The 57243-nt window shown below is 73.1% G+C and carries 48 protein-coding genes and 1 pseudogene; 17 read left to right on the top strand and 32 right to left on the bottom strand.

Translation table 11 applies throughout. The features are described 5' to 3' along the window. Positions 1-5 precede the first annotated feature (5 nt). The 16 genes and pseudogenes from ACIBD9_RS20825 to mraZ all read right to left on the bottom strand — a co-directional run bounded on the left by ACIBD9_RS20825 (position 6) and on the right by mraZ (position 18030). Positions 6-815 carry a DivIVA domain-containing protein gene (locus tag ACIBD9_RS20825; RefSeq protein ID WP_124820047.1) on the bottom strand — a complete coding sequence of 270 codons (810 nt, stop codon included), beginning with the start codon at positions 813-815 and terminating at the stop codon, positions 6-8. A 44-nt stretch (positions 816-859) separates the two neighbouring features. Continuing rightward, complete coding sequence (locus tag ACIBD9_RS20820; RefSeq protein ID WP_030334503.1) at positions 860-1165, bottom strand: YggT family protein; 306 nt, start codon at positions 1163-1165, stop codon at positions 860-862. 30 nt (positions 1166-1195) lie between these two features. Then, a complete protein-coding gene (locus tag ACIBD9_RS20815; RefSeq protein ID WP_396719894.1) occupies positions 1196-1888 on the bottom strand; it encodes a cell division protein SepF in 693 nt (230 codons plus the stop codon). A gap of 191 nt (positions 1889-2079) precedes the next feature. Further along, complete coding sequence (locus tag ACIBD9_RS20810) at positions 2080-2823, bottom strand: YggS family pyridoxal phosphate-dependent enzyme (RefSeq protein WP_396719892.1); 744 nt, start codon at positions 2821-2823, stop codon at positions 2080-2082. A gap of 9 nt (positions 2824-2832) precedes the next feature. Continuing rightward, on the bottom strand, positions 2833-3948 hold the full coding sequence (gene ftsZ / locus ACIBD9_RS20805) for a cell division protein FtsZ (protein ID WP_238660715.1): 1116 nt from the start codon (positions 3946-3948) through the stop codon (positions 2833-2835). 245 nt (positions 3949-4193) lie between these two features. After that, on the bottom strand, positions 4194-5012 hold the full coding sequence (locus tag ACIBD9_RS20800; RefSeq protein ID WP_396719890.1) for a cell division protein FtsQ/DivIB: 819 nt from the start codon (positions 5010-5012) through the stop codon (positions 4194-4196). Then, positions 5009-6574 (bottom strand): UDP-N-acetylmuramate--L-alanine ligase, encoded by a 1566-nt coding sequence (murC, locus tag ACIBD9_RS20795; protein WP_396719888.1) that lies wholly within the window; start codon positions 6572-6574, stop codon positions 5009-5011. Before murC ends, ACIBD9_RS20800 begins: the two co-directional genes overlap by 4 nt. Continuing rightward, a complete protein-coding gene (murG, locus tag ACIBD9_RS20790) occupies positions 6571-7677 on the bottom strand; it encodes an undecaprenyldiphospho-muramoylpentapeptide beta-N-acetylglucosaminyltransferase (RefSeq protein ID WP_396719886.1) in 1107 nt (368 codons plus the stop codon). Before murG ends, murC begins: the two co-directional genes overlap by 4 nt. Beyond that, complete coding sequence (locus ACIBD9_RS20785) at positions 7677-9122, bottom strand: FtsW/RodA/SpoVE family cell cycle protein (protein WP_396720105.1); 1446 nt, start codon at positions 9120-9122, stop codon at positions 7677-7679. Before ACIBD9_RS20785 ends, murG begins: the two co-directional genes overlap by 1 nt. Positions 9123-9345: 223 nt before the next feature. After that, a complete protein-coding gene (mraY, locus tag ACIBD9_RS20780) occupies positions 9346-10470 on the bottom strand; it encodes a phospho-N-acetylmuramoyl-pentapeptide-transferase (RefSeq protein WP_030334519.1) in 1125 nt (374 codons plus the stop codon). Next, positions 10467-11864 carry a UDP-N-acetylmuramoyl-tripeptide--D-alanyl-D-alanine ligase gene (gene murF, locus ACIBD9_RS20775; RefSeq protein WP_396719884.1) on the bottom strand — a complete coding sequence of 466 codons (1398 nt, stop codon included), beginning with the start codon at positions 11862-11864 and terminating at the stop codon, positions 10467-10469. Before murF ends, mraY begins: the two co-directional genes overlap by 4 nt. Next, positions 11861-13423, bottom strand: coding sequence for a UDP-N-acetylmuramoyl-L-alanyl-D-glutamate--2,6-diaminopimelate ligase (locus ACIBD9_RS20770; protein ID WP_387176201.1), 1563 nt, complete (start codon positions 13421-13423; stop codon positions 11861-11863). Before ACIBD9_RS20770 ends, murF begins: the two co-directional genes overlap by 4 nt. A gap of 52 nt (positions 13424-13475) precedes the next feature. After that, complete coding sequence (locus ACIBD9_RS20765; RefSeq protein WP_396719881.1) at positions 13476-15683, bottom strand: penicillin-binding transpeptidase domain-containing protein; 2208 nt, start codon at positions 15681-15683, stop codon at positions 13476-13478. A gap of 3 nt (positions 15684-15686) precedes the next feature. Further along, positions 15687-16292 carry a hypothetical protein gene (locus ACIBD9_RS20760; protein ID WP_396719879.1) on the bottom strand — a complete coding sequence of 202 codons (606 nt, stop codon included), beginning with the start codon at positions 16290-16292 and terminating at the stop codon, positions 15687-15689. Then, positions 16282-17392, bottom strand: a pseudogene (gene rsmH, locus ACIBD9_RS20755) (16S rRNA (cytosine(1402)-N(4))-methyltransferase RsmH). Before rsmH ends, ACIBD9_RS20760 begins: the two are co-directional and overlap by 11 nt. A gap of 206 nt (positions 17393-17598) precedes the next feature. Next, positions 17599-18030: a division/cell wall cluster transcriptional repressor MraZ gene (gene mraZ, locus ACIBD9_RS20750; protein WP_030488958.1), complete on the bottom strand. Its 432-nt coding sequence runs from the start codon at positions 18028-18030 to the stop codon at positions 17599-17601. A gap of 355 nt (positions 18031-18385) precedes the next feature. Between mraZ and ACIBD9_RS20745 the strand changes: the two genes are divergently transcribed. Genes ACIBD9_RS20745 through ACIBD9_RS20730 form a run of 4 tightly spaced genes read left to right on the top strand, consistent with a single transcriptional unit; the run spans position 18386 to position 21813 of the window. Beyond that, positions 18386-19633 carry a MurT ligase domain-containing protein gene (locus ACIBD9_RS20745; protein WP_091407686.1) on the top strand — a complete coding sequence of 416 codons (1248 nt, stop codon included), beginning with the start codon at positions 18386-18388 and terminating at the stop codon, positions 19631-19633. Next, entirely contained in the window at positions 19623-20342 is a 720-nt protein-coding gene (locus tag ACIBD9_RS20740; protein ID WP_387176195.1) for a type 1 glutamine amidotransferase, read from the top strand. The genes ACIBD9_RS20745 and ACIBD9_RS20740 overlap by 11 nt, the downstream gene beginning before the upstream one ends. Next, positions 20339-21022 (top strand): TVP38/TMEM64 family protein, encoded by a 684-nt coding sequence (locus ACIBD9_RS20735; protein WP_396719877.1) that lies wholly within the window; start codon positions 20339-20341, stop codon positions 21020-21022. The genes ACIBD9_RS20740 and ACIBD9_RS20735 overlap by 4 nt, the downstream gene beginning before the upstream one ends. Further along, positions 21019-21813 (top strand): phosphotransferase, encoded by a 795-nt coding sequence (locus tag ACIBD9_RS20730; protein WP_396719875.1) that lies wholly within the window; start codon positions 21019-21021, stop codon positions 21811-21813. The genes ACIBD9_RS20735 and ACIBD9_RS20730 overlap by 4 nt, the downstream gene beginning before the upstream one ends. Positions 21814-21900: 87 nt before the next feature. On the opposite strand, the gene leuS is transcribed toward ACIBD9_RS20730, so the two are convergent. Further along, a complete protein-coding gene (leuS, locus tag ACIBD9_RS20725; protein ID WP_396719873.1) occupies positions 21901-24741 on the bottom strand; it encodes a leucine--tRNA ligase in 2841 nt (946 codons plus the stop codon). Positions 24742-25144: 403 nt separating this feature from the next. On the opposite strand from leuS, the gene ACIBD9_RS20720 reads away from it, so the two are divergent. From ACIBD9_RS20720 to ACIBD9_RS20710, 3 genes are read left to right on the top strand one after another with little or no spacing between them, the layout of a single operon-like run. Continuing rightward, positions 25145-26197: a MoxR family ATPase gene (locus ACIBD9_RS20720; protein WP_238660593.1), complete on the top strand. Its 1053-nt coding sequence runs from the start codon at positions 25145-25147 to the stop codon at positions 26195-26197. Position 26198: 1 nt separating this feature from the next. After that, the gene (locus tag ACIBD9_RS20715) at positions 26199-27497 is read left to right on the top strand and encodes a DUF58 domain-containing protein (RefSeq protein WP_238660592.1); all 1299 of its coding nucleotides are present in this window, start codon (positions 26199-26201) and stop codon (positions 27495-27497) included. Between the two features lie 16 nt (positions 27498-27513). Then, positions 27514-29985: a DUF3488 and DUF4129 domain-containing transglutaminase family protein gene (locus tag ACIBD9_RS20710; RefSeq protein ID WP_396719870.1), complete on the top strand. Its 2472-nt coding sequence runs from the start codon at positions 27514-27516 to the stop codon at positions 29983-29985. A gap of 322 nt (positions 29986-30307) precedes the next feature. On the opposite strand, the gene ACIBD9_RS20705 is transcribed toward ACIBD9_RS20710, so the two are convergent. From ACIBD9_RS20705 to ACIBD9_RS20665, 9 genes are all read right to left on the bottom strand, one after another. Continuing rightward, a complete protein-coding gene (locus tag ACIBD9_RS20705) occupies positions 30308-30706 on the bottom strand; it encodes a DUF3040 domain-containing protein (protein ID WP_030334542.1) in 399 nt (132 codons plus the stop codon). Positions 30707-30822: 116 nt separating this feature from the next. Continuing rightward, entirely contained in the window at positions 30823-32082 is a 1260-nt protein-coding gene (locus ACIBD9_RS20700) for a DNA polymerase IV (protein WP_396719868.1), read from the bottom strand. 62 nt (positions 32083-32144) lie between these two features. Then, positions 32145-33317: an alkaline phosphatase family protein gene (locus ACIBD9_RS20695; protein ID WP_396719866.1), complete on the bottom strand. Its 1173-nt coding sequence runs from the start codon at positions 33315-33317 to the stop codon at positions 32145-32147. Continuing rightward, positions 33314-34081 carry a methyltransferase domain-containing protein gene (locus ACIBD9_RS20690; RefSeq protein ID WP_396719864.1) on the bottom strand — a complete coding sequence of 256 codons (768 nt, stop codon included), beginning with the start codon at positions 34079-34081 and terminating at the stop codon, positions 33314-33316. Before ACIBD9_RS20690 ends, ACIBD9_RS20695 begins: the two co-directional genes overlap by 4 nt. A gap of 75 nt (positions 34082-34156) precedes the next feature. Continuing rightward, entirely contained in the window at positions 34157-34333 is a 177-nt protein-coding gene (locus ACIBD9_RS20685) for a hypothetical protein (RefSeq protein ID WP_167492956.1), read from the bottom strand. A gap of 93 nt (positions 34334-34426) precedes the next feature. After that, entirely contained in the window at positions 34427-37813 is a 3387-nt protein-coding gene (locus ACIBD9_RS20680) for an error-prone DNA polymerase (RefSeq protein WP_396719862.1), read from the bottom strand. A gap of 33 nt (positions 37814-37846) precedes the next feature. After that, the gene (locus ACIBD9_RS20675) at positions 37847-39493 is read right to left on the bottom strand and encodes a DNA polymerase Y family protein (RefSeq protein WP_396719860.1); all 1647 of its coding nucleotides are present in this window, start codon (positions 39491-39493) and stop codon (positions 37847-37849) included. Further along, positions 39490-40215, bottom strand: a complete 726-nt coding sequence (locus ACIBD9_RS20670; protein WP_387176172.1) for a hypothetical protein — start codon at positions 40213-40215, stop codon at positions 39490-39492. Before ACIBD9_RS20670 ends, ACIBD9_RS20675 begins: the two co-directional genes overlap by 4 nt. A gap of 102 nt (positions 40216-40317) precedes the next feature. Further along, the gene (locus ACIBD9_RS20665) at positions 40318-40767 is read right to left on the bottom strand and encodes an SAV_6107 family HEPN domain-containing protein (RefSeq protein WP_387176171.1); all 450 of its coding nucleotides are present in this window, start codon (positions 40765-40767) and stop codon (positions 40318-40320) included. Between the two features lie 445 nt (positions 40768-41212). Here ACIBD9_RS20665 and ACIBD9_RS20660 point away from each other — a divergent pair, with 445 nt between their 5' ends. Genes ACIBD9_RS20660 through ACIBD9_RS20635 form a run of 6 tightly spaced genes read left to right on the top strand, consistent with a single transcriptional unit; the run spans position 41213 to position 46590 of the window. Further along, the gene (locus tag ACIBD9_RS20660; protein ID WP_396719857.1) at positions 41213-41701 is read left to right on the top strand and encodes a YbaK/EbsC family protein; all 489 of its coding nucleotides are present in this window, start codon (positions 41213-41215) and stop codon (positions 41699-41701) included. A gap of 56 nt (positions 41702-41757) precedes the next feature. After that, positions 41758-42528 carry a monooxygenase gene (locus tag ACIBD9_RS20655; RefSeq protein ID WP_396720103.1) on the top strand — a complete coding sequence of 257 codons (771 nt, stop codon included), beginning with the start codon at positions 41758-41760 and terminating at the stop codon, positions 42526-42528. Next, a complete protein-coding gene (locus ACIBD9_RS20650; RefSeq protein ID WP_124817698.1) occupies positions 42525-43076 on the top strand; it encodes a GNAT family N-acetyltransferase in 552 nt (183 codons plus the stop codon). Before ACIBD9_RS20655 ends, ACIBD9_RS20650 begins: the two co-directional genes overlap by 4 nt. Beyond that, the gene (locus ACIBD9_RS20645) at positions 43073-43969 is read left to right on the top strand and encodes a carotenoid biosynthesis protein (RefSeq protein WP_396719855.1); all 897 of its coding nucleotides are present in this window, start codon (positions 43073-43075) and stop codon (positions 43967-43969) included. The genes ACIBD9_RS20650 and ACIBD9_RS20645 overlap by 4 nt, the downstream gene beginning before the upstream one ends. Continuing rightward, positions 43966-45090 carry a glycosyltransferase gene (locus ACIBD9_RS20640; RefSeq protein WP_396719853.1) on the top strand — a complete coding sequence of 375 codons (1125 nt, stop codon included), beginning with the start codon at positions 43966-43968 and terminating at the stop codon, positions 45088-45090. Before ACIBD9_RS20645 ends, ACIBD9_RS20640 begins: the two co-directional genes overlap by 4 nt. 12 nt (positions 45091-45102) lie before the next feature. Continuing rightward, complete coding sequence (locus ACIBD9_RS20635) at positions 45103-46590, top strand: phytoene desaturase family protein (protein ID WP_396719851.1); 1488 nt, start codon at positions 45103-45105, stop codon at positions 46588-46590. 104 nt (positions 46591-46694) lie between these two features. Here ACIBD9_RS20635 and ACIBD9_RS20630 read toward each other — a convergent pair whose 3' ends face one another. Then, entirely contained in the window at positions 46695-47384 is a 690-nt protein-coding gene (locus ACIBD9_RS20630) for a CDP-alcohol phosphatidyltransferase family protein (RefSeq protein WP_396719849.1), read from the bottom strand. A gap of 44 nt (positions 47385-47428) precedes the next feature. Beyond that, the gene (metF, locus tag ACIBD9_RS20625) at positions 47429-48346 is read right to left on the bottom strand and encodes a methylenetetrahydrofolate reductase [NAD(P)H] (protein ID WP_387176160.1); all 918 of its coding nucleotides are present in this window, start codon (positions 48344-48346) and stop codon (positions 47429-47431) included. 351 nt (positions 48347-48697) lie between these two features. Between metF and ACIBD9_RS20620 the strand changes: the two genes are divergently transcribed. Beyond that, a complete protein-coding gene (locus ACIBD9_RS20620) occupies positions 48698-49087 on the top strand; it encodes a helix-turn-helix domain-containing protein (protein ID WP_396719846.1) in 390 nt (129 codons plus the stop codon). Positions 49088-49096: 9 nt separating this feature from the next. Then, positions 49097-50179 carry a polyprenyl synthetase family protein gene (locus ACIBD9_RS20615; protein ID WP_396719844.1) on the top strand — a complete coding sequence of 361 codons (1083 nt, stop codon included), beginning with the start codon at positions 49097-49099 and terminating at the stop codon, positions 50177-50179. A 127-nt stretch (positions 50180-50306) separates the two neighbouring features. Here the strand turns inward: ACIBD9_RS20615 and ACIBD9_RS20610 are convergent, their stop codons facing one another. Further along, positions 50307-50696, bottom strand: coding sequence for an Rv2175c family DNA-binding protein (locus ACIBD9_RS20610; RefSeq protein ID WP_357278159.1), 390 nt, complete (start codon positions 50694-50696; stop codon positions 50307-50309). 188 nt (positions 50697-50884) lie between these two features. On the opposite strand from ACIBD9_RS20610, the gene pknB reads away from it, so the two are divergent. Both pknB and ACIBD9_RS20600 read left to right on the top strand, forming a co-directional pair. Beyond that, positions 50885-52873 (top strand): Stk1 family PASTA domain-containing Ser/Thr kinase, encoded by a 1989-nt coding sequence (gene pknB, locus ACIBD9_RS20605; protein WP_396719842.1) that lies wholly within the window; start codon positions 50885-50887, stop codon positions 52871-52873. Next, positions 52873-53742, top strand: coding sequence for a deoxyribonuclease IV (locus tag ACIBD9_RS20600; protein ID WP_396719840.1), 870 nt, complete (start codon positions 52873-52875; stop codon positions 53740-53742). Before pknB ends, ACIBD9_RS20600 begins: the two co-directional genes overlap by 1 nt. 108 nt (positions 53743-53850) lie before the next feature. Here the strand turns inward: ACIBD9_RS20600 and ACIBD9_RS20595 are convergent, their stop codons facing one another. The 3 genes from ACIBD9_RS20595 to ACIBD9_RS20585 form a co-directional block, all read right to left on the bottom strand. After that, positions 53851-54885: a threonine aldolase family protein gene (locus ACIBD9_RS20595; RefSeq protein WP_396719838.1), complete on the bottom strand. Its 1035-nt coding sequence runs from the start codon at positions 54883-54885 to the stop codon at positions 53851-53853. A gap of 156 nt (positions 54886-55041) precedes the next feature. Continuing rightward, positions 55042-56448, bottom strand: coding sequence for a class II 3-deoxy-7-phosphoheptulonate synthase (locus ACIBD9_RS20590; RefSeq protein ID WP_112725193.1), 1407 nt, complete (start codon positions 56446-56448; stop codon positions 55042-55044). 68 nt (positions 56449-56516) lie between these two features. Beyond that, on the bottom strand, positions 56517-57059 hold the full coding sequence (locus ACIBD9_RS20585) for a hypothetical protein (protein WP_396719835.1): 543 nt from the start codon (positions 57057-57059) through the stop codon (positions 56517-56519). Between the last annotated feature and the right edge of the window lie 184 nt (positions 57060-57243).

Genomic DNA, 57243 nt, shown 5'->3' with positions numbered 1-57243 from the left:
GGTGCTCAGCGTCCGGCTTCGAGGGCGCCGGAGCGCCCGCCGCCGCCGTACGAACCAGCGAGACCGGCTGCGGCCAGCCCGTTGCCGCCAGCGACCCGGCCGGCTTCGGAGCGGGTCATCTCGGCCTCGAGGCCCTGGCCACGACCGTCGAGGTCACGCAGCTGGCTCTCCAGGTACGCCTTGAGCCGGGTGCGGTACTCGCGCTCGAACTGCTTGAGCTCCTCGATGTGCTTCTGCAGCGCCGTGCGCTTGGCGTCCAGGCCGCCCATGGCCTCCTGGTGCCGCTGGCGGGCGTCCCGCTCAAGGGCGTCAGCCTTCGCGCGCGCCTCCCGGGTCACCTCCTCGGCCTTGCCACGAGCCTCGGACAGCAGCTGGTCGGCCTCGCGGCGAGCGTCGGACACGTGGTCGTCGGCGGTGCGCTGGGCCATCATCAGCACGCGCAGGGCCTGCTGCTCACCGTCACCGGTGACGCCGCCGGCCGGGCCGCCGGTCGCGCGGACCTGCTCCAACTCGGCCTGCATCGCGCGGGCAGCCTGCTCGGCCGCCGACTTGTCGCGCTGCACCCGGTCCAGTTGGGCCTTGACGTCGTTGAGCTCCGCCGCCAGTCGGGCGTCGCCGCCGGGGCCGGCGGGGGCACCGCCACGGCCGCCGCGCTCCACCTGGGCGCGCAGCTCGTTGTTTTCCTCGATGAGACGGGCGAGCTCGCGCTCGACCTCATCCAGGAAGGCGTCGACCTCCTCCTCGTCATACCCCCGCTTGCCGATCGGCGGCTTTTTGAAGGCGACGTTGTGGACGTCGGCCGGGGTCAGCGGCATCGAAACTCCTCGGGTCAGTTGCGGCCGCGAAAGCGCGTCGGTCATCAGGCAGATGCCCTGATCGACGGCCCTAACACGAACTCCATCAGCACGAACAGGATAACCAGGAGCACAAGGGAGGCCAGGTCGATGCTCACGGTACCAATTCGCAGCGGAGGGATCACACGCCTCAACGCGTTGAGAGGGGGATCAGTGACGCTCCACACGGATTCCAATCCTGCCGATGCTCCACGCCCCGGTTGCCAGCGACGGCCGTACTGCAGGACGGCGCTCAACACGAACCGGGACAGAAGAAGGAGCAGGAAGACATAAAGGATCAGGTACAGCACTTGCAGTAAGATCGACAACACGGTCAGCGACGTCCCTCGGGTCGGGCGGGGTCAACTCAGACTGAAAAAGCCGCCCTCAGCGATCTTGGCTTTGTCCTCAGCGGTGACCTGGACGTTAGCCGGTGAGAGCAGGAACACCCGATTGGTCACGCGCTCGATCGTACCGCGCAGGCCGAACGCCAGTCCGGCGGCGAAGTCCACCAGACGGCGGGCATCGGCCTCATCCATCTCGGTGAGATTGATGATGACCGGGACCCCGTCGCGGAAGTGCTCGCCGATGGTGCGCGCCTCCCGGTAGGTGGTGGGGTGCAGCGTGGTGATCTGGTAACGCTGCTCCTCCTCGGGCAGGGACCGCTCACGCGACGTGACCTGCGGCGCGAGGGCCAGGTTGTCCCGAGTGTGGTAGGTCAGCGCGCCGGAGGTCTCGCCCGCCGACGACCGGGTGATCGACCGTACGCTGGACCGCTCGATCCGCTCCGGCCGCTCACCGTCACCGCGCTCGGACTCGCTCAACCGCCCGCTCGGCCGCTCGGAGAGTCGACCCCGCCCGCTGTCGCGCGGCCGGGGAGCCGGCGGCTCCTCGGCGTCGTCCTCGTCGTCGTCGGCGAACTCGTCGGCGTACCGGCTCTGCCGGTAACGCGAGTCGCGGTAGCCACCCTTGTCGTAGCCACCGTCGTCGTAGGCCCGCTCGTCGTCTTCTTCGACCAGACCGAGCCAGACCCCCGCCTTGCGCAGTGCACCCATCCCGCGCCCTTCCGTCCGCCGTGCGGCACGCGCCCCCGTGCCATGTCGCCCGTCGCGAGTGGACAACCATGCCCATCGGACCGGAACAGCAATCCCCCGGCGCGCGATTCGCGTCGCGCGCCACGACCCCCGACTAGGAGACGCCCGCCCCTGAAACAACACTGATGTAATTTGCTTGTCTCGCGGTCAGGCTACCGCAGCGTGGGACGCATTCCGAGTAACGCGCTACCGACGCGGACATGTGTCGCGCCGTAACGGATCGCGATTTCGAAATCTCCGCTCATACCGGCGGACAGCGCGGTGGCTCCCGGATGGACGGCCCGAAACACGTCGGCAACCTCCGCGAGCCGGGCGAACGCCCGCTCCGGCTCCCAGCCCAACGGAGCGACAGCCATGAGACCGACCAGACGCAGCCCTGGTGCGTCGGCCACCGCCTCGGCCACCGGCTCCAGCCCGGAGCCCGGATCCGCCGAATCGGGCAGCGCTCCGCCCCGGGCGGAGTCGCCGTCGATGCTCACCTGGATCAGCGCGTCGAGCGGCGCCTGCCGGTCGGCGGTCGCGGTGGCCAACGCCCGGGCCAGCCGGACACTGTCGACGGAGTGCACCACGTCGGCGTAGCGGACCACCGAGCGGGCCTTGTTGCGCTGCAACTGCCCGATGAAGTGCCAGCGGGGACGGACCCCGGCGGCAGCCACCTCGGCGGCCTTGCCGGCAGCCTCCTGGTCGCGGTTCTCCCCCATGTCGGTCACCCCGAGCCCGGCCAGCGCCACCACGTCGCTGGCCGGGTAGGTCTTCGTCACCGCGATCATCGTGACCTCGGCGCGGTCCCGGCCGGCCCGCGCGCAGGCGTCGTCGACCCGGGACCGAACCTGTGCCAGACCGGCCGCGAGTTCGGCGTGCCGATCCGGTCGTACCGTGGCTGAGCTGTCGGTCATCGGCGGTGCTCAGGACCCGTTCTTGAGGAAGTCGGGAACGTCCACGTCGTCGAAGAGCACGCGACGCGGCGACTGGGCCGGAGCCGGGTTGGTGGCCGGCGCCGGCACCGGAGTGCTCTGCGGTGCCGGCTGGTTGGTGTTGGACTTGCGGGTCGGCTCGGCCGCCTTGTACGCGGGCGTGCCGCCGTCGAAGCCCGCCGCGATGACCGTCACCCGCACCTCGTCACCGAGCGCGTCGTCGATGACCGCGCCGAAGATGATGTTGGCGTCCGGGTGGGCCGCGTCGGTGACCAGCTGGGCGGCATCGTTGATCTCGAACAGGCCCAGGTCGGAGCCGCCGGCGATGGAGAGCAGCACGCCCCGCGCGCCGTCCATGCTCTGCTCCAGCAGCGGGCTGGAGATGGCCGCCTCGGCCGCCTCGACCGCGCGGTTCTCGCCGCGGGCGCTGCCGATGCCCATCAACGCGCTACCGGCGCCGCTCATCACGCTCTTGACGTCGGCGAAGTCCAGGTTGATCAGACCCGGGGTGGTGATCAGGTCGGTGATGCCCTGCACACCCGAGAGCAGCACCTGGTCGGCCGTGCGGAACGCGTCCATCATGCTGATGTTGCGGTCGCCCAGGGCCAGCAGCCGGTCGTTCGGGATGACGATAAGCGTGTCGCACTGGTTGCGGAGTTCGTCTATTCCCGTCTCGGCCTGCACCTGGCGGCGCTTGCCCTCGAAGGAGAACGGCCGGGTCACCACGCCGATGGTCAGCGCACCGAGCTTGCGGGCGATGTTGGCCACCACGGGCGCGCCGCCGGTGCCGGTGCCGCCGCCCTCGCCGCAGGTCACGAAGACCATGTCGGCGCCCTTGAGCACCTCCTCGATCTCGTCGCGGTGGTCCTCGGCGGCGTTCTTACCGACGTCCGGGTTGGCCCCGGCCCCCAGGCCACGGGTCAGCTCGCGGCCGACGTCGAGCTTGACGTCGGCGTCGCTCATCAGCAGCGCCTGCGCGTCGGTGTTGATCGCGATGAACTCGACGCCCTTGAGCCCAACCTCGATCATCCGGTTGACGGCGTTGACGCCGCCACCCCCGATGCCGACGACCTTGATGACCGCCAGGTAGTTGTGCGGAGGTGTCATCTCCGGTCCTTTCCTTCGAGATTGGCTTCGGCCGACCGGGTACGGCGTGGCCAGACCAGCGGCCGACGACAGCTGTCACCAGCGAGGATCAGGGGTGAACCCTAACCCTCTACTAGAGGCTTACAGTTATGTCAACCACTGAAGCTCTTCGAGGCAACGTAAGCGCCACCGCGCGATGAGCCAAGGACCCGGGCGGCGTGTCGCCGAGCGGAGCGCGACGGGTCACGTCCGCGCACGCTCACCGATCAACGAAAGGTCACCACATCCGGAGCGCTCACGTCGATCCGGTCGGTGTCCTCGTCGAGCAGCGCGGTGGCCACCCGGGCCTTGTCCGTCCCTCGGCTCGCGTCGCCCCAGACCACCGTCCGGTCCCCCCGCAACCGCAGACTGATCCGGGCCAACCCCGCCACGTCCACGTCCACCAGTTCCGCGCGCAGCTGCGGCGTCAGCGCGACGAGCACCTCCAGCGCGGCCCGGGTGCCCGGGTCGTCGGCGGCCGGCCGGGCCACCGTCACCTGCGGCAGTTCGGCGGGACGTCGCTCCACCGTCCGGAACGCCACCCCACTCCGGTCGATCAGGGCGAACGCCTCCCCCTGCGGCACCACCGCCACCGCGGTCCGCTCGGTCACCCGCACCACCAGCGCTCCGGGCCAGTCCCGGGAGACGGTGGCCCGCTCGACCGCCGGCAGCGCGCCCACCCGACGGGCGGCGGCGGCCAGGTCCACCCGGGCCAGCGGCACCCCGTCCGGTACGCCGACCGCGTCGTGCACCTGCACCGGAGTGACCAGGTCGGCGCCCTCCACGCGGACCTCGCGCACGCCGAACAGCCCGGTGCCGAGCACCGTCCAGGCGACCAGCCCGGCCAGGGCGAGCACCCCGGCGGCCACCGCCCACGGCAGCGCCGCACGCATGCGACGCTGCCGGGCACGGGCCATGAACCGACGGGTCGAGGGCGGCACCGCGTCGCGGCCCGCCCGGACCAACTGCCACCGGCGGGCCGGACCCCGACGCGGGGCGCCACCGTCGGCGGCGCTGGTCCGCCCTCGGGCCGGGCCGGGACTCATCCGGCCGTGGACGCCGAGCCGCCGGGCACGGCGGTGCCACCGAGAGCCGCGCCGTCGCCACCAGAAGTGGCCCCACCCGGCACCGGATCGCCGATCGCCGGGGTGGTGGCCACCGGGTCGACGGTCGCGCTCGGTGTCGAACCGGCCGTACGCTCACCCAAAGCGGCCAGCAGCTCGTCGCCCATCAGCGAGATCGGCGGGGCGCCCATGGTGACCACCACGTCCCCCGAGCGGGCCCGACGGGCCACCTCGACCGGGGCCTGCTCCCACGACTCCACGAAGACCTTGCGGTCCGCGGGCAGATCCACCGCCGCGATCAGCGCCGCCGAGCCCTCGCCCGGCTGACGCAACTCGCCCGGCCCGAAGACCTCCAACAGCACCACCTCGTCGGCGATGGCCAGCGCCTCGGCGATCTCCGCCTGGTTGTCCCGGGTGCGGTAGAGCCGGTACGGCTGGAAGACGACGATCAGCCGCCCGTCCCCGGCGACCTCGCGCAGGGTCTGCATCGCCAACGTCATCGAGGTCGGGTGGTAGGCGTACTCGTCGTAGACCAGCACGCCGTCCGCGACACCCTTGCGCTCGAAGCGCCGTCGCACCCCGGGGAAGACCGCCAGCGCGGCCTCCGCCGCCTCCAGCGGCAGTTCCAGCAGGTACGCGGCGAGCACCGCGGCGGCGCTGTTCAGCCCCATGTGCCGCCCCGGCACCGGCATCCGGAACTCGCCCAGCGACCGGCCGTCGATCGCGGCCAGGTAGCGCACCCCGCGTGCGGAGGAGACCATCTCGGTCAACCGCAGGTCGGCGTCGGCGGCCTCGCCGTAGGTGAACACCCGCCGTCCCTCGGACCGCAGGCTCTCGGCCAGCCGCCGGCCACCCGGGTCGTCGGCGCAGGTGATGATGAACCCGTCCGGGTCGGTGAGGCGGGCGAACTCCACGAACGCCGCCTCCAGCGTCGCGTAGTCGCCGTAGGTGTTCAGGTGGTCCGCCTCGACGTTCGTGATGATCGAGACGTACGGGCGGTAGATGAGGAACGAGCGGTCGCTCTCGTCGGCCTCGACCACGAAGTGCTCGCCGGTGCCGTGGTGGGCGCCCGAGCCGACCTCGGAGATCTCCCCGCCGATCACGAAGGACGGGTCCACACCGGCCTGCTGGAGCACCATCGTCACCATCGAGGTGGTGGTGGTCTTGCCGTGCGTGCCGGCGACCGCCACCGCCCGACGGCCGGTCATCGCCGCCGCGAGCGCCTCCGAGCGGTGCAGCACCCGCAGGCCGCGCCGACGCGCCTCGACCAGCTCCAGGTGGTCCTGGGGAATGGCCGACGAGTAGACGACGGTGTCCACGCCGTCGAGGTTGGTCGCCTCGTGGGTGAGGTGGATGGTGCCGCCGAGCGCCCGCAGGCCGGCCAGCGACGGCCACTCCCGCAGGTCGCTGCCGGAGACCCGGATGCCGCGGGTGAGCAGCAGCCGGGCCACGCCGAGCATGCCCACCCCACCCACCCCGATCAGGTGGACGGCGCCCAGGTCCTCGGCGGTGAGCGTGCCGGCCGGGGTGAACTGCGCGGTCATCGGGCCACCGCCGCCAGCACGAAGGAACGCAGCGCCTCGTCGCCGTCGCGCCGGCCGTACGACCCGGCGGCGGCACCCATGTTGTAGAGCCGCTGGGGGTCCCGGATGAGCGGGATGACGGTGCGCTCCAGCCAGTCCGGGGTGAGCTCGGCGTCGTCGACCAGCAGCCCGCCACCGGCCTCCACCACGGGCAGCGCGTTGCGCCGCTGCTCCTGGTTGCTGTGCGGGTACGGCACGTAGATCGTGGGCAGCCCGATCGCGGCCACCTCGGCGACTGTCATCGCCCCGCCCCGGGCCAGCATCAGGTCGGCGGCGGCGTAGCCCAGCTCCATCTCGGACAGGTAGGGCAGCGTCACGTACGGCACCGGCAGGTCGGTGGGGATCGGCACCGGCTCGTTGCGGGCGCCCATCACGTGCAGCACCTGCACGCCGTTGCGGGCCAGTTCCTTGGCCGCCCCGGAGACCGCCAGGTTGATCGAACGGGCGCCGGACGAGCCGCCGGACACGAAGAGCACCGGCAGGTCCGGGCGGAGCCCGAAGTGGGCGCGGGCGGCGTTGCGCAGCGCGTACCGGTCCAGGCCGGTGATGGCGCGGCGCAGCGGCACCCCGACCACTGTGGCGTCCCGCAGCGACTCGGCCTGGCTCGGCTGGTTCGGGAAGCCGACGGCGACGTTCTTGGTGAACTTCATGCCCAGCCGGTTGGCCACGCCCGGTGGCACGTTCACCTCGTGGATCACCATGGGCAGCTCACGACGCCACGCGGCCAGGTAGGCCGGCACCGCGACGTACCCGCCGAAGCCGACGACCACGTCGGCGCGCACCTCGTCGATCACCTTGCCCGCCGCGCGCGCCGCGGTCCACATCCGGCCCGGGGTGCGGACCAGGTTCATGTTGACCGACCGGGGCAGCTGGTACGCCGGGATCTGCCGCAGGTCGTAGCCCTGTGGCGGGATCAGGTCGTTCTCCATGCCCCTGGGTGTGCCGAGGCAGGTGATCCGGACGCCCGGGTCGTGTCGGCGCAGGCAGTCGGCGAAGGCGAGCAGCGGGTAGACGTGCCCCCCGGTGCCACCTCCCGCGAGCACCACCGAACGCAGCGGACCCATCAGCGTCTCCTCTCGCTCGCCGTACCCTTGCGGCTCCGGTCCTGTCGGACCCCGCGCGGCGCGGCCTGATCGTCATGGCGCCGCTCGCGGGACCGGGGCACGGACCCTCGGCCAGCGGGCGGCGTCGCCGGTCGGCGACGCCGGCCGGGAAGCGGCGGCAACGGGGCCCAGAGTAGTCGGACCCACCGGGCCGGCGGACGGGCATGCAGTGCTCTGGCCGCATCGGGTTCGGCACGGGCGAAGGACGCCAGCATGCCGATGCCGGCCAACGTCACCACCAGCGCACTTCCGCCGTCGGAGATGAACGGCAGCGGCAGGCCGGTGATCGGCAGCAGCCCGACCACCCCACCAATGTTGATCACGGCCTGGCTGACCAGCCAGGTGGTCACGGCGGTGGCGGCGAGCCGGCGGAACGGGTCGTCGACCCGTCGGGCGATCCGGAACCCGGTGTACGCGAGGACCGCGAACAGGCTGAGCACCACGACGCACCCGATCACGCCCAACTCCTCGGCGATGATCGCGAAGATGAAGTCGTTGTGCGCCTCGGGTAGCCAGTCCCACTTCAGGCTGCCCTTGCCCAGCCCGACACCGAACCAGCCACCGTGCTCGATGGCCAGCCGCCCCTGGTAGAACTGGAGGCAGTCGTCGAGTTTGCAGGTCTCCGGGTCCGGTGGATTGAAGAACATGTCCAGCCGGGCGAGGCGGTAGTTGTCCGCGCCGCGCTCGCCGGAGCCGGCGCCCAGCGAGGCCACCGCGACGAGCAGGCCGATCCCGACCAGACCGGCCGTGGCCAGGGCGCCGAAGACCCGCATCCGCACCCCGGCGGCCCAGAGCAGGCCCACGACCAGGGCCAGCAGACAGAGCATCGTGCCGGTGTCGTTGTAACCGACCAGGACGAAGAGCAGGCCGACCACCGGGAAGAGCGGGGTGGCCAGCTCGCGCCACCAACCCAGCGCCGCGCCCTTGCGGGCGACCAGGTGCGCGCCCCAGAGCACCATCGCGAACTTGGCCAGCTCGGAGGGCTGGAGCTGGATCCCGCCGACGAACAGCCAGTTCAGTCGCGCCTCGACCGGTCCGAACCCGGCCGACCGCTGGTTGGTCAGCCGGGCGTAGGCGACCAGCAGGTTGAGCACCACCAACAGGGCGATCGAGGTGAACAGCAACGGCCGGCCCAGCGACCGGTAGGTGCTGGCCGGCAGGCGCTGGCAGGCCCAGAACGCGCCGATGCCGATCACCGCGAAGATGGCCTGCTTGGTCACCGAGGCCGAGGCGTTGCCGTCCTCGGCGTAGTCCTTCACGCTGGTCGCCGAGAAGACCATGGTCAGCCCGATCAGCAGCAGCAGACCGGCGCTCGACAACAGCAGGTAGTAGCTGGCCAGCGGCCGGTCCAGCAGGCCGCGCAGCGCGGCGAGCCCACCGGCCGCGTCGATACCGCGCAGCGGCACGGGCGCCGGTTCCGCCTCCCGCGCCGCCGCGCCCGGTTCCGGCCCCCGGGCGTCGTCGACCGGCGTGACCGCCTCCGCGGTACGCCCCGTCGTGCCCGCCGGCCGTCGCGCCCGCCCGCCAGCCCTGCCCTCAGTGCCGATGTCCTCCCCCACCCCGACATCATCACCGCTAGACACGCCCGATACCCCCAGAACGCCCCCTCGGGCGTGTCGGCCCCGCGGATCAGGTCATGTTGGCGAGGAACTCGCTGTAGAACAGGCCCAGGGCGATGGCCACACCGATGCCGGCGATGATCCAGAACCGCACCACGATGTTGACCTCGCTCCAGCCGGCCAGCTCGAAGTGGTGCTGAAGCGGGGACATTCGGAACACCCGTTTACCGGTGGTCTTGAAGGAGATGATCTGGATCACCACGGACATCGTGATGATCACGAAGAGCCCGCCGATGATCGGCAGCAGCAGGATGGTGCGGGTGGACATCGCCATCCCGGCGATCAGACCGCCCAGCCCCAGCGCCCCGGTGTCGCCCATGAAGATCCGTGCCGGGGACGTGTTCCACCAGAGGAAGCCCACACAGGCCCCGGCCGCGGCCCCGGCTATCAGCGCGATCTCCAACGGGTCACGGACCTCGTAGCAGTACGGCTGGGTGTAGTTCGGGTCGGCGCACCAGTGCCGGTACTGCCAGAACGCGATGAGCGCGTACGCGGCGAGCACCATCACCGACGCGCCGGTGGCCAGGCCGTCCAGGCCGTCGGTGAGGTTGACGCCGTTCGTCGCGGCCATCACCACGAAGATGAAGATGATCACCGCGCCGACCTTGCTGACCTCCAGGAAGTCGATGTCCCGGATGAAGCTCAGCGTGGTGCTGCCCACCGTCTCGGTGTTGGTCGCCAGGCCCGAACCGTTGGTCATCGTGCTCGGGAACCACAGCGCGATCACCCCGAAGACCGCACCGACCAGGATCTGGCCGAGCAACTTGCCGCGCTTGTTGAGCCCGGCGCTGTTGCGCTTGCGCACCTTCAGGAAGTCGTCGAGGAAGCCCACCGCGCCGGAGAAGACCATCAGCCCCAGCAGCACCAACGCGGTGATGGTCGGCTCCACCTGGGCGATCTGCTGGTCCGGCAGGGTGGTCAGGGCCAGGTGCCCGGCCACGTACGCGATCACCGTGGCCAGGATGAAGACCACGCCACCCATCGTGGGCGTGCCCTTCTTGCCCTGGTGCATGGCGGGGCCGTCGGACCGGATCGGCTGACCGGCCTTGAGCCGGGTGAACACCTTGATCGCGATCGGGGTGCAGAAGAGCGAGACGAGGAAGGCCACCCCGATGGCGACGATGACCGCCCTCATCGGGTCGGCTCCCCACCGGCGTCGGCGCGCAGGGCGTCGGCCACCTCCCAGGTCCGGTACCGGGAGCCCTTGACCAGGACGACGTCACCCGGTCGTAGCTCGCTCCGCAGCACCTCGACGGCCGCCGCCTGATCGGTGAGCAGCACCGACTCTCCTCCCCAGTTTGCTACCGCTGTCGCGCCTTCGTGGATCGGCGCAGCCGGCTCACCCACCACGAGCAGCCGGTCGACACCCAGCTCGGCCGCGAGTTGGCCGACCTCGGCGTGGCCGTCGTACTCGAACGGGCCCAGCTCGGCCATGTAACCAAGCACCGCGACGGTACGCCGCCCCTGGCCCATGCTCGCCAGCGCCCGCACCGCGACCGCCATCGAGGCCGGGTTGGCGTTGTACGAGTCGTCGATCACGGTCACCCCGTCGGGGCGGTCGAAGACGTCCATCCGCCGGGTCGAGACCAGCCCCAGCTCACCCAGCGCCGTGGCCAGCTCGGCCAGCGGCATGCCCAGCTCCCGGGCGACCGCCGCCGCCGCGAGCGTGTTCCCGACCTGGTGGCGGCCGGCCAGCCGCAGCCGCACCGGCGCGCGCCCCTCCGGGGTGACCAGGGTGTACGACGGGTGCCCCCGCTCGTCGAGCGTGACGTCCTCGGCGCGCACGTCGGCGTCGGACGCCTCGCCGTAGCGGACCACCCGGGCCTGCGTGCGGCTCGCCATCGCGTCCACCCGGGGGTCGTCGGCGTTCAGCACGGCCAGTCCGTCCGGCGGCAGCGCCTCGACCAGCTCGCCCTTGGCCAGGGCGATGGCGTCCTGCGAGCCGAACTCGCCGATGTGGGAGGTGCCGACGTTGAGCACCACGGAGATCCGGGGTGGCACCAGCTCACACAGGTACCGCACGTGCCCGACCCCGCGCGCACCCTTCTCCATCACCAGGTAGCGGGTGTCCGGGTCAGCCTGCAGGGCGGTGTACGGGTGCCCCAGCTCGTTGTTGAACGACCCCGGCGGCGCCACCGTGGCCCCGAGCCGGGCGGTGAGCTGGCCGATCAGGTCCTTGGTGGTGGTCTTGCCGGACGAGCCGGTCACGCCGATCACGGTCAGCCCGGGCAGCCGGTCCACCGCGGCGCGGGCCAGACGGCCCATCGCGGTCAGGGCGTCGTCGACAAGCACCATCGGCACCCCGGGCACCTCGCGGCTGCCGAGCACCGCGACCGCGCCGGCCTGGATCGCCGTCGCCGCGTAGTCGTGCCCGTCGACCTTCTCCCCCGGAAAGGCCACGAAGAGCGAACCAGGCCCCACCTTGCGCGAGTCGAACTCCACAGATCCGGTGACGGTGACGGCCGGGTCGGCGGCGACCAGCCGTCCGTCCACCGCCGCGGCCACCTCGGCCAGGCTGAGCGCGATCACCGCTGACCCGCCAGGTCCCCGAAGCGGGCCCGCAGAGCGTCGGCCAACTCGATGCTGTCGTCGAACGGAAACACCTCGCCCGCCACCTCCTGGCCGCGCTCGTGCCCCTTGCCGAGCAGCGCGATCACGTCGCCCGGCTCGGCCAGCCGAACCGCCTCGTCGATCGCGGCGCGGCGGCCCGCCACCTCGATGATCCGAGCGGCCGTCCCCGCCCGGTACGCCCCGGCGAGCACCTCGGCGCGGATCTCCCCCGGGTCCTCGGTACGCGGGTTGTCGTCGGTCACCAGCACCACGTCGGCTCCCTCCGCCGCGGCGGCGCCCATCACCGGCCGCTTGCCCCGGTCTCGGTCCCCACCGGCGCCGATCACACAGATCAGTCGACCGGCGCTCAACTCGCGCAGCGCGGCCAGCGCGGCCACGATCGCGTCCGACTTGTGCGCGTAGTCGACCACCCCGCGCACCGGCGCGGCCACGTCGACCAGTTCCAGCCGGCCCGGGACACCCCCGCAGGAGGCCACACCGGCCGCCGCGGTCGTCGGGTCCACCCCGGCGCCGACCAGGGCGGCGATGGCCAGCAGCGCGTTGGCCACGTTGTGCCGGCCGGGCAGCGCGACACCGGCGGACAGGGTCACGCCGTTCGGGCCGTGCGCGATGAACCGCTGGGCGTACCCCTCCCCGCCCACACCGTCGGCCCACCAGGTCGCGCCCTGGTCACCGGCCGCCGAGTAGGTGACAGTGGTCGGCTTGAGCAGCGGCTTCAACGCCGGGTCGTCGTGGTTGAGCACCTCGACCGCGCAGCGCCCGTCGAAGAGCTGGGCCTTCGCGGCGAAGTAGTCGTCGCTGTCGGCGTGGAAGTCCAGGTGGTCGGAGCCGAAGTTGGTGTAACCGCCGACGGCGAACCGCACACCGCCCACCCGGCCCATGGCCAACGCGTGGCTGGAGACCTCCATGACCACGGCGGTGACCCCACGCTCGCGGGCGGTGGCCAGCATGGCGTGCAGGTCGGTCGCCTCGGGGGTGGTGCGCACGCTGTCGATCACCAGATCACCGAGCCGGGTCTCCACCGTCCCGACCAGCCCGGTGGTGTGCCCGGCGGCCCGCAGCCCCGACTCGACCAGGTACGCGGTGGACGTCTTGCCCGCGGTGCCGGTCACCCCGATGACGGTGAGGTCGGCGGTGGGGTCGCCGTACACGGCCGAGGCCAGCTCGCCGAGCACGGCACGCGGGTCGGGCACCACCAGGGCCGGCAGACCGGTTCCCGCCGCCAACTCCGCACCCGCCGGGTCGGTCAGCAGGGCCACGGCACCCGCCTCGGCGGCGCCGGCGGCGAACTCCGCGCCGTGCCGACGGGCACCGGGCAGCGCCGCGTACAGGTCGCCGGGGCGGACCTCCTGGCTGGCGTGGGTGACCCCGGAGACGACCACCGCGGCGGCGTCCGCCGGAAGGTCGACGCTGAGCCGGACGGCGAGATCACCGAGCCGGACTCCGGTCACGGTACGTGGACGTGGATTGCCGGGCACGGCGTCAGACCCTACCCGGTCGTCCGGTTCCGGCCGCACAGCCGCCCCGGTGGTTCGTCGGCACTCACCGATGATGTCCCGCCGTCGCTGCTCAGCGCGGATAGACCACGAACTTGGGGGCGGAACCGCCGGTGGAGGGCGGCACCCGGTAGTGACGCAGAGTGAACTGCATCATGTCCCGGAACGCCGGATTGGCGATCGCCGCGCCCCCGCCGTTGGGCGCGTAGACGAAGACGGCGATCACGTAGCGGGGGTTCTCGGCGGGGGCCATCCCGATGAAGGAGGACACCTTGTCGGTCTCTATCTTTCCGTTGACCAGCCGCGATCCGGTGCCGGTCTTGCCGGCGACCCGGTAGCCGGGGACCGCGGCGGTGACGCCGGTGGCGCCGTCGACGGTGGTGACCGCCTCTAGCATGGTGCGCAGGGCCGCCGCGTTCTGCGGGCTGAGCACCGACCGGGTCACCGGGGCCGGCGCGGGGGTGCGCTTGCCGTCCGGGCCGATCACCTCCTTGACCAGGTGCGGCTGCACGTACGTGCCATTGTTGGCGATGGCGGCGTACGCGGCGGCCATCTGCAGCGGTGTGGCGTCGACGCTGTGCCCGATCGGCACCGACCCACGCGACGATTCGCTCCACTCGTCGGCCGGCAGCAGTCGTCCGCTGGCCTCCCCGGGCATCCCCTCGCCGGTGGGCTTGCCCAGCCCGAACCGCTTCTGGTAGTCGATCAACCGGTCCCGGCCGAGCTTCTCGGCGATCGTGATGGTGCCGACGTTCGACGAGTAGGCGAGCATCCCCGGCACGCTCATCCGCTTGCCGTTGGCCGGGTGCGTGTCGGAGAACCAGGTGTCGCCCATCTTGATGTTGTTGGCGATCGGCAACGTGGTGTCCGGCGTGATCACCCCCTCCTGCAGGGCCGCGGCGTAGGTGATGGCCTTGTGTACCGAGCCGGGGTCGACCACGAAACTGGTCGCGGCGTCCTCCCGGTCGACCGGGTCGCTGGGCACCGGCTTCGCCGCGTCGTAGGTGGGGTTGCTGGCCTGGGCCAGCACCGCGCCGGAGGGGATCTCGATGATCACGGCCGCGCCGGTGCCGCCCGGCACCTGGGCCATGCCCGCGCTGAGGATCTGCTGCGTCCGGAACTGCAGGTCGCGGTTGATGGTGAGGGCGAGCGAGCTGCCCGGCTTGGCGGGAGTGGTCCGGCTGTAACCGCCCGGAATCGGGGCGGCGAGGTCGCCGAGGCCGGCCTCGTACACCCGCTTGCCGTCCTGGCCGGCGAGCACGTCGTCGTAGCGGGCCTCCAGCCCCTCCAACCCGACCATGTCCTGGCTGGTGAAGCCGATCAGGTTGGCCGCCAGGTCGCCGCCGGGCACCTCACGGCGCTCGTCGCGGTGCACCCCGATGCCGAGGAGGTCCAGCGCCTGCACCCGCTTGGCGGTGGAGATCTCCACCCCCCGCGCCAGGTACACGAATCGGGACTCCTTGCCGTCCTCCAGCCTGCGGGGCTTCATCAGCTCGACGAGTTTCGACGCCGGGATGCCGAGCAGCGGGGACAGCGCCTTCGCGACGCCGGGCGGGTCTTTCACCTCGGTCGGGTCGGCGTACACGTACCGCGCCTCGACACTGCGGGCCAGCGGCGCGCCGGTGCTGTCGTAGATCCCGCCGCGCGGCGCCGGCAGCTCGACCGTGCGGAGTCGGTCGGCGGTGCCGCCGCCGGCGTACGCCGGGGCGTCGACCGCCTGGAGGAAGATCAACCGGATCCCGATGCTGGCGAAGAGCGTCAGGGCGAGCACGGTGCCCAGCCGCAGCCGCAGCCGCGAGTCGGCCAGCTTCGGCGGGCGTCGCGGCTTGCGCGACGGCCGCCGGGCCGCCGGCCGGTCGGCGCGACGTGGCGCGCGCGGCGTGGTCCGGCGGCGCGGCGGCGGCTCGTCCCCGTCCGGGCCACGAGGGGTACGCGGCGCGACGGTGCGCACCACCCCGCCGCGGCCGGCGGCCGGAGCGTCGCGCCGGCCGGCCCGGGCGGCGGCCCGGCCGCCGTCGAGCACCTGCAACGCCGGCCGGAACGGGTCACCGGACCGGGTGCTGCGCGGCGTACGCCGCTGCTCGGCGCCCTGACCGCGCGCCGGCGTGCCGCGCTCCTCGCGGACCGTCCGACCCCTCGGGGTGTACGCCCGGGCGCCGGAGATACCCCCGATGCCCGGCTCGCCGGTGCGCGGCTCGCCATCGGCGGAGCCGGCATCACGTGCAGAACCGCGCCGGGACCCCGTAGGGTCCCGGCGCGGCTCGTCCGACCTTGGTGGCACCGGTCAGCCTCCCGCACCCTGGCTGGTCACCGACGGCTGGCCGTTGGCCGGCTGCGGCACCTCGAGGGTCTTGCCGTCCGGCAGCCGGATGTAGCCCGGTTCGCCGGCGTCGACCAGGCCCAGCCGCCGCGCCTCGGCGGTCAGGTTGCCCGGCGCCTCGGCGTCGGCGATCTGCTTGTCCAGTTGCTGCTTCTCCAGGTCCAGTCGAGCCTGCTGCTGCTGCAACCGCTCCAACCGGAACGCGTTCTCATTGATCTTGGTGTTGACCGCCAGGATGCCCAGCACCCCGCCGACCACCAGCACCACGATCAACGCCGCGAACGGCGCCCGCGGCACCGAGATCGGCGCGGGTGGCGCCACCCGCAACCGCGGCGGCCGGGGGCTGGCCGCGCTGGCGGCCTTCTCGACCGGACGCAGCGCGGCGGTGCCCTGAGTCGGGAACTCGCGCGCCCCCCGGGCGCGAGTCTCCCCCTGCCGGTTCACTCGATCGATGCGTGGCGTACCGTTTCCGAGGCGCGGAGCCCGCTCCGCCGCGATCCGGCCCCCCGACCGCGGTGCGCGCTGCCCGCCGCCGGTGACGTCCCGGCGGTCGCGCTTGTCAATGCTCATGTCCCTCCCCCTCAACATCCGTCCCTCTAGCCGTCCCGGTGCCCCTGACCCCCCACGGATCAGGCGGACCCCGTGCCCGGTTGGTGCATTCCCTTCACCCGTCGGCGAGACCGTTCGCGGTCGGTCCGCCCCTGCTCTGTCGCGTTCGGATCGAGTCGCTCCGCGGCCCGCAGCCGCACCGAGGCGGCCCGCGGGTTCGCGGCAACCTCCGCCTCCCCGGGCAGTTCGGCGCCCCGGCTGAGTAGCCGGAACGTCGGACCGGACCCGGGAAGCTCGACCGGGAGGTCAATCGGGCCCTTACTGCGGACCCGGTCCGTGAGGGCCGCCTTGGTGAGCCTGTCCTCCAGCGAGTGGTAGGACAGGACCACCATGCGACCGCCCACGGTCAGTGCGTCGAGTGCGGATGGCAACGCTGTCTCCAGCGCTGCCAGCTCTTTGTTTACCTCGATCCGTAAAGCCTGAAACGTTCTCTTTGCCGGGTGCCCACCCGTTCGTCGGGCTGGTGCCGGAATGGAGTCCCGAACCAGCTCCGCCAGGAGCGCGGACGAGGTGATCCGCTCCCGCTCCCGCTGCCGGATGATCGCCGAGGCGATCCGACCGGCGAACTTCTCCTCGCCGTAGACCCGCAGCACCCGGGCCAGGTCCGGATGCGCGTACGTGTTGACCACCTCTTCGGCGGTCACGCCCCGGGTCTGGTCCATCCGCATGTCCAGCGGCGCGTCCTGGGCGTACGCGAACCCGCGGTCGGGCGCGTCCAGCTGCAACGACGAGACACCCAGGTCGAACAGGATGCCGTCGATGGCCGGATAGCCCAGCCGGTCCAGCACGTCCGGCAACTCGTCGTAGACGGCGTGCTCCAGGTGCACCCGATCGGCGAACCGGGCCAGTCGGACCCGCGCGTGGGCGAGCGCCTCGGTGTCCCGGTCGAGCCCGATCAGGACCGTCTCCGGATGCGCCTCCAGCACCGCCTCGGCGTGCCCGGCCAGACCGAGCGTCGCGTCGACGTAGACCGTCCGGCCGCCTCGACCCAGCGCGGGGGCCAGCAGCTCGAGACACCGCTCGAGCAGCACCGGCACGTGCGTGCCGCGCAACTCCCCCATGATGACCCCCACTGGTTGAAACGTCCGTTCTTCTCGTGCGCCTGTCGTCGGACGGCGCTGCCGTCGTACCGCCAGATCCCCATCCGCTCCCGCCTGACACCGGACCGTCGCCCGATGACTGGATCGTGCGCCTGGCACCGGGGAAGTGATGCCAGGAACTCGAAAGCGGCTGGAGATCTCGCAGTACGTCGGGCGCCGTTACCGCCCTACAGACCGCCGGGCAGCACCCCCTCCTCGATGTCGGCGAAGTCGTCTTCGCTCTCGGCGAGGTAGGTCTCCCAGGCGACCTTGTCCCAGATCTCCACCCGGGTGCTCGCGCCGATCACCACCAACTCGCGGTCCAGCGCGGCATAGGCCCGCAGGTGGGCCGGGATGGTCACCCGACCCTGCTTGTCCGGAACCTCGTCGTGCGCGCTGGCGAAGAAGACCCGGCTGTAGGCCCGGGCCGCCTTGTGGGTCATCGGCTGTGCGCGCAACTGCTCCGCGATCCGCTGGAACTCAGGGGTCGGGAAGACGTAGAGGCAGCGCTCCTGCCCTTTGGTGACCACGACACCCCCCGCCAGCTCATCCCGGAACTTGGCCGGAAGGATCAACCGGCCCTTTTCGTCCAGGCGCGGAGTGTGGGTGCCGAGAAACACCGGCCCAACCCCCTCGCCCCTAAGCGGCGTTCGCGGCGCCGCTGACCCCCCGGGCCGGTGAGCCCTCCCGGCCTCACCATTGGTCCCCACTCTACTCCACTTCCCTCCACCCGCAACCAAATTCGCCCGCGTGGCGCGCCTGGCCCGGGGGCAAAACCGCACGTCACAAGGGGTGGAGCGGAGTGGAGGGTGCAAGCCGCCCCTCGGCGTGGTCCGCTTTCCGACATAGATCGACTCCGTCCGGGGGACGCCGACCCGGCCACCCGCGCAGCCACCACGGCCGAACGGTTCACCGTCGGCGGCGATCTGGTGGGGCGGGCGGTCCGGTAACCTCGCTCGCGTGACGGACGCGAAAATGCCCCTACGGGCCAAGGTGGCCAGCTCCGTGTCACGGACCGCCGCGGCGCTCTCCCGGGCCGCCGGCCGTGGCGACGGTTCGGTGATCGGCGGGTGGATCGGCCTGAAGATCGACCCGGACCTGCTGGCCCACCTGTCGGCCGGGCGCGCGATCGCGCTCGTCTCCGGCACCAACGGCAAGACCACCACCACCCGGTTGACCTCCGCCGCGGTCGGCGTGCTCGGGCGGGTCGCCACCAACTCGTTCGGCGCCAATATGCCCAGCGGCCACACCTCGGCGCTGGCCAAGGCCGGCAGCACCCCGTACGCGGTGCTGGAGGTCGACGAGCACTACCTCGCCCAGGTGCTGGAGGCGACCGAGCCGCACGTGGTCGCGCTGCTGAACCTCTCCCGCGACCAGCTCGACCGCGCCAAGGAGGTCGCCATGATGGCGCAGCTCTGGCGCGCGGCGCTGGTCCGGCACACCGACGTACGGGTGGTCGCCAACGCCGACGACCCGCTGGTGGTGTGGGCCGCCACCCCGCCGGGCGACCCGGCTCGGGGCATCAACCCGCCGCACGTGACGTGGTTCAGCGCCGGCCAGCGCTGGCACGACGACTCCTGGGTCTGCCCGGAGTGCGGCTCCACCATCCAGCGCTCCGGCGAGCAGTGGTGGTGCACCGGTTGCCCCTTGCGCCGTCCGGAGCCGCACTGGGTCGTCGAGGACGAAGGCGTGCTCGACCCCACCGGCGCCTGGCACAAGGTCTCCCTCCAGTTGCCCGGCAAGGTCAACCTCGGCAACGCGGCGACCGCGCTGGCGGTGGCCGCCGAGTTCGGCGTCCGCCCGGTCGACGCGGTGTCCCGCCTCGGCATCGTCACCTCGGTGGCCGGCCGCTACGCGCAGGTCGACAAGGACGGGCGCAACATCCGGCTACTGCTGGCCAAGAACCCGGCCAGTTGGCTGGAGGCGTTCGACATGGCCGACGACGCGCCGACACTGCTCTCCATCAACGCGCGCGACCCCGACGGTCTGGACACCTCCTGGCTGTACGACGTCGACTTCGCCCCGCTCCGTGGCCGACAGGTGTTGATCACCGGCGACCGGGCATACGACCTGGCGGTTCGGCTGGACGTCAACGACGTGCCGTTCCAGCACGTCCGCACGTTCGACGACGCGCTCCGGTCGGTCCCGCCCGGGCGGCTGGAGGTCATCGCGAACTACACCGCGTTCCAGGACATCCGAGCGGAGTTGGACCGTGTCATCTGAGAGTCTGCGTATCGTCTGGATCTACCCCGACCTGCTCTCCACCTACGGAGACCGGGGCAACGCCCTGATCCTCGCCCGGCGGGCCCGTCAGCGCGGGATGCCGGTCGAGGTGCTGGAGGTCCGCTCCGACGAGCGGCTGCCCGCGACCGCCGACATCTACCTGGTCGGCGGCGGCGAGGACGGCCCGCAGGCGCTCGGCGCCCAGCGCCTGCTCGCCGACGGCGGCCTGCACCGCGCGGTCGCCCAGGGTTCGGTCGTGTTCGGCGTCTGCGCCGGCTACCAACTGCTCGGCACCTCGTTCTTCGCCAAGGGTGTGCAGTGTCGCGGGCTGGAGCTGCTCGACCTGCACTCCGACCGGGGCGAGAGCCGGGCCGTGGGCGAGCTGGCCGGTGAGATCGACCCCCGGCTGGGCCTGCCCCCGCTGACCGGTTTCGAGAACCACGGCGGTCGCACCCACCTCGGCCCGGAGGTCTCCCCGTTGGCCCGGGTCACCGCCGGGGTGGGCAACGACGGCGCCACCGAGGGCGCGTGGCGCGGCAAGCTGCTCGGCACCTACTCGCACGGGCCGGCGCTGGCTCGCAACCCGGCCCTGGCCGACCTGCTGCTGCGCTGGGCCACCGGGGCACACCAGCTCCCGCCGTTGGACGACACCTGGTCGGACCGGCTCCGCAACGAGCGCCGCTCCGCCGTGGTCGCCGCCCGGGCATGATCCATGCCGTCCGGCGGCTGCTCCGGCAGCCGTCGGCCGCCCGGTTCGCCCTGCTCGTGCTGCTGATCGGCGGTTGCGGGTTACTGCTGCTCCTGGTGCCCCGACCGGATCCGGCGCAGCTGCCGCTGGTCGCCGACCGGCTGGGCGACCTCGCCCCGGTGGCGGCGATCCTCGGGGGCGCGCTGCTGCTGGTCGCGCTGGTGCCCCGGACCTTCATCACGCTCGCCGCGGGCGCGATCTTCGGTCCCCTGGAGGGCGCCGCGTACGCCCTGGGCGCCGCGCTGGTGGCCGCGGCGATCGGGTTCACGGTCGGCCGGTTGCTCGGTCGGGAGTTCGTGGCCGAACGGGTCCGCGGTCGGCTGGCCCGCCTCGACGGCTGGTTCGCCCGGCAGAGCGTGCTCGGTGTGGTCACCGTCCGGCTGCTGCCGATCGCCGGCTTCGGGCTGGTCAGCTACGGCTACGGCACGACCGGCGCCCGGGTGCTGCCGTTCCTGGCCGGCAGCGTGATCGCGTCCGCCCCGACCGCCTTCGGGTACGCGGCGATCGGCGCGGCGGTCAGCTCCCCCGGCCACGTCAACTGGTACGCCGCCGCCCCGGCCAGCCTCGGCCTGATCGCCAGCCTGGTGCTCATCCACCAGTGGTGGCGCGCCGAACGTCGCCGTCGCACCATGCCTGTATGACCATCTCCGAGCCGACCGGCTCCACCGAGGAGCCCCTCACCGGCGGCTTCGTCGCCGACGTGGTCCGGGTCGGCGACACGGTACGACGTACCCCGCCGGCCAACCTCGACTTCGTCGGCGCGCTGCTGCGCCATCTGGCCGGGGTGGGCGCGGACCTCGCGCCCCACCACCTGGGCGTCGACAGTCACGGTCGGCAGATGCTCGGCTACGTCGCGGGCCGGGTGCCGTGGCGGGACCGGGAGGACCCCGAATTCTTCGCCGACCCGGCGCTGGTGCGGCTTGGCCAGCTGATCCGGCGGCTGCACGACGCGTGTGCGGACACCGACCTGTCCGGCGACGCGGAGACCGTCTGCCACCGCGACCTGTCCCCGAAGAACACTGTGTACCGGGACTTCCCCGCCGGGCCGCTCCCGGTTGCCTTCCTCGACTGGGACCTGGCCGCGCCGGGCCGGCGGATCGAGGACGTGGCGTTCGCCGGCTGGCACTGGGCGGCGTTGGGTGAGGATGCCGATCCCGCCGAACTGGGCCGACGGTGTCGCGTTCTCTGCGACGCCTACGAGGCGGCGTCGCCGGCACTGGACCGGAGTGAGCTGGTGGACGTGATGCTCGATCAGATCGGGAGCACCTGGCGGGGCATCGACGCCGGCGCCGAGCGCGGCGAGCCGGCCATGCTCCGGCTGCGCGCCTCAGGCGTGCCCGACGGAATACGCCGATGGCACAACTGGCTGTACACCCACCGCGGTGTCGTAGCGGCGACCGCCTGTCCTGCGCCGGGGGCGACAGGTCACTGACCGCTATGACTCAGAGACATATTTATGCCTCTGAGTCATAGCGGTCGCTGCGGCGTCCGCCAGCTCCGACGTCACCACCCTCAACGGTCAGGCGACCACGGAGACCATTCGGCCCTTGACCACGATGACCTTGCGGGGTTCCTTGCCGTTCAGGGTCGCGGCCACCGCGTCCAGGGCCGCCGCGCGGACGGCCTCCTCGGCGGCGTCGGCGGGGACCTCGATGCGGCCACGGACCTTGCCGTTGACCTGCACCGGGTAGGTCACCGTGTCGGCCACCAGCAGGGCCGGGTCGGCGGTCGGGAAGTCCGCGTACGTCAGCGAGGTGTCGTGGCCCAGCTTGCGCCACAGCTCCTCGGCCATGTGCGGGGCGAACGGCGCCACCATCAGCACCAGCGGCTCGGCCACCTCGCGGGGCGTGGCCGACAGCCGGGTCAGCCCGTTGGTCAGCTCGATCAGCTTGGCGATCGCGGTGTTGAACCGGATGCCGTCCATGTCGCCACGGACCCCGTCGATCACCTTGTGCAGCAGCCGGCGGGTCGCCTCGTCGGCCGGGTCCTCGGTGACGCGCAGCGCGCCGGTCTGCTCGTCGACGACGGCCCGCCACACCCGCTGCAGGAACCGGTACGAGCCGACCACCGCCCGGGTCTCCCAGGGACGGGAGACCTCCAGCGGGCCCATCGACATCTCGTACACCCGGAAGGTGTCCGCGCCGTAGGCGGCGCACATGTCGTCGGGGGTCACCACGTTCTTCAGCGACTTGCCCATCTTGCCGTACTCGCGGTTGACCGCCAGGTCGCCCAGGTAGTAGGCGCCGTCGCGCTCGAAGACCTCCTCGGCCTGCACGTAGCTGCCGCGCGAGTCGGTGTACGCGTACGCCTGGATCATGCCCTGGTTGAACAGCTTGCGGAACGGCTCGAACGACGACACGTGCCCCAGGTCGAACAGCACCTTGTGCCAGAACCGCGCGTACAGCAGGTGCAGCACGGCGTGCTCGGCGCCACCGACGTACAGGTCGGTGCCCCCGCAGTCGCCCTCGCCGCGCGGGCCCATCCAGTACCGCTCGTTCTCCGCGTCGACGAACCGCTCGCTGTTGGTCGGGTCCAGGTAACGCAGCTCGTACCAGCAGGAGCCGGCCCACTGCGGCATCACGTTGGTTTCCCGGGTGTAGCGCTTCGGCCCGTCGCCCAGGTCCAGTTCGACCTCGACCCAGTCGCGCCGCCGCGACAGCGGGGTCTCCGGGTTGCTGTTGGCGTCGTCGGCGTCGAACGTCTTCGGGGAGAAGTCGTCCACCTCCGGCAGCTCGACCGGCAGCATCTCCTCCGGCAGGGCGATGGCCGCGCCGGTCTCGTCGTACACGATCGGGAACGGTTCGCCCCAGTAACGCTGCCGGGAGAACAGCCAGTCGCGCAGCCGGTAGGTCACCGCGCCGGTGCCGTGCCCGTTCGCCTCCAGCCAGGCGATGATGGCCGCCTTGGCGTCGGCCACCCCCAGGCCGTTCAGGTCCAGGCCGCGCTCGGGCGCGGCGCTGTTGATCGCCGGGCCGTCCCCGGTGTACGCCTTGCCGTCGAAGCCCTCCGCCGGCTGCACGGTACGGACGATGGGCAGCTCGAAGACCTCGGCGAACGCCCAGTCCCGCTCGTCCTGCGCCGGCACCGCCATGATCGCGCCGGTGCCGTAGCCGGCCAGCACGTAGTCGGCGATGAAGATCGGGATCTGCCCACCGGTGACCGGGTTGGTGGCGTACGCGCCGATGAAGACGCCGGTCTTCTCCTTGCTGTCGGACTGCCGCTCGACGTCGGTCTTGGCCGCCGCCGCCTTGCGGTACGCCTCGACGGCCTCCCGGGGGCTGGCGTGCCCGCCGGTCCAGGCGTCCCTCGTCCCGTCCGGCCAGCTGGCCGGCGCCAGCGTCTCGACCAGCTCGTGCTCGGGCGCCAGCACCATGTAGGTGGCGCCGAAGACGGTGTCCGGGCGGGTCGTGAACACCCGCACCGGCGCCGCGGTGGTCGGGAAGTCGATGTGGGCGCCGGTGGAGCGGCCGATCCAGTTGCGCTGCATCAGCTTGATCGGCTCTGGCCAGTCCAGGCTGTCCAGGTCGTCCAGCAGCCGGTCACCGTACGCGGTGATCCGCATCATCCACTGCTTCAGGTTGCGCTTGAAGACCGGGAAGTTACCCCGCTCGGAACGGCCGTCGGCGGTGACCTCCTCGTTGGCCAGCACGGTGCCCAGCCCCGGGCACCAGTTCACCGGCGCCTGCGAGACGTACGCCAGGCGGTGGTCGTCGACGACCTGGCGGCGCTCGGCGACGCTCAGCTCGGCCCATGCGCGGCCGTCCGGGGTGGGCCGGTTACCGCCCTCGAACTCGGCGATCAGCTCGGCGATCGGACGGGCCCGGCCGGCGTCGCGGTCGTACCAGGAGTTGAAGATCTGCAGGAAGATCCACTGGGTCCAGCGGTAGAAGTCGGTGTCGATGGTGGCCACCGAGCGGCGCTCGTCGTGCGCCAGCCCCAGCCGGCGCAGCTGCGCCTTGTACCGCTCGATGTTCGCCACGGTGGTGGTCCGGGGGTGGGTGCCGGTCTGCACCGCGTACTGCTCGGCGGGCAGGCCGAACGCGTCGAAGCCCATCGCGTGCAGCACGTTGCGGCCGGCCATCCGCTGGTAGCGGGCGTAGCAGTCGGTGCCGATGTAGCCCAGCGGGTGGCCGACGTGCAGGCCCGCTCCGGAGGGGTACGGGAACATGTCCAGCACGTACAGCTTCTCCGCGCCCGCGCGCGGGTGGGTCGGGTCGGCCAGCGGGCCGGTCGGGTTCGGTGCGTGGAAGGTGCCCTCGCGCGCCCAGGTGTCCTGCCAACGAATCTCGATCTCGTCGGCCAGGGCCGCGGTGTACCGGAACGGGGGAATGTCGCCCGCCGGTGCGGCTGCCTCACTCATCGTCTCTCCTCGCTTCGCTTCGCTTCGTCTCGGCACCACCGGGCCGGGCCGGCGGCGGGCACAAAAAAGCCCCTCGCGCAGGAGGGGCCGCCGTGCTGTCGCTGCGTTCAGCGCATCAGCACGGCCCGGTAAGAAGCAGGAAGACTCCGGCCATGCCCCGCAGTGTACCTCGCCCACGGTTCGCCCCGTCGGCCCCCGGGGCGGGTCGGACCCGTTCCCCCGAGCTGGCGAATATCGGTGCGTAACCGACGGACTACCTGCGGGGGTCGGCGATAACGACAAACATGGTTAGCCTGAGAGACTAGTGAGATTCCTGCGGCAAACGAGGCTCGACGTCGCGAACCCAACGGCGGGTCCAGGTGCTCTCTAGAGAGCTGCCGTGACGGCGACGAGGAGGAGGCCCGTGACACAACAGACCTGGGACGAGGTGGGCGGCCTGTTGCCGCACGACGAGTTCCGCGCCGCCAGCGAGGCCATCGTGGCCAACATCGAGCAGGTCATCGAGGGTAAGACCGCCACCGTGCGGCTCGCCCTGGCCGTCCTGCTCGCCGAGGGTCACCTCCTGATCGAAGACGTCCCGGGTGTCGGCAAGACCAAGCTGGCCAAGGCCCTCGCGCGGTCCATCGACTGCACCGTGCGGCGGATCCAGTTCACCCCCGACCTGCTGCCCAGCGACGTCACCGGGGTCAGCGTCTACAACCAGGAGACGCACGACTTCGAGTTCCGTCCGGGCGCCGTGTTCGCCAACCTGGTGGTCGGCGACGAGATCAACCGCGCCTCGCCGAAGACCCAGTCGGCGTTGCTGGAGTGCATGGAGGAACGGCAGGTCACCGTCGACGGGGTGACGTACCAGCTCCAGACACCGTTCATGGTGATCGCCACCCAGAACCCGATCGAGATGGAGGGGACCTACCCGCTGCCGGAGGCGCAGCGCGACCGGTTCACCGCCCGCATCGCGATGGGTTACCCGGACTCCAACGCCGAGCTGGCCATGCTCGACGGGCACGGCGCCACCGACCCGCTGCACGAGCTGCGTGCGGTCTCCGACGCGGCCATCGTCCGGCAGCTGATCGCCACCGTCCGGCAGGTGCACGTCGCGGACGCGGTCAAGCAGTACGCGATCGACCTGGTCACCGCCACCCGCGAGGCCCCCGACCTGCGGCTCGGCGCGTCCCCCCGGGCGACCCTGCAACTGCTGCGCACCGCCCGGGCGGTCGCCGCCCTGGAGGGCCGCGACTACGTTCTCCCCGACGACCTGCAGGCCCTGGCGGTGCCGGTGCTCGCCCACCGGATCATCCCGACCGCCGACGCGCAGCTCGCCCGTCGCACCACCGACGCGATCGTCTCCGAGCTGGTGCACCGCCTGCCGCTGCCACACGACCGGCAGCGCAACCCGTACGACACCCGGCCCGCCAGCGGCAACGGTCGCGCACCCTACGAGCCGCGGAGGCCATGACGTGCGTGCCGGGCTACGCGGGCTGACCACCCGCGGGCGCTCCTTCCTCGCCGCTGCGGTCGCGGCGGCGATCTCGGCCGGCATCCTCGGCGAGAAGGACCTGCTCCGGGTGGCCGTGCTGTTGGCCATCCTGCCGTTGCTGGCCGCCGCCTACGTCGGGCGGAGCCGTTACAAGCTGGCCTGCAACCGTTCCCTGGACCCGCACCGGGTTCCGGTCGGCGCCAACTCCCGGGTGGTGCTGCGCCTCCAGAACCTCTCCCGGCTGCCGACCGGCACCCTGCTCCTGGAGGATCGGCTGCCCTACGCGCTGGGCAGCCGGCCCCGGGTGGTGTTGGAGCGGCTCGGCGCGCACCAGGCCAGCTCCGTGGCGTACACCGTGCGGGCCGACGTGCGGGGCCGCTACGACGTGGGCCCGCTCGTCGTCCGGATGACCGACCCGTTCGGCCTCTGCGAGCTCACCCGTTCCTTCCCCAGCACCGACCACCTGACGGTCATCCCGCAGGTCACCCCGCTGCCGTCGGTCCGGCTCCCCGGGGAGTACGCGGGCAGCGGCGACAGCCGGGCCCGCTCGGTGGCGGTGCACGGCGAGGACGACGCGGCGACCCGGGAGTACCGGCGCGGCGACGACCTGCGCCGGGTGCACTGGAAGTCCACCGCCCGCACCGGCGAGCTGATGGTGCGCCGCGAGGAGCAACCGTGGGAGAGTCGGGCCACCGTCGTCCTGGACACCCGGGCGTACGGCCACCGCGGCGAGGGGCCGACGGCCAGCTTCGAGTGGTCGGTCTCGGCCGCCGCGAGCATCGCCGTCCACCTGCGCCAGGCCGGTTACAAGTTGCGCCTGGTCACCGGCTCGGGGGCAGATGTGGACGCCTCGGAGGCCGGCGGGGACGGCGCGCTGCTCGACCACCTCGCGGAGGTACGACTGGATCAGCGCGCCGAGGTCACCGGCCTCGTGCAGCGGGTCCGCCAACGCGCCGACGGCGGTCTGATCATCGGCCTGTTCGGCACGGTGAGCGTGGCCGAGGCGGAGCTGCTGGCCGGGTTGCGCGGCAACGGCGCCACCTGCGTCGGCTTCCTACTGAACAGCTCCACCTGGCTCAGCCTGCCGGAGAAGGCCCGGGCCGAGGCGGAGCACGCCCACGCCGCCGCCGTCCTCGCCATGTTGCAGAGTGGCTGGCGGATCGTCGGCGTCGACCACGGCGGCCGACTGCCGGCGCTGTGGCCACAGGCCGGGCGGGGCGCCCAGGGGTTCGCCCTGCGGGCCGCGCTGGCCGAGACGGTCGCCGGCGGCGTGCGATGAACGGAAGGCTCCCCTCATGATCAGCAGTCGGAACATCGGCGTGGTGGCGGCCGCTGCCACGCTGCTGGCCGCCGCGCCGCTGTCGGCCATCTTCCAGGGCTGGACGTGGTTGATCGAGTCCATCATCGCGGTCGCCGTGGTGGCCGGGGCGGCCGCGCTGACCCGACTCGCCCGGGCACCACTGTGGGGTCAGGTGCTGGGCATGCTGGCCGGCTTGGTGCTCGCCCTGACCTGGTTGTTCCCCAGCGGTGAGGAGCTGTTCGCGATCCTGCCCACCCCGGGCACGCTCGCGTACTTCGGCGACCTGCTCGCCGGCTCCATGCAGGACATGCGCTCGTACGGGGTCGAGGTCCCGGACACGGACCCACTGCTGTTCATCGCCGTGCTCGGCGTCGGCGGGGTCGCCGTGCTGGTGGACGTCCTGGCCGTGGGGCTGCGCCGACCCGCGCTCGCGGGGCTGCCGATGCTCGCCATCTACTCGGTGCCGGTCGCCGTCTACGTGGACAGCGTCCCCGCGGTGCCGTTCGTGGTGGGCGCCGCCGGTTACCTCTGGCTGCTGGTCACCGACAACGTCGACCGGGTACGCCGCTTCGGACGCCGGTTCACCGGCGACGGCCGCGACGTCGACGTGTGGGAGGCCTCCCCGCTGGCGTCCGCCGGCCGCCGGCTCGCGGCGGTCGGGGTGGCCCTGGCGGTGGTGCTGCCGCTGGCGGTGCCCGGCATGACCGGCGGGCTGCTCGACTCGCTCAGCCGGGGGCCGGGCAACGGCCCCGGCAACGGGGCCGGCTCGGGCGGCACGTCGGGTCGGATCGACCTGTTCGCCTCGCTCGCCGGCCAGCTCAACCAGTCCCAGGTGGCCGACCTGGTCAAGGTGACCACGTCCGAGCCGAACCCGTTCTACCTGCGCTACGCGGTCGCCGACGAGCTGCGCCCCGCTGGTTTCCAGGCGCGCAACCCCAGCGGCCGGTCGGTCAACAGGGACCTGCCGAACCCGGCCGACCGGGCCGGTCGAGGCGTGCAGCAGACCACCTACCGCGCGAGCGTCGAGGTCACCAAGAGCCTGAGCATGTCGCTGATGCCGGTGTACGCCGAGCCGACCCGCACCGACGACCTCAGCGACAACTGGCTCTACGACGCCAACCAGCAGGTCGTCTTCTCCAACCGGGAGAACTCTCGGGGTCGGAAGTACTCCTTCGACTACGTCCGCTCGACCTTCACGCCCGCGGCGTTGCGGGCCGCGCAACCACTGCCCACCGACCACCCCGTACGCCGGCAGATGACCGCCACTCCGGGGGCGGTGCCCGAGGTGGAGGAGCTGGTCAAGGGGCTGATCCAGGGCAAGCGCACGGACTACGACCGGGTGCTGGCGATTTACCAGCACTTCTCGGCGGACAACGGGTTCAGCTACCGGTTGAGCACCGAGAGCGGCAGCAGCGGCCAGGACATCGTCAACTTCCTGACCAACAAGGTCGGCTACTGCCAGCAGTACGCGGCCGCGATGGCCTGGCTGGTCCGCTCGGCCGGCATCCCGGCCCGGGTGGCGTTCGGGTTCACCAACGGCAGCAAGCGCGACGGTGACACCTTCACGCTGACCAACCTCAACCTGCACGCCTGGACCGAGGTCTACTTCGACGGCGCCGGTTGGGTGCCGTTCGACGCCACCCCGGCGTACGGGGTGCCCGGCTCCACCCGGTCGGCCTGGGCACCGGACACTGACGCGCCGGAGCCGTCCAGCCCGGAGACCGGCGCCACCGACACCCCGACGGGCCCGGAGGCCTCGGCCGGGCCGGCCGGCCCGGACAACGCCGACCGGGACACCGACGACGGGGTCGCTCTCGGCGGGACGACGCAGAACGAGCAGGCACCGGTCTGGCCCTGGTGGGCAGCGGGCCTGGTGGCCCTGCTGGTGCTGCTCGCGGTGCCGGCGCTGCGCCGGATGGCCCTGCGCCGTCGACGCGGTGGCCGCGCGGTGAGCGGGGCGATGGCCTCCGCCCAGGTCGACAGCGACAGCGAGCCGGGGACGCGACCGGTGGTGGTCGGCGTGGACGCCAATCGGGCCCGCGCGGACGCGCACGCCGCCTGGGCCGAGCTGCTCGACACACTGGTGGACTTCCGGGTCCCGGTCGATCCGACCGAGACGCCCAGGGCCACCGCGGACCGGCTGGTCCGGGACGCCCTCGACGACGACGAGGCGATCGGGTCGGCGCGGCTGCTCGGCCGGGCGGAGGAGCGGGCCCGCTACGCACGGGATCCGCTGACCGGTGAGCGGTTGCTGCCGGCGCTACGCGCGGTCCGTGGCGCGCTGGCCACGCGGGCGGACCGACGGACCCGCCTGCTCGCCGCCGTGCTGCCGCCCTCGGTGCTGCTGCGGTGGCGTACCGCCCTGGCGGACAGGTCCGGCCGGATGGTGGCGCTCAACGGGCGGGCCCGGTACCGACTGCTGCGCTGGAACCCTCGACGGCTGCTGGCCGACCGGGCAGCTCGCTGACCGGGCAGCTCGCTGACCGACCGGGTCGCTGACCGGGCGGCAACTCGGTGACCGACCAGTTCCAGGTCGGGGCGGCGGCCACCACCGCCGCCCCACCCGCCTAAGCTGCCGCGACCCAAGATCGTGCTCGATCCGGGAAAGAGGTCCTTCCCTGGCGCACGAGGCCACTACATCCAGGATTGAGCACGATCACGCGGAGCGTGGCCCTGCGGAGCGTGGCCCTGCGGGGAACAGGGGCGCGCGGATACGACTGAGGTCGCCGAGGCCTGTGCCCGGCGACCGCTCGTCGCGGCGTACGGCCCGCCTCAGCGGCGGGACCGGCTCAGCGGTGCCCCTCCGGGCGCTGCCGCCACCTGTCCTCCATGCGGTCCAGGATTGACGACCGGCGACCGGATCGGCCACCGCGGGGACGACGACGACTCGTCGTGCCGCCCACCACGTGCAGGTCGGGTGACTGCGCCCGTCGGTGCGACTGCACCGCGAACGCGGCCGACGCCAGCATGACGACGAAGCCCGCCACCGCCAGTGGTGGAGTCTTGATCACCGCGCCATAGACCAGTAGAGCCAAGCCAGCGATGATGACGCCGGCGGCGACGAGCAGGCGACGCCGCGCATGGAAGCGCGGATCGCTGGCGCGCACGGCCGAGGCGAATTTGGGGTCCTCGGCAAGCGACCGCTCGATCTGCTCGAACAGCCGCTGCTCGTGCTCCGAGAGCGGCACGGCACTCCTCCCCGGTCACGTTGGTCGGGCCCACTCGGGCCGACAGACCGTGGCAGCCGACCGGCTGCTTACCCTCAAGTCTACGAGGGGGCTCGCGCGTCGGAAAGCGGGACGACCTATGGGCGGGGTGGATTTTCGTTTCGACGGGGATCACGGTCGCCCATCAGACTAGCCGGACCTATGACGGACCGCCCGAAACGGGCAGCGGCGGCGTCCGCGACAGCTTCCGCTTCGCGCCAACCGCGCTCGGGCGCGCCGAGGGTGAGTTGCCGGGGGGCGCCCTGCGCCGGGGCGAGCCCTTCCACCCGGACACCAACGAGTCGGATCCGCTCGCCCGGGTCCAAGGCGGTGTAGAGCGCCCAGACCGTGTCGAACATCTCCCGGGCGGTGTCGGTGGGAACGTCCAGGGTGCGAGATCGGCTGACGGTGCGGAAGTCGGCCAGCCGGACCTTGAGTGAGACGGTGCGCCCGACCTGCCCGGAGCCGCGCAACCGGACGCCGACCTTCGCGCTGAACGCGAGCAACGCACGGCGGATCTCCAGTGGGTCGGCCACGTCGACGTCGAAGGTCACCTCGGCGCCGATCGACTTGTCGACGTGCTCGGGGCTGACCCCGCGCGGGTCGCGTCCCCAGGCCAACTCGTGCAGGTGGGACGCCGAGGCGGCACCGACGGCTCGGCGGAGCATGCCCACCGGCGCCTCGGCCAGGTCGCCGACGGTGGTCAGGCCGAGCCGCCGCAGCGCCTCGGCGGCGCGCTCCCCCACCCCCCACAGGGCGTCCACCGGCAGCGGGTGCAGGAAGTCGAGCACCTGCCCCGGGGGCACGACCAGCAGGCCGTCGGGCTTGGCCCGGGTGGAGCCCAGCTTGGCCACGAACTTGGTCGGCGCCACCCCGACCGAACAGGTCAGCGCCTGCTCGTCGGCGACCCGGCGACGGATCAGCCGGGCGATGGTGGCCGGGGAGCCGAAGAGCCGGCGGGCGCCGGTCACGTCGAGGAACGCCTCGTCGAGGGAGAGCGGCTCGACCAACGGCGTGACGTCCCGGAAGATCTGCATCACGGCCCGGGAGGCGGCCGTGTAGGCGGAGAAATCCGGTGGCAGGTAGACCGCGTGGGGGCAGCGGGCCCGGACCTGGCTGGTCGGCATGGCGCTGCGTACGCCGTACCGACGGGCCTCGTAGCTGGCCGAGCTGACCACCCCGCGCGGGCCGACGCCGCCGACGATCACCGGCCGGCCGCGCAGCTCGGGGCGGCGGCGCACCTCGACGGCGGCGAAGAAGGCGTCCATGTCGACGTGCAGGATCGGGCTGGCGGAGTCGTCGGCGTCCGGCCCGAAGCGCGGATCGTCGCCCCGGGGCAACGACTGACTGCGGCCCATCCCGGCAGGTTAACCCGGCGGTACGACACCACCATCGCCCGGCGGGCCGAACCGTCCCCGGGTCAGCCCCGGACGACCAGCAGCGGCACGGTCAGCTCGGCTGCGGTGTCCGACCCGTGGTAGGCCACCAGCTTCGAGGCCATCGGCCGCTCGGTGCGACTGGCCATGACCGCGTACGTGTCGTTGCAGGTCACCACCACGTCGCCGATCCGGCCCAGGTGCTCCTCGGGCACCGGCCCGAACCAGCCGGTGGCCACCACCTCGGCGCGGGTGCGTACCCGGGCCGTGGCGCCCAGCACCTCCGACCAGGCGGCCCGCACGTCGTCGACAGCGCCCGGCTCGACGTGCAGGTAGCGCACCCGGGCCTCGCCGGCCACCAGTCGCACGCCGGCCCGCAGTCGCGGATCGGTGTCCAGGTCGAAGCGGTGCGCGGTGGGGATGTCGAGCTGCCCGTGATCGGCGGTCACCAGCAGCGCCGCGTCCGACGGCAGCCCGTCGACCAGCCGGGCGACCAGGGCGTCCACCTCGGTGGCGGCGGCCCGCCAGGGCGCCGAGTCGATGCCGCTGACGTGGCCGTGCCGGTCCAGGTCGGCGTGGTAGCCGGAGACCAGCGTGGGCCCGGCGCCGGCGGCCAGCGCGGCCAGCATGGCGGTGGCCACCGCGTCCCCGCCGGCGGCGCCCCGGAAGTCGCCACCCCGGTTGGCGGCCAGGGTCAGCCCGCTGCCGCCGAACTCCGGCCGACTCACCACTGTCGTCGTCACGCCGGCGGCGCGGGCCCGCTCCAACTGGGTGGGCACCGGCTGCCAGCGCAGCGGCGACGGATCGGCGGCCCAGTCGGTGTGGGTGAGCACCCGATCGGTGCCGGGCACCCGCACGGTGAAGCCGAGCACACCGTGCGCTCCCGGCGCGACGCCGGTGCCCAGCGACACCAGGCTGGTCGGGGTGGTCGACGGGAAACCGGCGATGAGCGGCCGTGCCGTCGTCGCGGCGAGCCCGGCGAGCGTGGGCGCGTACGGGGCCGCGGTCGGCAGTTGGTACCAGCCGAGCCCGTCGACCAGCAGCACGGCGATCCGGCGTACCCCGGCCAGCGCGGGCCCGAGCCCGAGCGGGTCGGTCGAGCCGGGCACGCCGAGCACGGCCAGCGCGCTGGGCAGCACGTCGGCGAGACGGCCGCCGCGGTGATCCGGCCCGAGGATCTCCAGCGGCGCCGGCCCGCCACCGACCTCGGCGATCATGCGGGGCGGCGGGCGAACAGGTGCAGTTGGGCGGCCAGGTCCCGGTACGGCGGTTGGGCGGCCAGCGCCCGTTCCAGCTCGACCACGGCGGCGGACTGCCCGTCGGCGACCGCGGCCGGCAGCAGGTCGGCCAGCACGCGTACCCCGTGTATCTCCTCGACCACGAGCCCGGCGGCGTCGAGCAGCGCGGCGGCGCCGGGGGCGTCGTAGCGCCGGCGCAGCGTGTCGCGCGGCCCCGCGGTGCCGGCCGGATCGGCGGCCAGGGTGGTCGCGACGTCCAGGTGCCCGTTCATCGCACGGCCCAGCACGGCGGCGGCCCGGCCGGCCACCAGCACACTGGCCGCACCGCCCGGACGCAACGCGGTGGCCAGCGCGGCCACCACCGGCGTCGGGTCGTCGACCACCTCCAGGACGGCGTGGCAGAGCACCAGGTCGACGCCGGCCGGCTCGACCAGCCCGGCGAGGGCGTCACCGTCGCCCTGCACGGCGGCGATGCGGTCGGCCACCCCGGCCTCGGCCGCGCGGCGGGTGAGCGCGGCGAGCGCGTCGGGGCTGGCGTCGACGACGGTGACCCGATGCCCGGCGCGGGCCAGCGGAACGGCGAAACCGCCGGTGCCGCCGCCCACGTCCAGCACGGTGAGCTCGGCGTCGCCCCGCCGGTCCAGTTCGGCGCGGAGCACCGACCAGATCACGGCGGTGCGGGGTGTCAGCGGCGGCTCGGCGAACCGGCCTCGGGTCTGCTCCACCCGGCCGAGCCTAGTCACCCGGCCCGGTGGTGGTGCGGGCGTGTGGCGGGCGCGCCCACCACACGCCCGATCGGTGCGTGGTGCGGCGGTCGGTCAGGCCTCGGTGCCCTCGGCTTCGTCCTCCGCCCGGGACCGGCGCTCGTTGGCCACCGGACCGTTGGTCACCTCGTACTCGCGGGGGTCGGCGAGGTGCGACGGCACCCAGCCAGTGCCCAGTCGGGTCCGCCGGGCGTTGGCGATTCCACCGGTGTACGCGTGATTTCCCGTCACTGTCGTTCCCCCTCACGGATCACGGGCCGCTCTGCCCGCTCGGGACGAGTCTCCCGCTCGAGGGCTCGGGAAACCGTAATGTGGATCACTGGATCAGCGGAAGTCACGGGAGGCGGGGCTGACCGGCGGTTCGATGGCGTCCAGCCGGTCGGCGACCAGATTGGTCACCCCCTCGTGCCGCTGCAACCGCCCCCGGACCACCAGCGCGGCGCTGGTCCGCGCCACCCGTCGGTAGCGCTGCCACAGCCCCGGCGAACAGGTGACGTTGAGCATCCCCGTCTCGTCCTCCAGGTTGAGGAAGGTGACCCCGCCCGCGGTCGCCGGGCGTTGCCGGTGGGTGACGATGCCACCGACCCGGATCCGTTGCCCCGGCTCCACCCGGCCGAGCCGGGCGATCGGCACCGCACCGAGCACGTCGAGCTGACCCCGGATGAACCGGGCGGGATGGCTCTCCGGCGACAACCCGGTGGCCCACACATCGGCGACCAGCCGGTCCACCGCCTCCATCCCGGGCAGCGTGGGCGCCGCCGCCCCGGTCACCGTGCCGGGCAGCCGACCCGGCCGGTCCTGGGCCGCCGCACCGGCGGCCCACAGCGCCTGCCGCCGGGTCAGCCCGAAACAGGCGAAGGCGTCCGCGGTGGCCAACGCCTCCAGCTGCGCGGCGGTGAGACCGAGCCGCCGGGCCAGGTCCGGCATGTCCCGGTACGGCCCACCGGCGACCCGTTCGGCCTCGATCCGTTCGGCCACGTCGGCGCCGAGGGTCCGCACGCTGGACAGGCCGAGCCGGACGGCGGGGCCGCCCAGCCCCCAGGCGTGCGGCGGCTCCCCCGGCCCGCTGCCCCACCGGGTCTCCGGGGTGGACTCCAGCACCGCCACAGCCCCGCTGGCGTTGATGTCCGGACGACGGACCTCCACCCCGTGCCGGCGGGCGTCGTCGACCAGGGTCTGCGGCGAGTAGAAACCCATCGGCTGGGCGTTGAGCAGCGCCGCCAGGAACGGCGCCGGGTGGTAGCGCTTGAGCCAGGAGCTGGCGTAGACCAGATAGGCGAAGCTCATCGCGTGGCTCTCCGGGAAGCCGTAGCTGGCGAACGCGGTCAGCTTGCGGTAGACGTCGTCGGCCAGCTCACCGGTGATGCCCCGCTCGGCCATCCCGGCGTAGAGCCGGTCGGCGATGCGGGTCATCCGCTCGACCGACCGTTTGGCGCCCATCGCCCGGCGCAGCTGGTCGGCCTCGGCCGCGTCGAAGCCGGCCAGGTCGATCGCGAGCTGCATCAGCTGCTCCTGGAACAACGGCACACCCAGGGTCTTCTCCAGGGCGTTGCGCATCAGCGGGTGCGCGAAGGTCACCGGCTCCTGGCCGTTCTTGCGCCGGATGAACGGGTGCACCGAACCACCCTGGATCGGGCCGGGGCGGATCAGCGCCACCTCGACCACCAGGTCGTAGAACTCACGGGGCTTGAGCCGGGGCAGGGTGGCCATCTGGGCGCGGCTCTCCACCTGGAACACCCCGACGGAGTCGGCCCGGCAGAGCATGTCGTAGACCTCCGGGTCGTCCAGGGTCATGTCACCCAGGTCGAGGCTCTCACCGATCATGTCGTAGCCGTAGTGCAGCGCGGAGAGCATGCCCAGACCGAGCAGGTCGAACTTCACCAGGCCGACGGCGGCGCAGTCGTCCTTGTCCCACTGCAGGACGCTGCGGCCGGGCATCCGCCCCCACTCCACCGGGCAGACCTCGATCACCGGCCGGTCGCAGATCACCATGCCACCGGAGTGGATGCCCAGGTGCCGGGGGAACGTCTGCAGCTCGTTCGCGTACTCCACCACCTGCTCGGGGATGTTCTCGACATCGACCGTGGCGACCGAGCCCCACCTGTCGATCTGCTTGCTCCAGGCGTCCTGCTGCCCCGGCGAGTAGCCGAAGGCCTTGGCCACGTCCCGCACGGCCGACCGGGGGCGGTAGGAGATGACGTTGGCGACCTGGGCGGCGTGCTCCCGGCCGTAGCGGGTGTAGACGTGCTGGATCACCTCCTCCCGGCGGTCGGACTCGATGTCCACGTCGATGTCCGGTGGGCCGTCGCGTTCCGGGGCGAGGAACCGCTCGAAGAGCAGCCGGTGCCGGACCGCGTCGACATTGGTGATCCGCAACGCGTAGCAGACCGCCGAGTTGGCCGCCGAACCCCGACCCTGGCAGTAGATGTCCTGGTCCCGGCAGAACGTGACGATGTCGTAGACCACCAGGAAGTAGCCGGGGAAACCCAACTCCTCGATCATGTTCAGTTCGTGGTCGAGTTGCGCGTACGCCGTCGGGTGCGCCTGCGGCGGCCCGTAGCGCTCGTGCGCCCCGTCAGCGGTCAGCTTCCGCAGCCAGCTCATCTCGGTGTGCCCCGGCGGCACCGGGTACGCCGGTAGCTGCGGCGCGACGAGCTGGAGGTCGAAGGCCAACTCGGCGCCGAACTCGGCGGCCCGCGCCACCGCACCCGGGTACGCGGCGAACCGGGCCGCCATCTCCGCGCCACTGCGCAGGTGGGCGGTGGCCGCCGCGGGCAACCAGCCGTCGATCTCGTCCAGGCTGCGTCGGGCCCGGACCGCGGCGACGGTGGTGGCCAGCCGCCGTCGGCCGGGGCTGGCGTAGTGCACGTTGTTGCTGGCCACCGTCGGCAACCCGGCCGCGGCGGCCAGATCGGCGAGCGCGTCGTTGCGGTCGGCGTCGATGGGATGGCCGTGGTCGGTCAGCTCCACGGCCACCGTCTCCGCGCCGAAGAGCGCGGTCAGCCGGTCCAGCTCGCGGGCCGCCGCGTCCACCCCCTCGGTGAGCAGCGCCCCCGGCACGTGCCCCTTGCGGCATCCGGTCAGCACCAGCACATGGTCACGCAGCTCGGCGGCGACCTCCTCCAGGTCCCCGTAATCCGGGCGGCCCTTCTCCCCGCCGCGTAGCTGGGCGCGGGCGATGGTGGTGGCCAGCCGGGCGTACCCCTCGTGGCCGTGCGCGAGCACCAGCAGGTGCGCGCCGTGCGGGTCGGGCTCGCCGTTCTGCGGGCCGGGCAGGCCGAGGGACAGCTCCGCGCCGAAGATGGTCGGCAGGCCCAACGTACGAGCCGCCTCGGCGAAGCGGACCACCCCGTAGAAGCCGTCGTGGTCGGTGACGGCGAGCGCGGTGAGCCCCAGCCGCGCCGCCTCCTCGGCCAGTTCCTCCGGGTGGCTGGCGCCGTCGAGAAAGCTGAAGTTGGTGTGCGCGTGCAGCTCCGCGTAGGGCACCACGCCGTCGGGGCGGGTCAGCTCCGGCGGCTGGTACTGCTCGCGGCGGCGGCTCCAGGCCGGGGAGTCGCCGCCGTCGGCGTCCACGGCGAGCGGGTCCACCACGTGCAGGTGCCGCTCCTCGCGCGACCGCCCGCCGCCCGACCGACCGGAGCCGCCGCTGGCCCGCCCGGAGAGCACCCGCTCCAGCTCCGACCAGGGCATCTTCGGGTTGTGGAAGCTCATCGAGCGTCCGCCTCCGACCTGGGGAGCATCGACTCAGTCATAGATCGCCTCCACCAGCCACTGCCCGGCCTCGACGGCCAGCAGCAGGGCGGCACCGTCGGCCAGGCTGACCTGGAACCGGGCCCGGCGGCGGGCCTCGGCCGGCGCCCACCACCGCTCGTCCACCGGCCACGGGCCGGCCCAGCCCACGATCTCCGCCGGCTGGCCGGTGCCGACCACCAGCCGGGCCGGTGGGGCGCTCACCACCAACCGAGCGCTGATCACCACCGGCTCACCGGCGGCGTCGTGCACCGTCGCCGCGAGCGGGCTGGGCAGCACCACCGCCGGCGCGGGCGCCGGCAGCCGGCCCGGCCACGGCGGAACCGCGCCCGCACCGCGGTCCGCCGGCCGACCGCCGACGGCCCGGTCGGCACCGCTGGTGACCGGCCCGCCGGGCAGCGGTGCCGGGCCGGGGCGGGCGGGGAGGCGTTCGTCGCCCCACGGCACCAGTCGCACCTGGTCGGCCGGGGAGCGCCCACCACCGAGCACCGCGGTGACCACCGCTTCCGGGCCGAGGATGCCCTGCACCCGGCTCAACGCCCGGTGCGCGCGTTCCCGTTCCTCGCCGGTCTCCCCCCAGAGGCCGGCCTGCAGACCGGCCTGGGCGATCACCCCGTCCGGGATCAGCCGCAGCCGGATGATGCCGGCCGTCGGTCGGGCCGGTCGGGCACCGGCGCGGCCGTTGCTGCCGGAAAGCCACCCGTCGAGCTGCCAGCGCACCCGGTCGGCGATGGCCGCGGCGGTGAGCAGGCCATCGTGCCGCCACACCCGGTGCAGCTCCTGCCCGTGCTCGGTGACCGCCTCGATGCCGAGCCGGGTGCAGGCAAGCCCGTGCCCGGCCAGCCGCTCGTGCAGCTGCTCAGCCAGCGCCCGGGCCACGAACGCCGCCGCGTCGACCCGGTCGATCGGGTCGTCGTGCTGTGCGGTCACCGTCAGGTCGGCCGGCGGCTGCCGGACGGCGAGTGGGCGGTGGTCCCGCCCGGCGGCCAGTCGATGGGCCAGCGCACCGTCGAACCCGAACCGGGCCAGCACGTCGCCGGCCGGCAGGGCGGCGAAGTCGCCGAGGGTGCGTACCCCCAGTCGGCGCAGCAGGTCGGCCAGCGCCGACCGGCCGAGCGCCTCGACCGGCAACCCGGCCAGGAACTCCGGTGTCCCGCCGGGTGCCACCACCCGACCGCCGCGCGCGGCCAACCCGGCCGCGAACACCCCGTCGGCGATGCCGACCTGGCTCTCCACCAGGCACGACTGGGCCACGTGCTCGATGATCCGCTCGGCGGCCGCCTCCTCGCCGCCGAGGTAACGACCCGGCCCCCGGGCGGTCACCGCGCAGGCACCCGGACGGACCACCTCGACGCCGGCGACCAGTTCCTCCACCGCGGCGACCACCGGCTCGAACGCCCGGGCGTCCCGACCGGGGTCGTACTCCACGACGGTGAGCTGCGGGCAGCGTCCCTGCGCCTCCCGCTTGCGCAGCCCTCGACGCACCCCCTCGGCGCGGGCCCGCTCGGAGCAGGCGACCACCCGGTTGGCGTGCAGCACGGCGACCGGGCCGGTCGCCGGCACCCCGTCGACGATCTCAGCGGCGAGCACCGGCCAGTCCGGGCACCACAGCAGCAGGGTCCGTGGCGGCGCGCCGCTCACCCCCGACCGACCAGGGCGAGTGGCGCGGCCGATCGGCCCACGGGCGACGGCAGCGTACGAGGGATCACCCGGGTCAGCTCGTCACCCGGGAGCCAGACCTTGATCTCCTTGGGTCGGGCGGCCGCCCCGCGCCCGCGCGCCGAGACGGTGATCTCCCGGCGGCGCAACCGCCCCCGGCCCAGCCCGAGCCCCTCCCAGACTCCACGGACCACCTGCAGCGTCACGTCCGCGCCGTCCCACCGGCCGTACGGGACGAGGACGCTGCCGCGCTGCCGGGCCCGGGCGGCCAGCCGGGTGGCGACCGAGGCGGAGACCGTCGACGGCACGGTGGTGACCACGACGTCCACCCCGTCGATCAGCGCGGCGACCACGGTGGCCCACTCGGGGCCCGGGTTCGGCACCAGGGCCAACCGGTCCAGGGCGATGCCCAGCTCAGCGGCGGCGCCCGCGCCGAACGTCGGCACCCCGACCACGGCGCACCACGAGCCGGCCCGGGACGCCTCGGCGAGCAGGGCCAGCATCAGTGAGGTGCCGCCGCTGCGGCGGGGCTGGCCGGCGGCGACCGCGATGGTGCTGCCCCGGCGCAGGCCCCGGTTGGGTAGCAGACCGGTCAACTCGGGCACCACCGGCAGCACCCGGTGCCCACCGACCGGGTCGGGTGCGCTCGCCGGGCGCACCAGATCGGCCAGCGCGGCGGAACCGACCACCATGCGGCCCGCCATTGGACCAACTCCCCCGTCGTTGCTGTGGATCAGATCAGGACCGGCACGCCGCGCCACCGGCCGCCCGGCTCCCCCCGCGAGGCGGCCGGTGGCACGGCGGGATCAGGCGGCCAAGCCGTCCAGGGCCGGTTGGTGGGCCACGCCGAGGGCGGTTTCCACCACCGTGACGAACTGTTCGGCGGCGCGGAGCAGATCGTCGGCCTCCCGGGCGCTGACCACCCGGGGGATGCCGGCCTCGGCGGCGGCGCGTTTGCTGGCGCCCGCGGCGAAGAACCGGGACCACTCGTCGAGCTCCGGAGCGACGGCGCAGAGGAGGACCCAGACACTGGTGATCCGGTTGCGCCGACTCGGCGCGGGTCGGGCCCGGGCGGCGAGCAGGGCCGCCGCCGCGCGCAGGGCAGCCAGGTGGGCAGCCGCGTAGCGCAGGCCGTCAGGTCGGGTCTGGGCGGCCTCGACCAGCCCACGGCGGGCCAACGTGAGGAGCTGGGCGGGGGTGCGGTGCGGCAGCACGTGCGCCGGCACCGTCGGTGCCTGAGCCGGGTTGGTCGGCATGGATGTCTCTCCTCCACGTGGCCGAGACGTCACTCCGGTGGCTGGTGCCACCGACGAGACGCCGAGGTCGGGGTGGTGCGGAGGAAGACGCACCGGGTGTGGCCGGCCGGGTGTGGATGCTTCCCCACACCACACCCGGCCGGCGGACCGGCGGGTGCGTCGCCCGCTGCCCGGGGGTCGTGGGCGGCGGGCGACGCTCCTGCCTGTTGGGACCAGGCTCGCGACTGCCCGGAAACCCAGGTGCGGCCCGCGGAGCCGCACCGCCCGGAGGTGGCGCCGCGAAACGCCGCGCTCCGGCTGGTTGGAACGGGCGTTCGAGGCAATCGAACACTCGTTCTAACTGCTGCTGACAGTACACCTCCCCTCCGACGAAAATGCAACGTGTGACGCGCTGAGCGTGCCGGTCGGCTGAACCGGCCACCAGCGGACCGGGAAGAATGGCGGGATGCAGCCACACCCGAACGTACGGGCGGTGCAGGACGCGCTCACCGCCGCCGGCACCCTCGACGGCGCCGGTGAGCCCAGCATGGTCCGCCTGCTGCCCGACGCGGTGCACACCGCCGCGGCGGCCGCCGAGGCGCTCGACGTCGAGGTCGGTCAGATCGCCAACTCACTGATCTTCGACGCGGACGACACGCCGCTGCTCGTCCTCACCTCCGGCGCGCACCGGGTCGACACCGCCGGCCTGGCGGCATCGATCGGCGTCACCCGGCTGCGCCGGGCCACCCCGGAGTTCGTCCGGGCCCACACCGGACAGCCGATCGGCGGGGTCGCCCCACTCGGGCACCCGCGCCCGCTGCGCACCCTGGTGGACACGGCGCTGGCGGCGTACCCGGAGATCTGGGCCGCGGGTGGCGTACCCCAGGCGGTCTTCCCGACCACCTACGCCGAACTGCTGCGGGTCACCGCCGGCACCCCGGCCGAGGTGGCGTGAGCGAGCAAACCAGCAGGCACAGCAGCGACGCGCCCGCGCCGCCGCTCGGCGGAGGCGTGAGCGAGCCGGACGAGCGGACCAGCAGGCACGGCAGCGCGGCCCCGGAACTGGTCACGCTGCACGTGTGGCGGACCTCCCGCGGCGCGCTGCCCCGGGCGCTGACCCGGATGGCGCTGGACCCGCGCCGGTTGCGCGCCCTCCCGGGCGTGCGTTTCGGCAAGCTGCTGGGCACCGGGACCGGCACCGACTTCGGGCCGAGGGACGCCGACCTGACCCGGTGGGCGGCGCTGACCGTCTGGGACTCTCCCGCCGCGGCGGCCGACTTCGACGACTCGTCGGTCGGGCGGGCCTGGGCGGGCATCGCCCACGCCCAGGCCCGGCTCGACCTGCGCCCGCTGACCAGCCGGGGCGAGTGGTCCGGTCAGCGGCCGTTCGGCGACCCGCCGGGCGGCCGGGTCACCGGCCCGGTGCTGGCACTGACCCGGGCCCGGCTGCGGGCCCGCCGGGCGGCCACCTTCTGGCGGGCGATCCCGCCGGTGGCCGCCGCCCTGCGCGACGCGCCCGGGCTGCTGGCCCGGTTCGGGGTCGGCGAGGCCCCGTTGGGTTGGCAGGGCACGGTGAGCGTGTGGCGCGACCCGACGGACCTGGTGGCGTTCGCGTACCGTCACCCGGAGCACCGGGCGGCGATCATGCGAACCCCCACCGCGGGCTGGTACGCCGAGGAGCTGTTCGCCCGGTTCGAGGTGCGCGACGTGGTCGGTGACCGGTCGGTGCTCGGGTGGGTCGCCGACGGCGGCCCGGAAACAGTGAAGGGTGGACGGGCATGAGGTTGGTGCGCTGGACGCCGGACGATCTCGTCCGGCGGCTGGACGACGTGGTGGCCGTCTACGGCGAGGCGATGGGATACCGCACCGACCTGCTGGAGGCCCGGCGCGGTTACATCGCCACCCACGTCCGCCGGCCGGGTTTCCGGGCGGTCGCCAGCCTGACCAGTGAGGGGCACCTCGCCGGCTTCGGCTACGGCTACCTGGGCGCCTCCGGTCAGTGGTGGCACGACCAGGTGCACCGCGCACTGGACGCCCCGACCCGCACGCGCTGGCTCACCCACTGCTTCGAGGTGGTCGAGCTGCACGTCCGGCCACCGGCGCAGGGGCACGGCCTGGGCACCGGTCAGCTGCGCGCGCTGCTCGGCATGGCGGAGGGCGACACCGTGCTGCTGTCCACCCCGGAGGCCGACGAGCAGACCTCGCGGGCCTGGCGGTTGTACCGACGGTTCGGTTTCGTCGACGTGCTGCGCGACTTCCACTTCCCCGGCGACGAGCGACCGTTCGGCGTACTCGGTCGGGATCTGCCACTCGAGCCACCGGCGTCATGACCCGGCGGATCTCCTGGACGCTGCTCGCCGTCCTGGTGCTCGCCCAGATCTGCTACCCGCTCACCACCGGCGCCACCCGGGCCGGGCTCACCGTGGCCACCGTCGTCCTCGGTTGGCTGCTCTCGGTCGGCCACGCGCTACTCAGCCGGGGCCCACGGGTGGCGGCGGCGCTGGTCGCGGTGGCCACCGGCGGCGGGTTCGCGATCGAGGCGATCGGGGTGGCCACCGGGGTGCCGTTCGGCAGCTACGACTACTCCGGCGAGTTGGGCCCCAAGTTGGCCGGCGTGCCACTGATCATTCCGCTGGCCTGGACCTGGATGGCCTGGCCGGCCTGGCTGGCAGCGGTCCGGCTGACCGGCGGCAACGCCGCAACGACCGGCGGCAACGCCGTAACGGCGGGCGGCAGCGGGTTGACAGCCGGCGGTGGGTCGACGGTGCGGCGATGGGTGGCGCGGCTCGCGCTGGCCACGGTGGGGCTGGCCGCCTGGGACCTCTTCCTCGACCCGCAGATGGTGGCCGAGGGCTACTGGGTCTGGCGCGACGCCACCCCGGCCCTGCCCGGCCTGCCCGGCATCCCGGTCAGCAACTACCTGGGCTGGCTGCTCTTCGCGGTGCTGATGATGAGCGCGCTGCGCCCGCTGGCCGGGTCGGCCGTCGAGCACACCGACCGGCGGGACCACCCCATGGTCGCGCTCTACCTGTGGACGTACTTCTCCAGCATCCTGGCCCACGCCGTCTTCCTCGACCTGCCCGCCTCGGCGCTCTGGGGCACCGCCGGCATGTCGGTGACCGCCGTACCCCTGGCGGTGACCCTGCTGCGTGCCCGCCGGGGCGGTGACTCCGGTCGGGAGGCCCACCAACCACACCGCCCCGGCGTCGACGCGACCCGATGACCGTCCTGCTCGCCCTGCTGGTCGCCACCGCCGCGTTGACCGGGCACACCTGGCTCAACGCCGCCCGCTGGCTGCGTCGGCCCACCGACCGGCCCGACGACGTCGACGAGCCGGTGGCCGTGCTCCTGCCGCTGCGCGACGAGGCCACCCGGGTCACGCCCTGCCTGCGCGCCCTGCTGGCCCAGCGCGGCGTACCCGGGCTGCGCGTCGTGGTCCTCGACGACGGGTCCACAGACGGCACCGCCGACGTGGTCCGCGCGGTGGCCGGCGACGACCCCCGGGTCACGCTGCTCGCCGGGGTCGCCCCGCCGCCGGGCTGGCTGGGCAAGCCGCACGCCTGCTGGCAGCTGGCCACCCGGGCCGACCCGGACGCCACCGCGCTGGTCTTCGTCGACGCCGACGTGGTGCTCGCCCCGCACGCCGTGGCCGCCGCCGTCACCGAGTTGCGCGCCGCCCGGGTGACGCTGCTGTCGCCGTACCCCCGGATCGTGGTGGCGACGGCCGCCGACCGGTTGGTGCAGCCGCTGTTGCAGTGGCTGTGGCTGACCTTCCTGCCGCTGCGCGCGATGGAGCGCTCGCCGCGGCCGTCGCTGGCCGCGGCGGGCGGGCAGTTCCTGGTGGTGGACCGGGCCGGCTACACCACCGCCGGCGGGCACGCCGCGGTCGCCGACAAGATCCTGGAGGACGTCGAGCTGGCGCGGGCGGTCAAGCGGGCCGGCGGGCGGATCGCCCTGGCCGACGGCTCCCGGCTGGCCACCTGCCGGATGTACGACGACTGGCCGCAACTGCGCGACGGGTACTCGAAGTCGCTCTGGGCGTCGTTCGGGCACCCGGGCGCGGCGGCGGCCGTGGTGGCGGCGCTGCTGCTGCTCTACACCGCCCCACCGCTGATCGCGCTGACGGTCGCCTCGACAGCTCCCCGGATGTCAATGGTTGCGCTCATCGCATACCTGCTCGGGGTGGCCGGGCGGGTGCTCACCGCCCGCGCGACCGGTGGCCGGTGGTGGCCCGACGCGCTCGCACACCCCGTGTCGGTCGTGGTCCTCGGTTGGCTGACCCTGCGGTCGTACCATCTGCGAAAGCGACGCCGCCTGACCTGGCGGGGCCGCCCGGTCAGCTAGGGAGGACGCGGCATGGCGCGGATCGTGGTCGTCGGCGCCGGGGTGGGTGGCCTCGCCACCGCCGCCCGGCTGGCCGCCACCGGGCACCAGGTGACCGTCTTCGAGCGGGCCGACACGGTCGGCGGCAAGCTCGGCCGGTACGCGCACGACACCCCGGCCGGGTCGTTCCACTTCGACACCGGGCCGAGCCTGCTCACCCTGCCCCAGGTGTTCCACGACCTGTTCGAGGCGACCGGGGCGAAGCTCGACGAATACCTGGACCTGGTCCCGCTGGACCCGATCGTCCGGCACGTCTTCGCCGACGGTGGCCCGACCCTGGACTCGTGCGCCGACCCGGTGGAGTTCACGGCCCGGGTCGGGGCCGCCTTCGGTGACCGGGCGGCAGCGGACTGGCAGCGGTTGTGGCGCCGGGCGACACGCGTGTGGCAGGCCTCCTCGCGGGACATCCTGCGGCGTACCGTCGGCTCTCCCCGCGACCTCGCGTCGCTGGCCTGGCGCGTCGGTGACCTGGCCGCCATCGCCCCGGGCCGCAGTCTGCGCGGCCTGGGCCGCCGACACCTGTCCGACCCGCGGTTGCGGATGCTGCTGGACCGGTACGCCACCTACACCGGCGCCGACCCACGTCGGGCACCGGCGGCGCTGGTCGCGGTCCCCTACGCCGAGTTGGCCTTCGGCGGTTGGTACCTGCGCGGCGGGCTGGGCACTCTCGCCGACGCCCTGCTGACCCGCTGCCTGGACCTCGGCGTGGTCGTGCAGACCGACGCCACTGTCACCCGGATCGACGCCACCGGCGGCCGGGTGCACGGGGTACGCCTCGCCGGCGTCACCGCCCCGGTGCCCGCCGACGTGGTGGTGGCCAACGTGGACGCGCTCACCGTCTACCGTGACCTGCTGCCGCACCCGCGTCGGCTGGCCGGGCTGACCGACCGCAGCCTCGCCGGTTTCGTACTGCTGCTCGGCGTCTCCGGCAGCACCGGGCTGGCCCACCACAACGTCTTCTTCCCGGACGACTACGACGCCGAGTTCGACGCGGTCTTCGGCGACCCCGGGCGGGGCGTACGGGCCCGGCCGGCGGCCGACCCGGCGGTGTTCGTCACCGTGGCCGACGACCCGATGGTCCGCCCAGCCGGACACGAGGCGTGGTTCGTGCTGGTCAACGCCGCTCGGCAGGGCACCGCGGCGGGCGCGGTGGACTGGCGACGCCCGGGGCTGGCCGACGCGTACGCCGACCGGATCCTGGACGTGCTGGCCCGACGCGGAGTGGACGTGCGCGACCGGCTGCTGTTCCGCGAGATCCGCACCCCCGCCGACCTGGACGTGGCGACCGGCGCGCCAGGTGGCTCGATCTACGGCACCGCCGGTGGGCTGCTCCGCCCGGCCAACCGGGGCCCGGCGAACGGGCTGTGGCTGGTGGGTGGCTCCACCCACCCGGGCGGCGGGTTGCCGATGGTGACCCTCTCCGCCCAGATCGTCGCCGACGAGATCGGCCCCGCCTGGTAGGCCCGTCAGCCGGCGTCAGTTCCGGCGCGTCTGTTTCAGCCGCCATCTGTTCCCGGCGCGTCTGTTCCCGGCGCGTCTGTTCCCGGCGCGGCCGGGTGCGCGGCTCAGCCGGCGTCGAGCAGGGCGCGGCGGATGCTGGAGAGCAGTTGTCCCAGGCCGAAACCGGCCAGCAGCACCCAGACCGCGGTCGCCATGGTGATGGTGCCGGCGGCCAGGTCCGGCTCGATCAGCCCGGCCAGCCCGGCGACCAGCAGGCCGGCCAGCGCCACCGAGACCCGGGTGGGGCGTTCACCCACGGTCACCGCGCCGATCTCCCGCATGCCGGCGGCGACCGCCCGCGCTCGGACGTACTCGTGCAACCAGGACAGCGCGCCGGCCGCGACGACAAGCCCACCCGGCGCGCCCACCAGCCAGAACGCCAGCAGCCACGCCACCTCACCGAGCCGGTCGGCGACCGAGTCGTAGACGTAGCCGAGCCGGGTGGTGCGACCGGTGGCGACCGCCACCGCACCGTCCACGCTGTCCGCCACGGCGGCGAGCAGCACGAACAGCGCGCCGAGGAACGGCCCGCTCCCCGGCCGGCCCACCAGCAGCGGTACGCAGAAGCAGAGCAACACCCCGACCACGGTGACCGCGGTGGGGCTGACCCGCAGCCGACCCAGCACATATCCGACGTGGTACGCGAATCGCAGCCAGGCGCGCACCACCGGCGCCGCGACCCGAGGGTCGAACCCGCCGTGCAACCGCGCCCACGCCGTGGCGTACTGATCCCAGTTCAGCTGTGTGCCCACCACGGATCAACCGTCGTGCCGGGCAACAGGTGTCGCAGGCGCAGCGTTCACACGCGGGCGCCGGCCTTCAGGTTCTGCCAGACCTCGCGGGTCGCGGTGGACCGGTTGAGGGTGATGAAGTGAATTCCGGGCACGCCCTCGTCCAGCAGCCGGCGGCACATCTCGCTGGCCTGCTCGATGCCGAGCCGGCGGACGGCGTCCGGGTCGTCCGCGACGCGTTCGAAGCGGGCCGCCAACGCCGGTGGGAACGGCGCACCGGAGAGCTGCACGGACCGCTCGATGGTGCTGAACTGGGTCACCGGCATCACGCCGGCCAGGATCGGGGTGTCACAGCCGGCAGCGGCCACCCGGTCACGTAGCCGTAGGTAGTCGTCGGCGTCGAAGAACATCTGCGTGACCGCGAACTCCGCGCCCGCCCGACACTTGCGGACGAACTGGGCGGTGTCGCTGGCCACGTCGGGCGAGCGGGGGTGCTTGTACGGGAAGGCCGCCACACCGACGCTGAAGTCGCCGGCGTCGCGCACCAACCGGACCAGGTCCTCGGCGTAGTCCACGCCCTCGGGGTGGCGGATCCACTCACCGCCCGGGTTGCCCGGGGGGTCACCACGAATGGCCAACACGTTGCGCACCCCCACCCCGGCGAGCCGGCCGACCACGTGCCGCAGCTCGGCGACGGAGTGGTTGACCGCGGTCAGGTGGGCCATCGGCAGCAGGGTGGTCTCGGTGGCGACCCGCTCGGTCAACGCCACGGTCGTGTCCCGGGTCGAGCCGCCGGCGCCGTACGTGATCGACACGAACGACGGGCGCAGGGACTCCAGCTCGCGGATGGCCTGCCAGAGCAGCTGCTCCCCCGCCTCGGTCTTGGGCGGGAAGAACTCGAACGAGAAGGTCGGCTGGTGCTCACGGATGAGCTCCCCGATCGCCGGCTGCGGATTGGGGAGTATCGAGGGGAGACCGAGCGCCACGACCCGACTCTAGCGGTCGACGGCACCAGGACCCAGGCCCTTCCCACCCAGCGGCCGGTCCGGCCCGGTCCGTGCGATCGGGTGGGCGGTGCCGCCCGGGGCGCACCGCGCGCCCCGACCGGGTGGGCGGTATCACCCCGAGCGCCCCGACCCGGTGGGCGGTGTCGCCCCGCGCGCCCCGACCCGGCGGGCGGAAAGGCGTCGTACCTGCGAGGTAGAACGGGGCGGTGCGGGAGGGGCGGCGGGGGTGGCCCCGGTTCCCGTGCGGGGGTCAGCAACCGAGCGGTGACGCCGGTCCCGTCCGGTCGGGCGGGTGGGTCGTCACCGCACCGACGCCCGCCAGGAGGACCCATGATCCCGCCCGCATCGCCGCGCCCCACGCAGCTCGGGCCGCTGCTGGCCCGGCGCCGACTGGCCCGGGGCTGGAGCCAGCAGCGAGCCGCCGCCGAGCTGTGTGCCGCCGCCGGGGTGCCGACGCTGAGTCGGCACGAGATCTCCCGGTGGGAACGACAGCGTCGCGTGCCGGGCGGGTTCTGGCTCGGCTGGCTCGCCGTCGTCCTGGACGTGCCGCTGGTAGCGCTTGCCGAGGCCGCCGCGGCCACCCGTCGGGCCGGCTCGACGCGGGCCACCGGGCCGGGTCGCGCCGCGCCGCACGGCGCGCGACCGGCTGGGCGGACGGGCCCCGGCCGCACCGGCGGCACTACGCGTGGCGGTGGAGCACGAACCATGACGACCGGCTAGCGTCGGGGCGTGACCCACGCTGCTCCCGTGTCCCCCGTCGACCGCGCCGGCCTGCGGGAGCGGGTGGACAAGGCGCTCACCGAGTTCCTGGCCGGCCAACGGGTCCGGCTCGCCGCCGTGGACGACGCGCTGGGTCCGGTGGCCGAGGCGATCGAGGCGTTCGTGCTCGGTGGCGGCAAGCGGCTGCGTCCAGCATTCGCGTACTGGGGGTTCCGGGGGGCTGGCGGGGTGGACGACGACCAGGTGATCACCGCCCTGGCCGCACTGGAGTTCGTCCAGGCCAGCGCCCTGATCCACGACGACCTGATGGACCGTTCCGACACCCGTCGCGGCGAGCCCGCGGTCCACCGACGCTTCGCCACCCGGCACCGGGAGGCCGGCTGGGGCGGCGACCCGGACGGTTTCGGCGACGCCGCTGCCATCCTGCTCGGTGATCTCTGCCTGGTCTGGTCCGACGAGCTGCTGCACTCCGCCGGCCTGGACCTGTGGTCGTTGGCCCGGGCCCGGCCGGTCTTCGACGAGATGCGCACCGAGGTCACCGTCGGGCAGTACCTCGACGTGCTGACGCAGGTCACCGGGGACACCTCGGTGGAACGGGCCAGCAAGGTCGCCCGGTACAAGTCCGCGAAGTACACCGTCGAGCGTCCGATGCTGCTCGGCGCCGCGCTGGCCGATGCGCCAAAGGACGTGCGGACGGCCTACTCGGCGTACGGGCTGCCGTTGGGTGAGGCGTTCCAGCTCCGCGACGACGTGCTGGGGGTCTTCGGTGACCCGGCGCTGACCGGCAAGCCAGCCGGGGACGATCTACGCGAGGGCAAGCGCACCTACCTGGTGGCGGCGGCCGTGGAGGCCACCGACGACGCGGGCCGCAAGCTGCTGCTCAGCCGGCTCGGCGACCCGGAGCTGGACGAACGGGGGGTGGCCCGGCTCCGCGAGGTGATCTCGGGCAGCGGGGCGCTGGCCCGTACCGAGCAGCGGATCGTCACACTCACCGACACCGCCCTGGCCGCACTGACCGCCGTCGACCTGGACACCGAGGCCCGCCAAGCCCTGGTAGACCTGGCCATAGCCGCAACCCGCCGAGCCGACTAACCCCTCCCCCACCCCCGGGCCCTGAGCCCGACCTCCGGGTGATCATGAGGTTAGCGGCGCGACACGCCGAGGCGGAGGTCGCCAACCTCATGATCAACGCGGGTAAGCGGGGGAAGAAGGGTGCGGGTTAGAAGCCTTGGGCTTGGGCTCGGCGTTTCACCTCGCGGGCCTGGTCGCCGGAGAGGGCGGCGGCCGGGGTGGCGCCCGGGAGGGTGTCGTCCGGCTCGTAGAGCCAGCGCAGAACGGCCTCGTCGTCGTAGCCGTTGTCGGCGAGCAGGTTGAGCACGCCGGGCAGGTGCTTGAGCACGGTCTGGTTGGCAACCAGGTCCGCCGGGATCCGGCGAACGCCGTCGCGGCGGACCGCCAGCAGTTCCCGGTCACGGATCATCTGGTGCACCTTGCTGATCGACACGTCGAGGCGTTCCGCAACGTCGGGCAGGGTCAACCAGCCGGCCGGGTCGGTGGGGCCGGCGAGCTCCAGGCCGGGCGCGGCCTGGTCGGGTACGGGTTCGGTCACCCGACCACCCTGCCACGCCGCCGCCGCGACGAGCCACCGGCACCCCGGGAGACCCATCGGCGCCCACTCTCCTGATCGCCGCTGACCAGCGAATGAGGGGCGGCGAGCGCGGCGGGACGGACCGGTTGGGCGTACGGCTGTAGCATCCTGTTCATCCTTCACCCCCTGGACACATAGACTGCCTGCCGATGGACACTCAGGTCGCCGACACGTTGCTGGGCTCGCTGATCGACGGGCGCTACCGCATTCGCGGTCGCGTGGCCCGTGGTGGCATGGCGACCGTGTACACCGCCACTGACGAACGCCTTGAGCGCACCGTGGCTGTCAAGATCATTCACCCGACCCAGGCGAGCGAGGCGCGGGCCCGGATCGCCAACTTCGTGGCCCGGTTCACCGACGAGGCGAAGACCATCGCCCGGTTGACCCACCCGAACGTGGTGGCGGTCTACGACCAGGGCACGCACGCCGGCCTGCCGTACCTGGTGATGGAGTACGTCCGTGGCCGCACGCTGCGCGACGTGCTGGCCGAGCGACGCCGACTCAACCCGGACGAGGCGCTGGCCATCGCCGAGCAGATGCTCGCCGCGATCGCCGCCGCGCACCGGGCCGGTCTTGTGCACCGCGACGTCAAACCGGAGAACGTGCTGGTCGCGGAGGCGCCCACCGGTGGCGTCGCCAACCTGGTCGACAGCGTCGTGAAGGTGGCCGACTTCGGGCTGGCCCGGGCGGTCGAGGCGAGCGCCGACGAGGAGCAGGGCAACCAACTGATGGCCACCGTGGCGTACGTCGCCCCGGAGCTGGTCACCGAGGGCCGCGCCGATCCGCGCACCGACGTCTACTCGGCCGGCATCGTGCTGTTCGAGATGCTCACCGGCCGCGTGCCGTACGACGGGGACCGCCCGGTGGACGTCGCCTGGCAGCACGTCGACCGGGACGTGCCGGCGCCCTCGACGCTGGTGCCGGGCCTGCCGTCGGTCCTCGACGACCTGGTGCAGCGGGCCACCCGGCGTGATCCCGGCGCGCGGCCCGCGGACGCCGGCGCACTGCTGTCCGAGGTGCAGGTGGCCCGGGATCGCCTGGGTGACGCCAACAGCCACACCGCCGTACTCCGTCCGGTCAGCGGCGCGCCGTCGCTCTCCCAGCCGACCATGATGGTCGCGACGGTCCAACCGCCCAACCGCCCGTCGTGGGCGCGACTGCCGGAGGGCGCCAGCAGCCAGGGGCCGGGCCGACGTAGGGCCGCCCCGGAGCCGGCGGAGGGCCTCGGCGCCCGGCTCGCCGCGCTGCGCAGCACGGTGCTGAGCAACCCCCGTGGCCGGCTGGCCGTCGCGGCCGTGGTGGTGACGCTGGGCCTGGTGGCCGCGATCGGGGGTTGGTGGTTCGGCGTCGGCCGCTACACGGACGCTCCGCAACTGGTGAGCCTGAGCAAGGCCGAGGCGCAGGCGCAGGCCGACCGAGCCGGGCTCGTCCTCAAGTTCGCTGAGCCGCGCTTCGACGAGAAAGCCCCGAAGGACAGCGTGCTGGGGCAGAGCCCGGCGTCCGCTGCCAAGATCGTCAAGGGTGGCACGATCACCCTGACCCTCTCCCTCGGCCCGGAGCGTTTCCCCGTACCGGACGTGATCGGCAAGGAGTTCGAGCTCGCCGAGGCGGACCTGGTCAACGCGAAGCTGGTGGTGGCCAAGGGCACCGCCCGCTATGACGACAGCCTGCCGGCCGGGGTCGTGGTGGACAGCTCGCCCAAGGTGGGCGCCGAGGTCAAACCAGGCGCGAAGGTCACCCTCATCCTGAGCCGGGGCAGGGCACCGGTGACGGTGCCGAACCTGGTCGGCAAGAGCCTGACCGACGCCCGGACGACCCTGGCCCAGCTCAATCTGGTGTTGGTGGAGACCTACAAGGACTCCGACAAGCCGAAGGACGAGATCCTCGGTCAGAGCCCGGCCGATGGTGCCGGCGTGGAGAAGGGCACCACGGTCAAGCTGGACGTCAGCAAGGGGCCACCGCTTGTCGTCATGCCGCGGGTGATCGACCTGCCGTGCCAGCAGGCCAAGCAGGCGTTGGAGGGCCAGGGCTTCCCGGTGACGGTGGCGATCAACCCGAACGCCGTGGTCCGGATCCAACTCCCGGGCGAGAATTCGCAGGTGGCACCCGGCACCCCGGTCACCCTGACGTGCTTCTGATGTCGACGATCTCCGGGCGGCCGGTGGGCACGCACACTCCGACCTCGGGTGGGCTGGCGAAGGCTGCCCTTCCGTACGCCGACACGACCGGTGCGCGGGTGGTGCAGGTCTACGTCTCCAACTCGCGTGGCTGGGCACTGCCCGACGGCGACCCCGCGCAGGACGCCCTGTTCCGCGACGGTTGCGCCGAGCGGGGCATTCCCGCGTTCATCCACGCCTCGCTGCTGGTCAACGTCGGCTCGCCCACCCCGGCCACGGTCGAGAAGTCGGCCCAGACGCTGGCGCACGCGCTGCGTCGGGGCGTGGCGATCGGCGCGCGGGGGGTGGTGTTCCACGCGGGCAGTTCGGTGGACGAGGGGCACGCCGAGGCGGCGATGCGACAGGTCCGCGAGGTGTTGCTGCCGCTGCTCGACTGGTCCGCCGAGGCTGGCGGGCCGATGTTGCTGGTCGAGCCGAGCGCCGGCGGTGGCCGGTCACTGGCCTCCCGGGTGGAGCAGCTCGGGCCCTATCTGGACGCGGTGGACCGGCACCCCATGCTCGGGGTCTGCTTCGACACCTGCCACGCCTGGGCTGCCGGCCACGACCTGGCGGCCGAGGGCGGCATGACGGCGACCCTGGACACCCTGGTGGCCACGGTCGGCGCGGACCGGCTGCGGCTGGTCCACGCCAACGACTCGAAGGACCTGTGCGGCTCCACCCGGGATCGGCACGAGAACATCGGCAAGGGCACCATCGGCGAGCCCGCCTTCGCCGAGTTGATGGCCCACCCGGCGACCGCCGGCGTCCCGATCGTCGTGGAAACCCCCAGCGAGAAGCACATCGGCCACACCGCCGACATCACCACCCTCACCCGCCTGTCCCACCCCTGACCCAACCTTGTTGATCAAGAGGTTTGCGTCATCCGGGGACCGGAATCCGACGCGAACCTCTTGATCACCGAGGTGAATGGGGGCCGGGGCCGGGGGGTGGGGGTGGGGTTAGGCTGCGGCGAGGATGCGGGGTAGGGCTGCCAGGGCGCGGTCGATGTCCGCGTCGCTGAGGCCCAGGTGGGTGACCAGGCGGGCGGTACGGGGGCCGAGCACCGAGATCAGTACGCCCTCGGCCCGCGCCGCGGCGGCCAGGGCCCGCGCGTCCAGGGTGTGCTTGGTGAGGTCCAGCGCCACGATGTTGGTACGGACCGTGGTGGCCAGCACACCGAACGGCGCCACCGCCTCGGCGAGCCGGGCCGCCTTCGCGTGGTCGTCGGCCAGCCGGTCGATGTGCTGCGCGAGCGCGTACCGACCGGCGGCGGCGAGAACGCCGGCCTGGCGCATGCCACCGCCCATCCGCTTGCGGATCAGCCGGGCACGTTCGATCTTCTCCGCGCTGCCCACCACCAGCGAACCGACCGGCGCGCCGAGCCCCTTGGAGAGGCACACCGACAGCGTGTCGAAGAGCCGACCGTACTCGATCAGCGGCACCCGGTCGGCGACGTGCGCGTGCCAGATCCGGGCGCCGTCGCAGTGCAGCGCGACGCCCGCCTCGTCGGCGACCCCGCGCAGGTCCCGTAGGGTCGCCAGCGGAATCACCCCGCCGCCACCGCGATTGTGGGTCTGCTCGACGGCGATCGCGCGGGTGGGGACGGCGAAGTAACCGTCCGGCCGGATCATTCCGGCCACCACCTCCGGGTCGATGTCCGCGCCCACCGCGGGCCAGGTCCGCGAGGAGATCCCGCCGTACGCGGCCGCGGCGCCGATCTCGTACGTGACCACGTGCGCGTCGGCGTCGCAGAGCAACTCGTCGCCGGGCGACACCAACAGTTGCAGGGCGATCTGGTTCGCCATCGACCCACTCGGGGCGAACAGCGCCGCCTCGTGCCCGAACAACGCGGCGACCTCGGCCTCCAGCGCGTTGACGCTCGGATCCTCTGCGTACACGTCGTCGCCGACCTCGGCGGTGGCCATCGCCTCCCGCATCCCGGCGGTGGGTCGGGTCACCGTGTCGGACCGCAGGTCCACGAACAGATCAGGCATTGTCATCCCTTCGGCTGCCGACTGCGGGGCTCGCAAGCTCACTCCTCGCGTCAGCCATGGTCATCGCTCCGACTTGCCGACTGCGGGGCTCGCAAGCTCACTCCTCGCGTCAGCCATGGTCATCCCTCCGACTTGCCGACTGCGGGGCTCGCCAGCTCAGCCACGGAGCATCTCCGCCACGAGGAACGCCAACTCCAACGACTGCTGGGTGTTCAGTCGCGGGTCGCAGGCGGTTTCGTACCGGTCGGGCAGGTCGAGGTCCTCGATGCCCTGGGCGCCGCCGAGGCACTCGGTGACGTCCTCGCCGGTCAACTCGACGTGCAGGCCACCGGGGTGGGTGTCCAGCCCCCGGTGCACCTCGAAGTAACCGAGCACCTCGTCGACGATGCGGTCGAAGTGCCGGGTCTTGTAGCCGTTGGACGACTCGTGCGTGTTGCCGTGCATCGGGTCGCACTGCCAGACCACCTTGGCGCCGGCGGCGGTGACCTTGGCGACGATCGGCGGCAGCGCGTCGCGTACCCGATGGTTGCCCATCCGGCTGATCAGGGTGAGCCGACCGGGGATGTTGTCCGGGTTGAGCTTCTCGCACAGCTCGATCGCCTCGTCCGGGGAGGTGGTCGGGCCGAGCTTGACCCCGATCGGGTTGGCGATCCGGGAGATGAAGTCGATGTGCGCGCCACTGATCTGCCGGGTGCGCTCGCCGATCCAGAGGAAGTGCCCGGACAGCCCGTACGCCCGACGGTCGGAGACCCGGGTGAGCGCCCGGTCGTACTCCAGGGCGAGGGCCTCGTGGGAGCAGTAGAGCGTGACGGTGCGCAGCGCCTCGTCGTCGGTCATGCCGCAGGCCCGGATGAAGGCCAGCGCCCGGTCGATCTCCCGGGCGATCGCCTCGTAACGCTCCCCCGCCGGGGAGTTCTTCACGAAGCCCTTGTTCCAGTCGTGCACGGCGTGCAGGTCGGCGAGCCCACCGGCGAGGTACGCCCGGAGCATGTTCATCGCCGCCGCCGAGTTGGCGTACGCGCGGATCATGCGCTGCGGGTCGGCGACCCGGGCGGCCGGATCGGCCTCCAGCGAGTTGATCATATCGCCGCGGTACGCGGGCAGGCCGCGCGCGTCGGTCGGCAGCGAGCGGGGCTTGGTGTACTGCCCGGCGACCCGGGCGACCTTGACCACCGGCAGCGACGCGCCGTAGGTGAGCACGATCGCCATCTGGAGCAGGGTGCGGGCGTTGGCCAGCAGGTGGCTCTCGGTGTTGTCCACGAACGTCTCGGCGCAGTCACCGCCCTGCAGCAGGAACGCCTTGCCCTCGCAGACCAGGGCGAGCTTCTGCCGGAGCTGGTCCACCTCGTAGGGCGCGACGACCGACGGCACGGTGTCGAGGACCTTGCAGACCGCGGCCACGGCAGCCGGGTCCGACCACGGCGGGACCTGCTCGCGGGGCAGCTCCCGCCATCGGTCCAGGCCGAGCGCGGCGTCCTCGGCGGAGTCGACTGTCGGTCGGCTGGTCTGCAGGCCCGGGCTGCCCACCGCGGGATGGCTCAGCTGATGCCACTCATGGCGCATGACAGAAAGCGTACGGCGACGGTCGGGGTGCCCGGGCGGCGAGGGGGACGGTTCCGGCAGATGGGAGATCAAACTCCCGGGCTCTGCTCAGGACGCGGTGGGGGCGACCCCTCAGGACGCGGTGGCGGCGACGCTGGCGACGGAGTGGCCGACCTGCCCGGCGCTTCCCCGGCGATGCACCAGTCGCTCCCGTCCCGGGTGACGGTGAACACCAGCGGTCGGGCGACGGTGCGCTTGCCGACGGTGACCGACACCGAGACGCTGACCTCCTGCCCCTGCGGACCGGACCGGACGCCGGTGATGGCCGCCTCGGGCACCTGGAAGTGATCGGCGAAGTCACCGTTGGGGCCGGTGGCGCCGAGGTCGAAGTCGTCCTGCAGCAGAGCGCAGAGCTGACTCCGGCCGGCGGCGACGTCCTTGGCGGTCATCGCGTCGAGGTACGCCTGCACGCGCTCCCGGGAGCGGGTGGCGGCCTCCTCGGCGGGGGCTCGGGCCGGCTTGGTGGCGGACTTCTCGTCGTCCTCGTCGCCGATTCCGCAGCCGACCAGGGCGACCGGCAGCAGCACCAGCCCGGCGGCGGTCGCCGCCAGCCTGCGGTGGGTTGGGCGCATGATCACCTCCGTCGGCGGTGAGATCGAGACGTGCCGAGCCGCGAGTCTGCCACATCCAGCCGACCGAGCCCAACGGCGGCGGGGGCGGGGGGGCGCGGGGGGGGGGGCGCGCCCGCGGGGGGCGGGGGGGGGGCCCGCCGGCCCGGGCCCCCCCCCCCCGGGGGGGGGGGGGGGGGCGACCGGC

Source organism: Micromonospora sp. NPDC050784 (assembly GCF_044456765.1).
In the GTDB taxonomy this organism is placed as follows: Bacteria; Actinomycetota; Actinomycetes; order Mycobacteriales; family Micromonosporaceae; genus Micromonospora; species Micromonospora foliorum.
Note: the sequence above shows the minus strand (reverse complement) of the source record. Positions and strands in the feature narration are given on the sequence as shown.

Excerpts from the sequence above, each read along its gene's own strand:
- ACIBD9_RS20735 (WP_396719877.1), top strand. The coding sequence starts at position 20,339 with ATGATCCATGCCGTCCGGCGGCTGCTCCGGCAGCCGTCGGCCGCCCGG.
- ACIBD9_RS20660 (WP_396719857.1), top strand. The coding sequence starts at position 41,213 with ATGCAGCCACACCCGAACGTACGGGCGGTGCAGGACGCGCTCACCGCC.
- ACIBD9_RS20695 (WP_396719866.1), bottom strand. The coding sequence starts at position 33,317 with ATGATCGCCGAGGTCGGTGGCGGGCCGGCGCCGCTGGAGATCCTCGGG.
- ACIBD9_RS20815 (WP_396719894.1), bottom strand. The coding sequence starts at position 1,888 with ATGGGTGCACTGCGCAAGGCGGGGGTCTGGCTCGGTCTGGTCGAAGAA.
- pknB (WP_396719842.1), top strand. The coding sequence starts at position 50,885 with ATGGACACTCAGGTCGCCGACACGTTGCTGGGCTCGCTGATCGACGGG.
- ACIBD9_RS20670 (WP_387176172.1), bottom strand. The coding sequence starts at position 40,215 with ATGGCGGGCCGCATGGTGGTCGGTTCCGCCGCGCTGGCCGATCTGGTG.
- ACIBD9_RS20595 (WP_396719838.1), bottom strand. The coding sequence starts at position 54,885 with ATGCCTGATCTGTTCGTGGACCTGCGGTCCGACACGGTGACCCGACCC.
- ACIBD9_RS20810 (WP_396719892.1), bottom strand. The coding sequence starts at position 2,823 with ATGACCGACAGCTCAGCCACGGTACGACCGGATCGGCACGCCGAACTC.
- ACIBD9_RS20710 (WP_396719870.1), top strand. The coding sequence starts at position 27,514 with ATGATCAGCAGTCGGAACATCGGCGTGGTGGCGGCCGCTGCCACGCTG.
- mraY (WP_030334519.1), bottom strand. The coding sequence starts at position 10,470 with ATGAGGGCGGTCATCGTCGCCATCGGGGTGGCCTTCCTCGTCTCGCTC.
- leuS (WP_396719873.1), bottom strand. The coding sequence starts at position 24,741 with ATGAGTGAGGCAGCCGCACCGGCGGGCGACATTCCCCCGTTCCGGTAC.
- murC (WP_396719888.1), bottom strand. The coding sequence starts at position 6,574 with ATGACCGCGCAGTTCACCCCGGCCGGCACGCTCACCGCCGAGGACCTG.
- ACIBD9_RS20650 (WP_124817698.1), top strand. The coding sequence starts at position 42,525 with ATGAGGTTGGTGCGCTGGACGCCGGACGATCTCGTCCGGCGGCTGGAC.
- ACIBD9_RS20640 (WP_396719853.1), top strand. The coding sequence starts at position 43,966 with ATGACCGTCCTGCTCGCCCTGCTGGTCGCCACCGCCGCGTTGACCGGG.
- ACIBD9_RS20620 (WP_396719846.1), top strand. The coding sequence starts at position 48,698 with ATGATCCCGCCCGCATCGCCGCGCCCCACGCAGCTCGGGCCGCTGCTG.
- ACIBD9_RS20600 (WP_396719840.1), top strand. The coding sequence starts at position 52,873 with ATGTCGACGATCTCCGGGCGGCCGGTGGGCACGCACACTCCGACCTCG.
- ACIBD9_RS20730 (WP_396719875.1), top strand. The coding sequence starts at position 21,019 with ATGACCATCTCCGAGCCGACCGGCTCCACCGAGGAGCCCCTCACCGGC.
- ACIBD9_RS20590 (WP_112725193.1), bottom strand. The coding sequence starts at position 56,448 with ATGCGCCATGAGTGGCATCAGCTGAGCCATCCCGCGGTGGGCAGCCCG.
- ACIBD9_RS20800 (WP_396719890.1), bottom strand. The coding sequence starts at position 5,012 with ATGAGTCCCGGCCCGGCCCGAGGGCGGACCAGCGCCGCCGACGGTGGC.
- murG (WP_396719886.1), bottom strand. The coding sequence starts at position 7,677 with ATGGGTCCGCTGCGTTCGGTGGTGCTCGCGGGAGGTGGCACCGGGGGG.
- ACIBD9_RS20645 (WP_396719855.1), top strand. The coding sequence starts at position 43,073 with ATGACCCGGCGGATCTCCTGGACGCTGCTCGCCGTCCTGGTGCTCGCC.
- ACIBD9_RS20760 (WP_396719879.1), bottom strand. The coding sequence starts at position 16,292 with ATGAGCATTGACAAGCGCGACCGCCGGGACGTCACCGGCGGCGGGCAG.
- ACIBD9_RS20585 (WP_396719835.1), bottom strand. The coding sequence starts at position 57,059 with ATGCGCCCAACCCACCGCAGGCTGGCGGCGACCGCCGCCGGGCTGGTG.
- ACIBD9_RS20680 (WP_396719862.1), bottom strand. The coding sequence starts at position 37,813 with ATGAGCTTCCACAACCCGAAGATGCCCTGGTCGGAGCTGGAGCGGGTG.
- ACIBD9_RS20700 (WP_396719868.1), bottom strand. The coding sequence starts at position 32,082 with ATGGGCCGCAGTCAGTCGTTGCCCCGGGGCGACGATCCGCGCTTCGGG.
- ACIBD9_RS20825 (WP_124820047.1), bottom strand. The coding sequence starts at position 815 with ATGCCGCTGACCCCGGCCGACGTCCACAACGTCGCCTTCAAAAAGCCG.
- ACIBD9_RS20745 (WP_091407686.1), top strand. The coding sequence starts at position 18,386 with ATGCCCCTACGGGCCAAGGTGGCCAGCTCCGTGTCACGGACCGCCGCG.
- ACIBD9_RS20665 (WP_387176171.1), bottom strand. The coding sequence starts at position 40,767 with ATGCCGACCAACCCGGCTCAGGCACCGACGGTGCCGGCGCACGTGCTG.
- ftsZ (WP_238660715.1), bottom strand. The coding sequence starts at position 3,948 with ATGACACCTCCGCACAACTACCTGGCGGTCATCAAGGTCGTCGGCATC.
- ACIBD9_RS20635 (WP_396719851.1), top strand. The coding sequence starts at position 45,103 with ATGGCGCGGATCGTGGTCGTCGGCGCCGGGGTGGGTGGCCTCGCCACC.